This is a genomic window from Salinarimonas sp. NSM (genome assembly GCF_052380005.1).
In the GTDB taxonomy this organism is placed as follows: Bacteria; Pseudomonadota; Alphaproteobacteria; order Rhizobiales; family Beijerinckiaceae; genus Salinarimonas.
Window position 1 is genome coordinate 1 of the sequence record NZ_JBQTCJ010000033.1, and the last position, 52,750, is coordinate 52,750.

Sequence of the window (52,750 nt, forward strand, 5' to 3'; positions counted from 1 at the left end):
CCGCAGACCCCGGCCGCGGCTCCAGCCGGCAAGCCGGCGAGCCTTCCCGTGGGCACCGTCACCGCAGACGCGGGCGCCGTCACCGGAGACGCGGGCACCGCCGGCGAGAGCGACGTGAAGGCGGCGCCGGGCCAGGCGGGCGTCCTCCCGCCGGGGAGCGCCGCCGGGGGCCAGCCGGCATCCGGCTCGGCGCAGCCCGGCGCCGCGCCGCAGGCCGACCCGTCAGCGAGCGAGTCCCAACCCCAGGTCCAGGCCCAGGCGCAAACTCAGGCACAAGCCCAGGGACAGGCCCCGGCACAGCCGCAGCCGGGCAACACTCCGCTGCCGCAGCCGCAGATCCAGGTCCCGCCGCCGGCGCAGGCGCTCCCGCCGGCCGCGGCGACGCCGCCCGGCACGCCGCAGCCACCGGTGCTCGCCGACGTCCCGCTCGGCGCGGTGCCCATCGAGATCGGGCTGAGAAGCCTCGGCAACCTCAACCGCTTCACGATCCGCCTCGACCCGGTCGAGCTCGGCCGCATCGACGTCTCGCTCGAGATCGAGGAGGGCGAGGTGACCGCGCGCCTCCAGGTCGAGCGGCCCGAGACGCTCGCGCTGCTCCAGCGCGACGCGAAGGCGCTCGAGCGGGCGTTCGAGCAGGCGGGCCTCAAGACGAACGAGAGCTCGGTGCAGATGTCGCTGAGGCAGGACGAGAACAGAAGCGACGGCCAGGCCTTCGGCCGCGGCGAGACCGCGTTCGCCGATCGCGAGGGCCGCGACGGCCGCGGGCGGCGCGGCGACGGCGAGCGCGGCGGCGGCCCGCCGGAGCCGCGCGCGCTCGAGGCGCTCGCGCCGCGCCGGCTCCTCGCCGGCGGGCTCGTCGGCGTCGACGTGCGGATCTGAGGAGGACGGACGATGGCGAGCGGCGTGACGAGTGCGGCCTCCCAGGCCGCGACGCAGGGCGGGATGAACGAGGCCGGCCGCGACCGGCAGGCGATCGCTCAGAATTTCGACCAGTTCCTGACGCTGCTCACCACGCAGCTGCAGGCCCAGAGCCCGCTCGATCCGCTGGACACGAACCAGTTCACCCAGCAGCTCGTGCAGTTCGCCTCCGTGGAGCAGCAGATCAAGACCAACGAGATGCTGGGCTCGCTCCTCACCTCGACGCGCGCCGCCAACGTCTCGACGGCGTCGAGCTTCATCGGCAAGCGCATCGAGGCGAACGGGCGCGAGGCGCAGCTCGAGGACGGCAAGGCGACCTGGAGCCTCACGCTCCCGCGCGCCGCCTCGCGGGCGGTGATCGAGATCTCGGACGCGTCCGGGCAGGTCGTCGCCACGCGCCAGCAGGCGCTCCAGGCCGGCAAGCAGAGCTTCGTCTGGGACGGCCGCACCGACACGGGCGCCGTGGCGCAGCCCGGCAGCTATGCGATCCGCGTCCAGGGGCTCGACGCCGCGGGCCAGCCGGTGGAGGTCTCCACCACGTTCTCGGGCACGGTGACGGGGCTCGACCTCACGGGCGCGGACCCGATCCTGCTCGCCGGGAACGTGCGCGTCCCCCTCGCGCAGGTGACGGGAGTCTCGCAATCGTGATCGCGCCGGCAGCGCGAGTCCTCGGCATCGAAACCGAGGTTTTCATTTCAGCCTTTCTTAAGCGCCGGCTCGTAACGTCGCACCCGACATTGGTCAGTCGAGTGTGTGAGAGTACCATGACCGAACCGCTTCGCTCGAGGGCGAAATACGTCATCGGGCCCGACGGCAGCCCGCTGACGATCGCGGACCTGCCGCCGACGAACACCCGTCGCTGGGTGATCCGTCGCAAGGCCGAGGTCGTCGCCGCGGTCCGCGGCGGGCTGCTGAGCCTCGAGGAAGCCTGCCAGCGCTACACGCTGACGACGGAGGAGTTCCTCTCCTGGCAGCACTCGATCGACCAGCACGGCCTCGCCGGCCTGCGCACCACGCGCATCCAGCAGTACCGCAACTGACCCGCGCGCACGCGCGCGGCTTCCATGCGAAGGGCGTCGCTCCCGGGCGGGGGCGACGCCCTTCGCATGTGCGCGCACGCCCCGCACGGGCGCCTCACGAACGCCTCAAACTCTCGTGAAGGCGTCGACGCATCGTCGGCGAGCCTGTACGGGACGCGCAGGGGCCGAAGGACGAAGAGGAAAGGAAGGTCGATCATCATGATCGCGGACATCACCAGGCGCGGCTTCATCATCGGCGGCACGCTCGCGCTCGGCGGCTGCGTGCAGGCCGCGCGTGCGCCGGTCGAGCCGCTCGCCCCCGCCATCCCGCCGGACGTGCAGGCGATGTACGCCGCGCTGCCGAACGAGGAGCACCCGCTCCCGGCGATCGACCCGGGGGTGGTCGATCCGCGCTTCTGGCGCCAGGTCGTCCGCGACCCGACGGGCGAGCCCGCGGGCACGATCACGGTGGACACGAACGAGCGCTTCCTGCACCTCTCGCTGGGCGGAGGGCAGGCGATGCGCTACGGCATCGGCGTGGGCAAGGAGGGGCTCGCCTTCGCGGGAACCGCCACGGTCGCGCGCAAGGCCGCCTGGCCGCGCTGGACGCCGACCGCGAACATGATCCGCCGCGAGCCGGAGCGCTACGGCCCCGTCGCCGGCGGCCTGCCGGGCGGGGTCGAGAACCCGCTCGGAGCGCGGGCGCTCTATCTCTACCAGGGCGGTCGCGACACGCTCTACCGCATCCACGGCACCAACGAGCCCTGGTCCATCGGCACGGCGATCTCGTCGGGCTGCATCCGGCTGTTCAACCAGGACATCATCGACCTGCACCGCCGCGTGCCGGTCGGCACACGGGTCGTCGTGCTGGCTCATGCGCCCGGCGAGGTGCTGGGCTGAGGCCGCACGCGAGAAGGCCGCCCGCACGGGGTGCGGACGGCCCGTCGATGCGAGACATCCGGAGGTGACCTCCGGGACCGGCCTCACTCCGGGATGAGGACCGTGTCGATGATGTGGATGACGCCGTTCGAGGCCTCCACGTCGGCGGTGACGACGGTGGCGGTGTTGACCATCACCGCGTCGCCGGTGGCGTCGATCATCAGGGTCGAGCCCTGCACCGTCTCCGGGGAGACCTCCTGGCCGGCGATGTCCGAGGACATCACGCGCCCGGGCAGCACGTGGTAGGTCAGCACGGCGACGAGCTGGTCGCGGTTCTCCGGCAGGAGCAGGCTGTCCACCGTGCCCTCAGGCAGCGCCGCGAAGGCGGCGTCGGTCGGCGCGAAGACCGTGAACGGGCCCTCGCCCTTGAGTGTCTCGACGAGCCCGGCCGCCTCGACCGCGGCGACGAGCGTGTTGAAGTCGTCGGCGGCCACAGCCGTATCGACGATGTCCTGCGCCTTGGACACCGAGACCGTCATCAGAACTGCAGCGGCGGCGATCGTCATCGTCTTGAGGAAACGCATGGCTAGCCTCTCTTTTGCTGGCTATCGGGGGAGCGCGCGCCGGAGATAGTCTTGAAGCGCGTCGCACGGATCGAGATAGGACTGCAATTGTGCTTTCCAGTGGCGGGGTGATCACGGTCGCGTGATCGTCGTTCACGACTTTACTCCCGGTACCCGCGCCCTACTTCACGCCTTGCCGTTCCCCCTGCCATCGAGAGGAAGCCCCATGCACAGCACGCTGAGAGCCGCCGCCGTGGGCGCTGCCGCGCTCGTCCTCGCCGCCGGCGCCGCGCAGGCGCAGATCCGCACCGAGTCCGTCGTCTACGAGGTCGACGGCGTCGCCTACGAAGGCTTCGTCGCCGTCAACGCGGGCTTCGACGAGGACCGCCCGCTCGTCCTCGTCATCCACGACTGGGACGGGCTCGGGGAGTACGAGGAGCGGCGCGCGACCATGCTCGCCGAGCTCGGCTACGCCGCTTTCGCCGTCGACCTCTACGGCCAGGGCGTGCGCCCGACCACACCGGACGAGAGCCGCGCCGAATCCGGAAAGCTCTACGCCGACCGCGCCGCGATGCGGGCTCGCCTCGCCGCGGCCCTCGAGACCGCCCGCGCGCAGGAGGGCGTCGCCGACGACGCCGCGGCGGTGATCGGCTACTGCTTCGGCGGTGCGGCGGTCCTGGAGTTCGCCCGCGCCGGTGCCGACCTCGACGCCTTCGTGAGCTTCCACGGCGGCCTGCAGGCCCCCGAGGGCGCGACCTGGGACGCCATGCGGGGCGACCTCCTGCTGCTGCACGGCTCCGCCGACCCGGTCTCGGGCATGGAGGACGTCGCGGCGCTCGCCGCCACGCTGAACGAGGCCGAGATCGACTACCGCATGGAGATCTACGGCGGCGCCCGCCACTCCTTCACGGTGTGGGGCAGCGGCGACTACGAGCCGGAGGCGGACCTCCAGTCCTGGGACGCGATGCTGAGGTTCCTCGACGAGCGGCTGCGCTGAGCACGCCGCCAATAAAGAAAAGACATAGGTCATGCGAAAAGACGCCTTATAAAGACCGCAAAGCTTTGAGCCGAACCCTTAAGCTCAAAGCTAACGCTATTGCAAAATTTGGACTTGCGAATATGTCTACGGAAAATACGCGCTTCACAATTCAATCAGATGGGTTTGTCAGAAAGGTTTGTTCGTTCTAATACTGGCAACAAACCCATTCTAATCAGTCTGATTTCGCTTCGGATCTCATCAAGTTGTCGCGCCTGAGCATCCAACAGGGCATCAGTATGGCATTGTACAGTTTCCTTTATCAAACTCTCCAATTCCCCGCGCATAACGGGAGCAAGGTATGAAATCTCCCCCGGCTTTCGATCGTCCTTTTTAACAACTCTATCTCTCGTACCTGCATCGGACGCTTCCTCATCAGCAGCGGCCTCGCTAATCACGCGAGCAACCCAAGATCCAAGCCGCATTCCATTCTGACGGGCAGCTCGTCGCGCGGCCTCTATGGAGCGGGGGTCTACCCTCTTAAGCTTCCAATCCTTCGGCTCGACGACTCTATTGCCGCGGAGATCGAAAACCTCCGGCAGCTGCGGCTCTTCCTGATCCGGAAGCAAAGCCCTCGTATCGACGTCGCGCATGGGTCACCTCTCCCAAAAACGGCTGCACGCGGCGCGCCCTTTGATTGAAAAGCGCCCGCTGCTCGGACGGGGAGGAAAGTTACACTTCCGCAAGCCGCATGGCAAGTGCAGGGCCCAATTTTTCCCCCTCTTGACCCTGCGAAGATGAAACTCAATCGGCAGAAACCCAAAGGGGGGCATTCGTGAAGGTCTTGATGGTTATTTTTTTGGTCACACTGACTTGCATGATGCCAATTTTTTTGCTACCTTGGCTATAAGCGGTCGCATCCTGCGTTCCGCAGACTCACCGGGAGAGTCTCATGGCGAGGTCGTCTGTCGGAGCGTTGTGCGAGCGCGTGAACTGCAAGGCGACTGCCGAGCGTCTCATGTACGATCTGCATCATCTCTGCCCCGCGATTCGCAAATTCTGCGAGGATCTCGATCTGAAGATTATTCGGCCTCTAAATCGGCTATCGGGCGGGGTCGCCTTTGAGTATCTTTCGGGCGATGCAGCGTTCGAGATCGATGAAGATGAGAAGCGTATGCTTCTGAATCTCAACGCGATAGAGATGATTTTTGCGAATATTCTAGAGTTAGATTCTTTGGCGAACTACACGGAAACAGTTGCTTTGTCAGAACGCTTAGTGGAGTTGTATGTACTTCATGAGCTGATTCATGTAAGTCAGAACCTCTACCGTTTCTCGGACGTTCAAGCACTGAAACGTCTTGCAAGTCATGACCGGCTTGGTGAACTAGACTTGCTGGCAGATCACGATGCCGCAAGGTTCGTCGCAGCTGTGATGATGGCACGCTCTCAAGCTAGTGGGAGGAATGGGTTCCTCAACCACCTGCTCACGTCGCTTGTGGCTATGAACACCGTGGCTCCCACAACATTCGGTGCGCCACCAGACAAGCCTCACAAACAACGGCGCTTTCTGGGATCAGCTATATCTACGGCATTCCTCGACGAAGCAGGCTGTGACTTTGCCGCCTTCGAGCAGCAGTTCTTCCCACTAGACACACCGATCTACCCCTACTTCGGGCGACAGAGTGGCGAAGTCCTCCTCTTTGATGCACGAGGCGGAGGTCTGGTCGTAGAACCATTTCAGGTCAAGGCACGAGTTGTAGAGGAGCTGCATGATCTTGTCGCGGTGGCGCACTTCCCGAAGGTGCTCGCGAAGGCTCGCCTGATAGTTCGCCGCGTCATGCAAGGCGAGCTTACTTCGCTCAGGCGAAGTGCTTCGACAGCTTGAGCCCCTGCGCCTGGTAGTTCGAGCCCGCGCCGGCGCCGTAGAGCACCGCCGGGCGGGCCGCCATGCGCTCGTAGACGAGGCGGCCGACCGTCTGGCCGTCCTCCAGGATGAAGGGCACGTCGCGCGAGCGGACCTCGAGCACCGCGCGCGCGCCGGCCCCGTTGGCGCCGGCGTGGCCGAAACCCGGGTCGAAGAAGCCGGCGTAGTGGACGCGGAACTCGCCGACCAGCGGATCGAACGGCACCATCTCGGCGGCGTAGTCCGGCGGCACGTGCACCGCTTCCTTCGAAGCCAGGATGTAGAACTGCCCCGGGTCGAGGATCAGCTCCCGGCCGCCGTCGGCGTGGAGCGGCTCCCAGAAGTCCGCCGTTCGATGCGCACCCACCGCGTCGACATCGACGAGGGCCGTGTGGCGCCGGGCGCGGTAGCCGACGAGCCGCCCCTCGCCGAAGCCGGAGAGATCGACCGAGACCGCGATACCGTTCTGGAACGACGGCGTGGCGGAGGTCACCAGCGTCTGGCTCGCGTGGAGCGCGGCGAGCTCATCGTCCGAGAGCCGCACCTCGCCGCGGCGCAGGCGCAGTTGCGACAGCCGCGTGCCCTCGCGCACCAGCACGGGGAAGGTCCGCGGCGAGATCTCGGCGTAGAGCGGGCCGCGATAGCCGGCGTCGACGATGTCGAACTCCTGCGCCCGGTCCGCGATCACGCGGGTGAAGACGTCGATGCGCCCCGTCGAGCTCTTCGGGTTGGCGGAGGCGGAGAGGTCGGCGGGGAGCGCGAGGCGCTCCTGGATCTCGGCGATGTAGACGCAGCCCGTCTCCAGCACCGCCGGGCGCGAGAGGTCGATCTCGTGCAGCGCGATGCCGTCGAGGCGTGCGCGCACGCTGCGACGCGGCCCGGGCAGGAAGCTCGCGCGCACCCGCCAGGCGCGGGCGCCCAGCCGCAGGTCCAGGCTCGCCGGCTGGACCTGGTCCGCCAGGAAGGGCCGTTCGCTCGCGATCGCGCCCTCGCGGGCGAGCGCCCGGATCGTCTCCGCGGGCTGGATGCCGTCTGTCGTCAGCGTCGTCATCGTGATCCTTCCCCTCGCGCGACCAAAGCACCAGGGCCGCGGAGAACGCAAGGGAGCGAGCGGCGCGGGATCAGGCCCCGCGCCCCTCCTCCTCCGGAACCACGTCGACGCTGACCGTCAGGCTCTGCCCGCCGGAGGAGATCACGACACCGTCGACGGGGGATACGTCGGCGTAGTCGCGCCCCACGGCGAGCACGATGTGGTCGGGACCGACGACGGCAGCGTTGGTCGGGTCGAAGCCGATCCAGCCGAGATCCGGCCCGCACCAGGCCTCGACCCAGGCATGGGTCGCGTCCGCCCCGACGAGCCGCGGCCGGCCCTCGGGGGGGATGGTGCGCAGGTAGCCGGAGACGTAGCGCGCCGGCAGGCCGAGTCCCCGCAGCCCGGCGATCATCACGTGGGCGAAGTCCTGGCAGACGCCCTTGCGGGCGCGGAAGGCCTCGCGCGCGGGAGTCGCGACGTCGGTCTCGCCGGGGGCGTAGGCGAACTCGGCGTGGACGCGGCGCATGAGATCGCTCACGCCGGCGAAGACGCCCCTGCCCTCGGGCAGCGAGGCGCTCGCCCATGCGGCGATCTCCGGCGCGTGAGGCACGGCCTGGCTCGGGAACAGCGCGTGGACGGGCGCGTCCGGCGCGCGGCTCGTGCCGGTGGCCGCGGCGGCGCGGACCTCCTCGAAGGCGGGATCGCGGTCGGGCGCTGTCGGGGTCGCGCGCGTGATCCGCACCCGCGCGCGGGCCTCGATGCGCAGCTCCCGATGCGGCGTGTCGATCTCGGCGTGGTGCAGGCGCGCGCCGAAGAAGCAGGTCTCCTCGCGCAGCCGCGACGCGGGCGTCACGCGCACGTCGCCGAACAGCCGCTCCTGGCCGGGCTCCTCGCGCGGCGTGAGCCGCAGCACGCAGCGCGCGGAGGCGACGGTGGCCTCGTAGGTGTAGGTGGTGACGTGGCGGATGCGGTAGATCACGCGAGGCCGCTCAGCTTCTCGGGGCGCTCGGCCGCCGCCCCGTGAGGGAAGTAGCGCGCGCCGATCGCGTCCGCGAGATCGGCGAGGTCGGCCTCGAAGCCGGCGAGCGTCGGCGCGTCGATCGTGGCGGCGTCGGCGATGGCGAGGCCGCGCGCGAGCGCCGCGGCGAGGCGCTCGGGCGCCTCCGGCAGTCCGTCCTCGCGCAACGCGGGGAGCGCGCGCACGTGCTCGAGGATGCGCTCGGCCTGGAAGGCCAGCGAGCGCGGGCTGTTGGGGTCGATCAGCGCGAGGTCGCGCACCGGCGCGGGCGCCGGCCCGAACAGGTAGCGCGTGCGGTAGGTGATCTGGCAGTCGACGATGTCGAGGAGCGCGTCGAGGTCCGCGCTCGTGGCCCCCGCCCCCGCCAGCGCCCCCGTGACCCGGCAGGCGGCGAGCCCGCGCTCGATGCGCCGGCCCATGTCGAGGAGGCGCCAGCCGTCCGAGCGCGTCATGTTCTCGTGCACGAGCCCGGCGATGGCGGCGAAGCGCTCGAGCAGTGCCTGCGCCCGGTCGAGCGTATCGGCGGGCGAGGCCGCCTCGTCCTCGCCCGCCCGCGCGCCCGGCGACAGCTCGGAGACGAGCCGCCAGGCCTGCGGCGCGAGGCGGTCGCGCAGGTGCGAGGCCGCGCGCCGCGCGAAGGCGATGGAGGCGGCGACGGAGCCGGGAGCGGCCGCGTCGTCGAGGGCGCTGCGGGCGAGGTCGCGCGCGGGCGCCGCGGCGACGGGCTCGAGGTTCGCCTCCGCGCACTCCCCTTCCGCGCTCTCCTCGTCGTCTGCTTCGGCCTCCTCGGGCACCGCACCGAGCGCGCGGACGAGGCCCTCCAGCCGCACCACCGTCTCGTCGCCGGGGCCGCCGTCCGCGCCTTCGAGCCGCGCCCCCGCGAGCGCCGCGACGAGCCGTGTCGTCGCCTCCGCACGCTCGAGGTAGCGCCCGAGCCAGAACAGGTTGTCGGCGGCGCGGCTCGGCAGGTGGCCGGAGACGCGGCGGATGCGCTCCTGCGGCACGAGCGAGACCCGCGCCACCGGCGCGTCCGCGAGCACCCAGACGTCGGCGGAGAGCGTGCCCTCGCCCATGCTGACGGCGCGCGCGTCCGGCCGCTCGGCGATCCGCGCGAAGCCGCCGGGCATGACGTGCCAGCCGTTCGGCGTCGCCGCCGCGTAGACGCGCAACGAGAACGGCCGCGGCTCGAGCTTCCCGTCACGCCACACCGGCGTCGTCGACAGGCGCACGACCTCCTGGCCGACGACGTCCACGCCGCGGGCGCGGATCCGCGCCGCGAGCGCGGCGCGTCCCTGCGCATCGAGCTCGGCGCCGAGCGTCGAGGGGCCGGGCACGAAGGCGTCGGCGAAGGCGAGCGTGTCGAGCCGCGCGAGCGCTTCCTCCCTGGCCGCCGGCTCGCCGCACCACCAGGTGGCGATGTTGGGCAGGAGCGGGTCCTCGCCGAGCAGCCGCCGGCATTGCAGAGCCATGAAGCCCATCAGCGCCGGCTGCTCGACGGCGCCGGCGCCGGGCATGTTGGCCATGGCGACGCTCCCCCCGCGCAGCGCCGCGACGAGGCCCGGCACGCCGAGCCGCGAGCGGGCGTCGAGCGCGAGCGGATCGCAGTAGTCCCCGTCGACGCGCCGCCAGAGCACGTCGATTCGCTTCAGGCCCGACACGGTGCGCACGTAGACCGAGCCGTCGCGCGCCACGAGATCGTCGCCCTCGACCAGCGGCAGGCCGAGATAGCGCGCGAGCGTCGCCTGCTCGAAATAGGTCTCCGAGTACGGCCCGGGCGTGAGCAGCCCGACGCGGGGCTCCTCGCGCGCGCCCAGCGCCGCGAGCCCGTCGCGGAAGGCGGCGAAGAAGGGCGCGAGCCGCTGCACGCGCAGCCGCTCCATCAGCGCGGGATAGACCCGCGACAGGACGATGCGGTTCTCGAGCGCATAGCCGGCTCCGGATGGCGCCTGCGTGCGGTCGTTGAGCACCCACCAGCGCCCGTCCGGACCGCGGCCGATGTCGACGGCATAGAGCGACAGGTGCCGCCCGCCCGGAGGCGCGACGCCGACGAGGGGCCGCAGGTAGTTCGGGCTCCCCACGATCGCCGCGGCCGGCGGCGCGCCGTCCGGCGCCTCGCCGCCGGCGTGGATCTCGGCGAGCAGCGCCTCCATCAGCCGCGCGCGCTGGGCGACGCCCGCGGCGATCGCCTTCCATTCGGCGGCGTCGATCACGATCGGCAGGTGCGCCACCGGCCAGGCCCGGTCGGCCGCCTCGCCGTGGACCCGGTAGGAGATGCCGACCTCGCGGATGTGCCGCTCCGCCGAGCCGAAGCCGTGGGCGAGATCGCCCGGGCGCATCGGCCCGAGCGCCCGGGCGACGCGCGCCCAGGCCGGGCGCGGCGTGCCGTCCGGGCCGATCAGCTCGTCGGCGGCCCCGGGCAGCGGCGCGTAGCCTTCCGTCCAATGGCTGAGGCCATGGATCAGCTCCCGCGCCTGGGCCCGGGTGAGCGCCGTCATGCGGCAGGCCTCCGCAGGTCGAGCGTCATCGGGAACTCCGCGGCGAGCTCCTCCGCCGGCGGGTCGATACGCCCGGGGGTGTGGCCGTGGTTCTGGAAGCGCGCGAGGCGGCGCGCCTCCGCCTCGTAGGAATTGACCGGCATGGTCTCGTAGTTGCGCCCGCCCGGGTGGGCGACGTGATACACGCAACCGCCGAGCGAGCGACGGTTCCAGCCGTCGATGACGTCGAAGGTGAGCGGTGCGTGGACCGGGATCGTCGGGTGCAGCCCCGAGGCCGGCTGCCAGGCCTTGTAGCGCACGCCCGCCACCGCCTCGCCGCCGCGGCCGGTCGCGGTCATCGGCAGGCGCCTGCCGTTGCAGGCGATGACGTGGCGGCCGGGGACGATCCCCTGCGCGCGCACCTCGAGCCGCTCGACCGACGAATCGACGTAACGCACGGTGCCGCCGACGGCGCCTTCCTCGCCCATGACGTGCCAGGGCTCGAGCGCCTGGCGCAGCTCGAGCGCGACGCCACCGTGCTCGACCCGGCCGTAGAGCGGGAAGCGGAACTCCCATTGCGCCCGGAACCAGCTCTCCTCGAAGCGATAGCCGGCTTCCGACAGGTCGGCGAGGACGCCGCGGAAGTCCTCCCAGACCACGTGCGGGAGCATGAAGCGATCGTGCAGGCTCGTTCCCCAGCGCACGAGGCGGCCGCCCTGCGGCTCGCGCCAGAGCCAGGCGACCAGCGCACGCAGCAGGAGCTGCTGCGCGAGCGACATCCGCGCGTCCGGCGGCATCTCGAAGCCGCGGAACTCGACGAGGCCGAGCCGGCCCGTCGGCCCGTCCGGCGAGTAGAGCTTGTCGATGCAGATCTCGGCGCGGTGCGTGTTGCCGGTGACGTCGGTGAGGAGGTTGCGGAACAGCCGGTCGACGAGCCAGGGCGGGATGCTCCCGACGTCCGGGTCCGGCACCTGGGCGAGCGCGATCTCGAGCTCGTAGAGCGCGTCGTCGCGCGCCTCGTCCATGCGCGGCGCCTGGCTCGTGGGGCCGATGAACAGGCCCGAGAACAGGAACGACAGCGAGGGATGGCGCTGCCAGTAGAGGATCAGGCTCTTGAGCAGGTCCGGCCGGCGCAGGAAGGGCGAATCCGGCGGGCTCGCGCCCCCGAGCACCACGTGGTTGCCGCCGCCGGTGCCGGTGTGGCGGCCGTCGACCATGAACTTCTCGGCGGTGAGCCGCGCCTGCCGCGCCTCCTCGTAGACGCCCGACGTGATCGCCACCGCCTCTCGCCAAGAGGCGGCGGCCTGGATGTTGACCTCGATGACGCCGGGATCGGGCGTGACCTTGATGACGTCGATGCGCGGGTCGAAGGGCGGCGTGTAGCCCTCCACGCGCACGGGAAGCCCCGTCTCGCGGGCGGTCGCCTCGACGGCGGCGAGGAGCTCGAGGTAGTCCTCGACCTGCTCCACCGGCGGCATGAAGACGTGGACGATCCCGTCGCGCACCTCCACCGAGAGCGCGGTGCGCACCGCCTCGCCCACGGCGTTCTGCGCGGCGACGGCCTGCCGCCTCGCCGCCGGATCGCGATCGGGCCGCGGATAGCGCGGCAGCGCGCCCCGCGGCTCCAGCGGGTCGCGCGGGTGGATGTGCGGGTAGTGCTCCGGCGCGATGACGGGCAGGGAGTCGAGCGGCAGGCGCAGGCCCACCGGCGAATCGCCCGGGATCAGGAACAGCTTGCCGCGGCGGGTCCGCCACAGCTCCGAGCGCCAGCGCCGCGCACCGTCCGCCGCGTTCCAGCGCTGGATCGGCAGGACGAAGCCCACCGGCTCGCCGAGGCCGCGCTCGAACACGCGCATCATGCGCGCGCGCTCCTCGGGGTCCTTCAGGCCCGGATTGGCGGGGTCGACGCCCTCCGGCAGCTCGGCCTCCTTCATCAGCCAGTGCGCGGGGTCCTCCCAGGCGGGCTGCGCGTAGCCGGCGGAGAGATGCATCCGCTCGGCCAGACCCTCCACGAAGCCCTTCGCCGCGGCGGGGGGCGCCTTCGCGCCCGCCCCGCCCTCGCCCGCGATGAGCGCGGCGTCGCGCCAGATCGGCTCGCCGTCGCGGCGCCAGTAGAGCCCGAAGGCCCAGCGCGGCAATTGCTCGCCGGGGTACCACTTGCCCTGCCCGTAGTGCAGGAAGCCGCCCCGCCCGAAGCGGTCGCGCAGGCGCCGGATGAGCGTGTCCGCGCGGTCCTTCTTGGTGGGGCCGACGGCGGCGATGTTCCACTCCGCACCGTCGGGATCGTCGATCGAGACGAAGGTCGGCTCGCCGCCCATCGTGAGGCGCACGTCCTGGGCGACGAGGTCCTCGTCGACCCGGTCCCCCAGCGCCTCCAGCGCCGACCAGGCCGTCTCGTCGAACGGTCGCGTCACCCGAGGCGCCTCGAGGATGCGCGTGACGTGCATCTCGAAGCCGAACTCGACGTTCGCCGGGTCCGTCGCGCCGGTGATCGGGGCGGCCGAGCGGTAGTGCGGCGTGGCGCACAGCGGGATGTGCCCCTCCCCGCAGAACAGGCCGGACGTCGCGTCCATGCCGATCCAGCCCGCGCCGGGGACGTAGACCTCGGCCCAGGCGTGCAGATCGGTGAAGTCGTGCTCGGTGCCCTTCGGCCCCTCGATCGGGTCGATGTCGGCCTTCAGCTGGATCAGGTAGCCCGACACGAAGCGCGCCGCGAACCCGAGGCGACGCAGGATCTGCACGAGGAGCCAGGCCGAATCGCGGCAGGAGCCGGAGCCGAGCGCGAGCGTCTCCTCCGGCGCCTGTACGCCGGGCTCCATCCGCACGATGTAGCGCACCGCCTGCTGGACGAGCGCGTTGAGCTCGACGAGGAACGTCACGGTGCTGCGCTTCGTCCGGTCGATCCCGGCGAGGAACGCCTCGGCCTTCTCACCCAGCTCCTCGGGCTGGAGGTAGGGATCGAGCTCCTTGGCGAGATCCGGCGCATAGGCGAAGGGGAAGTCGTCGGCATAGGGCTCGACGAAGAAGTCGAACGGGTTGACCACCGCCATGTCCGCGGTGAGATCCACCTCGATCCTCAGCTCGGTCGCCGGCTCGGGGAAGACGAGCCGTGCGAGCCAGTTCCCGTGCGGGTCCTGCTGCCAGTTGATGAAATGATTGGCGGGCTGCACCTTCAGCGCATAGCTGGGGACGCGCGTGCGGGCGTGCGGCGCCGGCCGAAGGCGGATCACCTGCGGCCCGATGCCGATCGGCCGGTCGTACCGGTACTGCGTGACGTGGTGCAGGGCGACGAGGATGGACACGGGGCGCGGGCTCTCACGGTCGAATTGCCTGCCGACCGTCAAGCAAGAAGCATGCGCGCGCAAGGGCGCCGGCGCCACGCGCCCCGACATTCGGCACTCCGTCCACGGGGAACGAGGCCCGGCGCGACGCGACCCGCCGCAGCCGCCGCTCAGGAATAGTCGCGCCGCAGCTCGATCGTGGGCCGCACGCCTAGATCCTCCCAGTGCCGGTCGAGCCAGTCCCGAGCGGCGCCGCGGCCGCGCTCGAACAGCGTCTTCATCATCGCCCAGTCGGCGGTGCGGCGGGTCGAGGCGGGGAAGTCGTCGAAATGGCCGGTCGGCTCGATCCGGTGCATCAGCACGCGCTTGTAGTCGCCCTCGGCGAGCTTGCCCTCGTCGAGGAGGCGCGTCACGAAGTCCACGGCGCGCAGCTCGCGCAGGAGCGGCGCGTTGAAGCCGATCTCCGAGAGCCGGTCGCGGATCTCGGCGCGGGTGCGCGGCGTCTCGCGCCGCTCGATGGGGTTGATCTGCACGAGCAGCACGTCGTCGGTGGCGACGCCGTAGAAGAGCGGGAAGAGCGGCGGGTTGCCCATGTAGCCGCCGTCCCAGTAGGGCACCCCGTCGATCTCCACCGCCTTGAAGATCTCCGGCAGGCAGGCGGAGGCGAGGAGGTGGTCGACGGTCAGCTCCTCGCGCGCGAACACCCGGATCTTGCCGGTCCAGACGTTTGTCGCCGAGACGAAGAGCTTGGCATCGCCGCAGGCGCGCACCTCCTCGAAGCGAATCAGGTCGTTCAGCGCGTCCCGCAACGGGTTGACGTCGAGGATGTTCTGGTAGGGCGTGGTGAAGGGCGAGAACGCCTCCATCCAGAAGCGCCAGGGCGAGCGTTCGTCCGTCCACAGGCCGAGCGCCTGGCGCACGATTCGCGCCTTGTAGGCCGGAAGGTCGCCGTCGAGGCTGATGCTGCGCCAGAAGTCCGCGAGGCAGGCCCGCGCCCCCTCCGCGCCGCCCCGGCGCCAGCCCTCCGCGAGCACGACGGCGTTCATGGCGCCCGCGGACGCCCCCGACACCGCCTCGATGGCGAGCCGCCCGTCCTCCAGGATCGCGTCGAGCACGCCCCAGGTGAAAGCCCCGTGCGCGCCCCCGCCCTGGAGCGCGAGCGAGACCGCCTTCTCGGCGCGGGGACCGGCGAGGCCGGGGAGGCGGCCGGCGTCGGTCACTGCGCCGTCCACCCTCCGTCCATGGAGATGTTCGCCCCCGTGACCTGGCTCGCGGCGTCCGAGCACAGGAACAGCGCCATGGCCGCGACCTGCTCGACCGTGACGAAGGCCTTGGTCGGCTGGGCCTTCAGCAGCACGTCCTCGATCACCTGCTCGCGGGTGAGGCCGCGCGCCTTCATCGTGTCCGGGATCTGCTTCTCGACGAGCGGTGTCCAGACATAGCCGGGCGAGATGCAATTCACGGTGACCCCGTGTGCCGCCGCCTCGAGCGCCACCGTCTTGGTGAAGCCCACGAGCCCGTGCTTGGCCGCGACGTAGGCGGACTTGTAGGGCGAGGCCACGAGCGAGTGCGCCGAGGCCGTGCTCACGATGCGGCCGAAGCCGCGCTCCTTCATCCCGCCGATCACGAGGCGCGTCGCGTAGAAGGCCGAGGAGAGGTTGATCGCGATGATCCGGTCCCACTGATCGACGGGGAAGTCCTCCACCGGCGAGACGTGCTGGACCCCCGCGTTGTTGACGAGGATGTCGATCGGCCCGAGCTCGCGCTCCGCGCGGTCGACCGCGGCGGCGAGCTGGTCGGGCTTCGAGACGTCCGCGCCGGTCCAGGCCGCCTTGACGCCGTGCGCGTCGGCGATCCGCTTCGCGAGCGCCTCGCAGGCGTCGGTCTCGCCGAAACCGTCGATCATCACGTTGGCGCCGGCGCCGGCCAGCGCCTCGGCGATGGCGAGGCCGATCCCCGACGTGCCGCCGGTGACGAGGGCGGTGCGGTCCGTGAGCTCTTTCATGTGTGCGTCTCCCGCGGCTGTGCGGCGGACACTAGCGCATATGGCGGGGAACGGAAGATGCCGCGGTGCAGCGAAAAGGGCCCGCCGCCGTCACCCCCCCGTCACGCTCATGTGCCGCCCCACCGCGGGGCGGTTCACGCGGCGGTCGATGACGAAATCGTGGCCCTTGGGCTTGCGCGTGATGGCGTCGGCGATGGCCTGGGCGACGCGTTCGTCGCCCTCGGACTGGCGCAGCGGCGCGCGCAGGTCGGCGGCGTCCTCCTGGCCCAGGCACATGTAGAGCGTGCCGGTGCAGGTGAGGCGGACGCGATTGCAGCTCTCGCAGAAATTGTGAGTCATCGGCGTGATGAAACCGAGACGCCCGCCGGTCTCCTCCACCCGCACATAGCGCGCGGGGCCGCCGGTGCGGTCCGGCAGGTCGGTGAGGCTGTAACGGTCCATCAGCCGGGCGCGGACCTGCGAGAGCGGCAGGAACTGGTCGACGCGGTGGGTCTCGATCTCGCCGAGCGGCATCACCTCGATGAGCGTGAGGTCCATGCCGCGCCCGTGCGCCCATTCCAGCATCGGCTCGATCTCGTCCTCGTTGACGCCCTTGAGCGCCACCGCGTTGATCTTCACCGAAAGGCCCGCCGCCTGGGCGGCGTCGAGCCCCTCCATGACGCGGCCGAGGTCGCCCCAGCGGGTGATGGCGCGGAACTTGTCCGGGTCGAGCGTGTCCATCGAGACGTTGATCCGCCGCACGCCGCAGGCGGCGAGCTCGGCGGCGTGGCGGGCGAGCTGCGAGCCGTTGGTGGTGACGGTCAGCTCCTCCAGCGCGCCGGTCTCGAGATGGCGGCCGAGATTACGGAACAGCGTCATGATGTCGCGACGCACCAGCGGCTCGCCGCCGGTGATGCGCAGCTTGCGCACGCCGTGGCGCACGAACACCGAGCACAGCCGGTCGAGCTCCTCGAGCGTGAGCAGGTCGCGCTTGGGGAGGAACGTCATGTTCTCCGACATGCAATAGACGCAGCGGAAGTCGCAGCGGTCCGTCACCGAGACGCGCAGGTAGGAGATCGCCCGGCCGAACGGGTCGACGAGCGGCGCGCCCGCGCCGATGGCCGCCCGGCTCGCGGCTCGCGTGATGATCGGCTCGCTCAACTCGACACCTCCCGCAACCGTCGCCGAACCGGACTGCGCCGCGTCTTGCTCGCGCGCGCGGCTTCTGTATCGTCCGCCGGCCGTCCTCGCCATATGGGCGCGCGAGGATGGAAGAGAAGCCCGGCCGCGTCAACGCATGCGCCTCTACGAATGAAGGAATTGCCGATGAGCGCGATCGAGATGTCCGAAGCGGGCGGCGGCATCGCCGCGTGGCCCACGGAGCTGCGCGTCTCGCGCGACCGGCGCACGCTGACCGTGAGCTACGACGACGGGACCGCCTTCGCCCTGCCGGCGGAGTACCTGCGCGTGACGAGCCCGTCGGCGGAGGTGCAGGGCCATTCCCCCGCCGAGCGCAAGACCGTGCCGGGCAAGATGGAGGTGATGATCATCGGGGTGGAGCCGGTGGGCAACTACGCCGTCAAGCTCGTCTTCGACGACATGCACGACACCGGCATCTACGGCTGGGATTACCTGCGCCGCCTCGGCGAGCAGCACGCGGAGCGCTGGTCGGAATACCTGTCCGAGCTGGCGGCGAAGGGGATGACGCGCGAGCCGCCGCGCCGGCGTTGAGCCGGGCGGCGGTTCCGTCCTACGCGGGCCGGCGCGGTCCTCGGACCGCGTCAGTCCTTCATCACGATGCGAGCGCCCACGCGCACGCGGCTGTAGAGGTCCGTCACGTCCTCGTTCGTCATCCGCACGCAGCCCGAGGAGACCTCCTGGCCGATCGTTTGCGGCTCGTTCGAGCCGTGGATGCGCCAGAGCGTGTTGCCGATGTAGAGGGCGCGGGCGCCGAGCGGGTTGTCCGGGCCCCCGGCCATGTGGACCGGCAGGCCGGGCTGGCGACGGCGCATGGCGGCCGGCGGGCGCCAATCCGGCCACTCGGCCATGCGCGTCAGGCGGTAGGACCCGCGCCAGCCGAAGCCGGGGCGCCCGACGCCGACGCCGTACTGAATCGCCTTGCCGCCCTCCTGAACGAGGTAGAGGCGGCGCTCCGAATGGCTGATCACGATCGTGCCCGGCGCGTAGCGCCCGTCGTAGTCCACGACGCGGCGCGGAATCGACGAGCCCTGGAAGAAGTTGCCGCCCGTCCCGCCCGGACCGTTGAGGAGGGCGGGGTTGATCCATTCCGCCGACGCCCGCGTCGGCTGCAGGGCGAAGGCGCCGAGGGCGACGGCCAGCGCCAGGGTGAGTGAGAGAACGAACCGCATGAGAGCTCCTGGTCCTTGACGCTTGCCGGAACGCTGGCTCGCTGGGGGGCGACGCGCGAGACGCGGCGCCGGTTCCCGCGGCCGTGCCGACGACCGGCGCCCGTCGATGGACCTCGGTCACCATGCAGCCTACGAAACGCCACGCAGCGACCATAATCAGAATTTCGTGAATGCGCTGTTGCCGTCGTGCCGCGAAGGCCGGAAATCGGCCCCGCGACGGCTGCGATCGAGCGCTTGACGGCCAGCCCGCATCGGCCTATGAAGCGCGCCTCGGAACGGGCGCGTAGCTCAGCGGGAGAGCATTCGCTTCACACGCGAAGGGTCACAGGTTCAATCCCTGTCGCGCCCACCATCCGACACAACCAACCGACCCTACCACCCGACCCCACCACCCGACCCCGTGACACGATCGGCTCGTCGTCGATCGCGCCGTCGGCGGCTCGCGAAGGCGTGAGCGCGGGCACGGCTCCGCGGCGCCCGGCATGCGTTAGGCTGGATCACCGATCCAGTCCCGGAGCCCGCCTTGACCACCGCCCGCCTCTTCCGTCGCCACGCGCTTCTCCTCGCCGCAGCCCTCGCACTCCTCCCCGTATCCGTCTCCGCGCAGCCCGCGCAGGAGCAGGCGGGCGCGGCGCCCCCCGGCGCCGATCGCCCCGTCTCCGCCGACGGGCTGCGCCTGCCCGAGCCCGTCGCCACCCGCCACGAGATCGTGGTCGACGGCGCGCCGCTGGCCTTCGAGGCGACCGCGGGCGTGCTGACCCTGACGGGCTCGTCGGGCGAGGAGGAGGCGGACATCGCCTACGTCGCCTACGTCGATCCCGAGGCCGATCCGGCGCGCCGGCCGGTGACCTTCGTCGTCAACGGCGGGCCCGGCGCGGCCTCGGCCTACCTGCATCTCGGCGCGCTCGGCCCCTGGACGATCGGCTTCGGCGAGGACGTCATCGTCCCCTCCGCGACGCCGACCCTCGTCGACAATCCCGACACCTGGCTCGCCTTCACCGACCTCGTCTTCGTCGACCCCGTCGGCACGGGCTACTCGCGGCTCGTGGCGCCGAGCGACCGCACGCGCGATCGCTACCTCTCGGTCTCCGGCGACATCGCGGCGCTCGCCGACTTCGTCGTACGCTGGTCCGTCGAGAACGGCCGCGCCGCCTCGCCGAAGGCCGCCGTCGGCGAGAGCTACGGCGGCTTTCGCATGCCGCTCCTCGCCGATGCGCTCGCGAGCGACCGCGGCATGGCGCTCTCCGCCCTCGTCCTCGTCTCGCCGGTGCTCGACTTCGCCTGGATCAGTCCCGTCGAGACGAACCTGATGGGGCGGGTCGCGCTCCTGCCTTCGCTCGCCGCGGCCGCGCTCGACAAGGCCGGCGAGGCGTCCCGAGAGGCGCTCGCGGAGGTCGAGGCCTACGCCACCGGCGCCTACGTCTCGGACCTCCTCGCCGGCCTCTCCGACCCGGCCGCGGTCGACCGGATCGTGACCCGGCTCGCGGACCTCACGGGCCTGCCCGAGGACCTCGTGCGACGGCAGGCCGGACGCATCGATGCCCGGCTCCTCGCCCGCGAGCTGTGGCGCGCGGAGGGGCGCGTCGGCAGCCTCTACGACACCGGCGTCACGACGCCGGACCCAGCGCCCACCCGCGCCGCGCCGCGCTACCGCGACCCGGTCCTCGACGCGCTCACCGCGCCGCTCACGGCGGCGGCGCTGACGCTCTACCGGGAGAAGCTCGCGTGGGTGCCGGAGCGCCAGTACGTGCTCCTGAACGGCGGCGTCTCGGGTTCCTGGGACTACGGCTCCGCGCGCTCCGCCCCGGAGGCGCTCGACGAGCTCGCCTCCGCGATGGCGCTCGACGAGAGCCTCGCCGTCGTCGTCGTGCACGGGCTCACCGATCTCGTCACGCCCTACTTCGCCTCGACGCTCGTGCTGCGCCAGCTCCCCGCCAGCCTGCACGCGCGGGTCGTCGAGGAGACCTATCCCGGCGGGCACATGTTCTACACCCGCCCGGCGAGCCGGGCGGCGCTCGCCCGGACGGGGCGCGCGGCGATCGCGGGGGAAGCGCCGTGAGCGGGATCAGCGCAGGCGCCAGACCGTGGTGCGCTTGATCTCGGCGTCCTCGAGCTCCCGGGTGACCGGAACCTCGTAGGTGGCGAGCGGCGCGAGGCCCGAGGCCTCGGCGTCCCTGGGGAGATACGCGCGGCCGGGGTCGCCGACGAGCACGGTCGCGCCGCGGGCGGCGAGCGCGCGCAGCCAGGCCAGCACGCGCGCGGCGAGGTCGCGCTCGTAGCAGATGTCGCCTGCGAGCACGACCTCCCAGCCCTCGTCGATCCCGACGAGGTCGGTCTCGCGGGTGTGGAGCACGACGCTGTTCGCCGCGGCGTTGAGCGGCATCGCCGCACAGGCGAAGGGGTCGATGTCGGCGGCCTCGACCCGCGCCGCGCCGGCGCGGGCGGCGGCGATGCCGACGAGGCCCGAGCCCGCCGCGAAGTCGAGCACGCTGCGCCCCGCCACGACCTCCGGATGATCGAGCACGTATCGCGCGAGCGCCTGCCCGCCGGCCCAGGCGAAGGCCCAGAACGGCGGCGGCAGCCCGATTTCGCCGAGCTCCTCCTCGGTCTTCTCCCACAGCGCCGTCGCCTCGTCCGCGACGTGGAGGAGGAGCTGCGGCGCATGGGGCACCGGCAGGAGCCTCGTGTGGGCCCGGATGAAGGCGGCGGGATCGTCGATGCGCATGGCCCCTCCTCGATAGCGCCTCGACGCGCGCGAGGGGAGCGCCTATCTCGAAGCGAGCGACACGAACGACACGACAGCAGGAGCGCCGGCCGATGCCCGCGGATGCCACCTCGAGCGAGAACCCCTTCTTCCGGGCCTGGGAGACGCCGTTCGAGGCGCCGCCCTTCGAGGCGATCGTGCCAGAGCACATGGAGGCGGCCTTCGAGGCCGGGCTCGCCGCGCACGATGCGGAGATCGCCGCGATCCGCGACACGGACGCGCCCGCCACCTTCGAGAACACGATCCTCGGGCTGGAGCGCGCCGGGCGCGACCTCAGGCGTGTCGCGATGGTGTTCTACAACCTCGCCGGCGCGCACACGAACGAGGCGATCCAGGCGATCGAGCGGACCATGGCGCCGCGGCTGTCGCGGCACTCCTCGAAGATCATGCTCGATGCCGGCCTGTTCGCGCGCGTCGACGCCGTGTTCCAGGCGCGCGAGGGGCTCGGGCTCGACGCCGAGGCGCTGCGGCTCCTCGAGCGCACCCATCTCGGCTTCGTGCGTGCGGGCGCGATGCTCGCGCCGGAGGCGAAGGCGCGGCTCGCCGAGATCGACGCGCGGCTGGCCGAGCTCGGCACCGCCTTCGGCCAGAACGTGCTCGGCGACGAGAGCAGCTTCACCCTGGTGCTGGAGGGCGAGGCCGATCTCGCGGGCCTGCCCGACTGGCTCGTCGCCGCCGCGGCACGCGCGGCGGAGGATCGCAAGATGCCCGGCGTGCACGTGATCACGCTGGCGCGCTCGTCGGTCGAGCCCTTCCTCGCCTTCTCCGCACGGCGCGACCTGCGGCAGCGTGCCTTCGAGGCCTGGACCCATCGCGGCGTGTCCAAGGTCAATCGAGACAACCGCGGCATCGTCGCCGAGACGGTGCGGCTGCGCGCCGAGCGCGCCAGGCTCCTCGGCTACGAGACATTCGCGCACTACAAGCTCGACGACGCCATGGCGAAGACGCCCGACGCCGTGAGCGATCTGCTCGGGCGCGTCTGGGAGCCCGCCCGTGCCCGGGCACGCGAGGAGCGCGACGCGCTCGCGGCGCTCGCCGCCGAGCGGGGCGAGAGTCCCGAGGTCGCGCCCTGGGACTGGCGCTACCTCGCCGAGGGCGTGCGCCGCGCCCGCTACGATCTCGACGAGGGCGAGATCAAGCCGTATTTGCCGCTCGACCGCATGATCGAGGCGGCCTTCCATGTCGCGCAGCGCCTGTTCGGGCTCACATTCGAAGAGCGTGCGGACGTGCCGCGCTGGCACCCGGACGTGCGTGCCTTCGAGGTGCGCGACGCGGCGGGCACGCACGTGGGCCTGTTCTACGGCGACTACTTCGCGCGGCCCTCGAAGCGCTCCGGCGCCTGGGCCTCCGCGTTCCGCTCCCAGCAGAATCTCGACGGGCGGGTGCGGCCGATCATCGTCAACGTGATGAACTTCTCCGCAGGCGGGCCCGAGACGCCGGCGCTGCTCTCCTTCGACGACGCGCGCACGCTCTTCCACGAGTTCGGCCATGCGCTGCACGGGCTCCTCTCGGAGGTGACCTATCCCTCCCTCGCCGGAACCGCGGTCGCGCGCGACTTCGTAGAGCTGCCCTCGCAGCTCTACGAACACTGGCTCGAGACGCCGCAGGTGCTGGAGCGCTTCGCGCGCCACCATCGCACCGGCGAGCCGATGCCGCAGGCGCTGCGCGACAAGCTCGTGGGCGCGCGCACCTTCAACCAGGGCTTCGCCACGGTAGAGTACCTCGCCTGCGCCTTCGTCGACCTCGACTTCCATCTCTTGCCGGACGCCGGCAACGTCGACCCGGAGGCCTTCGAGCGCGAGGCGCTTTCGCGCATCGGCATGCCCGACGAGATCGTCATGCGCCACCGCACCCCGCACTTCGCCCACGTTTTCGCGGGTTCGGGCTACGCCGCGGGGTACTACAGCTACATGTGGTCGGAGGTGCTCGACGCCGACGCCTTCGAGGCCTTCCAGGAGACGGGGGACGTCTTCGACCCGGCCACCGCGGCGCGGCTGCGCGAGCACGTCTACGCCGCCGGCAACCGCCGCGACCCGGCCGAGGCCTATGCCGCCTTCCGCGGCCGCATGCCCGACGTGGGGCCGCTCCTGAAGAAGCGCGGCCTCGTCGAGGGCCTCCCCGCTCCGGCCGCCGGGGAGGCGTGACACGCGCCGCCGGGCGCCCTCCTCACGCGAACAGCGACAGCTGGTCCTCCGCCGCCCGGCGCCGGGCGGCGGCGGGCGGCTCGAACAGGTCCGTGCGCAGCCGCGTGCGCGTCGCGTTGAGGCCGAGCCGGCGCGCCGCCGTCTCGAACCGTCGCCCGATCATCCAGGCATACGCCCCCGTCCCGGTCTGCCGCACGCCCCAGGTGGCATCGTACTCCTTGCCGCCGCGGGTCTGGCGCACGAGCGAGAGGACGCGCTCGAGCCGATCGGGATAATGCTCGATCAGCCAGTCCCGGGCGAGGCCCTTGAGCTCGTCGGGCAGGCGCAGCAGCACGTAGCCCGCCTCGCGCGCGCCCGCCGCGTGCGCCGCCTCCAGGATGCGCTCGATCTCGTGGTCGTTGATCGCGGGCACGATCGGCGCCACGAGCACGGTCACGGGGATGCCCTCGTCGGTGAGCCGCTTGATCGCGTCGAGCCGGCGCGCCGGCGTCGCCGCCCGCGGCTCCATGCGCCGGGCGAGCACCGGGTCGAGCGTGGTCAGCGAGATCGCCACCTTGGCGAGGCCGCGCTCGGCCATCGGCCCGAGGATGTCGACGTCGCGCGTCACGAGATGCGACTTCGTGACGATCCCCACCGGATGCGACCGCTTCGCCAGGACCTCCAGGACCGAGCGCGTGATTCGGTAGCGCCGCTCCACCGGCTGGTACGGATCGGTGTTGGCGCCGAGCGCGATGGGCTTGGGCACATAGCTCCGCGCCGCGAGCTCGCGCTCGAGCAGCGCCGCCGCGTCCGGCTTGGCGAAGAGCTTCGTCTCGAAGTCGAGGCCGGGCGAGAGGCCGTGATGGGCGTGGCTCGGGCGGGCGTAGCAATAGAAGCAGCCGTGCTCGCAGCCGCGATAGGGGTTGATCGAGTAGTCGAAGCCGATGTCGGGCGACTGGTTCCGCGCGATGATGGTGCGCGCGCGCTCCTCCACCACCTCGGTCGCGAGCGCGAGCGCGCGCTCCTCCTCGTCGTGGAGGCGGTCCTCCTCGAAGGCCTCGCGGGTGATGCGCTCGTAGCGCCCGGTCTCGTTCGTCTGCGCGCCGCGCCCGCGCCTCAGCCGCTCGGCCACGGCGTCGGGCCGCCCGGTGTCGCGCAGCAGCGCGCGGCGCTGCAGATCGCGCGCCGAGGGTTCGCGGAGCGCCGGCTCCCGCGGGGACGCATCCCGCGCGCCGGGGGCGATGACGTGGCGCGGTGCGCGCGCCGTGCTGGCGACCGGGCTCATGACGACCTCCGAACGAACGTTCTCGCCGATTCCGATTTGTTCCGTCTATGTTCTGACCTTCCTTATACGAACGAAATGAGAACGACGCAAGCCCCTCCCGGTTCCGCACGCGCCGGTCGCGACGGCGCGCGGAGGTGCGCCCGAACGAAGGGTTACGCGGCCGCACGGCTGCGCTATGAGGACGGCATGATCAGCGCGCTCATTCTCTCCGACGGCGACCCGCAGGCCCTCGCGGCGACGATCGCGGCGCTGGTGCCCGGCGTCGCCGAGGGGGTGATCGCCGATGCGGTCGTGCTCGTGCGCGGCACGCCGTCACCGCCGGCGATCGACGCGCTGGCGGACGCCGCGGGCGCGACGCTCGTTTCGCCGGCGCCCGGCGAGGACCCCTGGCGAGCGGGCGCACGCGCCGCACGGCGGGACTGGCTGCTGCTGCTCCAGGCGGGCGACGTGCCGCTCGAGGGCTTCTCCCGCCCGCTCGAGCGATTCGCCGGCACGGCGCCGACGCACGCGCCGGGCGCGCTCGGCCGCATGCGTCGGGAGGAGGCGGGCGTCGTCGCGACAATTCTCGCGCGACTGCGCGGACGCTCGCGCCGCCCCAGCGCGGGCGACCTCGTCCACGTCTCCCATCTCGCGGAGGCCGCGCGACCGCGAATAGTACGGCTCGCCGCGACTCTCGTGCGGGAGGGGCGGGCCTGATCAGCCCCGCGCCTTGCCGCGCTTCAGGTGCTCGTCGAGGCGGGGCATGATCTCGACGAAGTTGCAGGGGCGGTGGCGGTAGTCGAGCTGCGGCCCGAGGATGCCGTCCCACGCGTCCTTGCAGGCGCCGGGCGAGCCCGGCAGCACGAACACGTAGGTCGCCCCCGCGACCCCCGCGGTGGCGCGGGACTGGAGCGTGGAGGTGCCGATCTTGTCGTAGCTGATGCGGTGAAACACCGCCGAGAAGCCCTCCATGCGCTTCTCGAACAGCGGCTCGATCGCCTCGGGCGTGACGTCGCGCCCGGTGAAGCCGGTGCCCCCCGTCGTGATCACCACGTCGACGTCCGCGCGCGCGATCCATCCCTGCACCGCCGCCCGGATCGCCGCGACCTCGTCCCGCACGATCATCCGATCCGCCAGATGGTGCCCCGCCGCCGCGATGCGCCCGACGAGCGTGTCGCCGGACTTGTCCTGCGCGAGATCGCGCGTGTCGGAGACGGTGAGGACGGCGATGCGGACGGAGATGAAGGGGAGGGTTTCGTCGATGGGCATGGGGGCGGGGCTCCGAAGGCGTCGTCCCTCAGATAGACCGCCGCGGCGCGAAACGGAACGGGTGATCAGGGCGCGCCGCGTGAGAGGTCGAGGACGACGACCGTGATCCGCGCGCGCAGGGCGGGCGAGAGTCGCGCCTCGAGCGCCGCGCGCAGGGCTTCGGCGTCGCGGATGGTGTCACCGTCGGGATGTGGCTTGGGGCGCTTGCGCCGGTGCACGTCGTGGCCGAACCAGTAGACGAGATAGATGCCGCCGGCGGCGCGCCAGTCGGTGACGTAGAGATTGTCGAGCTGCGCACCAGCGGCCGTCCAGAGATCGTCGTTCCACTGACCCTTGGTTTCGAGGGGAAGCGCCATGTCGCCGATGGTGAAGAGGATATCGGCCTCCTTGCTTCTGGCCATATGCGCCTGCGGCGCACGGCCGAGTTCCGGTGACAAAAGCCCCTCGAGGTCCTCGATCAGGCGATCGGTGCAAGTGTCCTCGTCGCGCGGGCGACCATCGTCCCTCCAGTACTTGTTGATCGGGTCGGTGTCGGCGGCACGCAGCCGCTCCTGCACGCGCACGAGCGCGTCGAGCACGACCCCGCGCAGATCCTCCGGCGTCGCAGGCGGGCCGTTCTCGATGACGTGCCGAATGTCGGACGCGGTAAGCGGCCGGAACGCCCGCTCCCGCCGCGCCTGCCGCTGCTCGTGTAGCGCACGACGCAGATGCGGCGTGTAGCCGTCCTCGGGGGCATGGGCGAGGTCCGCGAGAGCGGTGCTCGCCTCTTCGGAGTGATCGTTTGCGAGGCGATCGATCAGGCGGTGGAGAAAGTCGGACGCGTCCCACGGATTGGTGTCGCCGGACCAGCCGCCGGTGGGATGCGGCACGGGCGGCCACAGGGGGCGGAACTGCCGGATCGCCCACGTCACGAGCGCGGGCGGAGCCGGGAGGGAACCGCTTTGCCGACGGTTGCCGAAAAGGTCGCGCACCGGCCAGATGAGAAGGCGCTCCTCGGTCCCCACCTTGCCGAGGGCTGCCCAGGTCGTCTCGAAGTCGAGCACCAGCGCGAGCGCCTGCCACCGCCGCTGCCGTTCGCCGTCCGCCGACTTAAGACGGCTGGCAGCGATCGCCAGCAGACCCGCCCATGGCCCGGCTGCGAGCGCGGTGTCGACGAGCCGCTTTTCGACTTCATCCGGAAGGTCCGAGTATCGGCCCAGCCACTCGACGGCGAGCCGCGCCATCATGGCGTGGTCGTCCTCCGTTGCAGGCACCTGCCAGAGCCCCGGGACTGACGTCGCACGCGCGGCGAGGCTCGGCTCCATCAGCTGACGGGCGAAAGCCTCGTAGCTGGCGGGGTCGCGGCGCAGGCACAAATCGAGCGCCGCTGCCGCCGGCTTCGCGATGCCTTGGTCGCCCGTGATTACGCCGTAGAGCGATGCCCGCGCGATCCGCACGACCTCTTCGGGCAGATCGGCGATGCCGCGCCCGGTGCGCACCCGCTCGGCGACGCCCGCGAGGATCGGGTACTCCACGGAGTAATGCTTGTCCTCTGCGATCGCGTCGGCGACATCAGCGAAGCTCGGTAGGTCGTCCCGGAAGAGCGTCGCCTCGAAGCCCGCGATCGCGGCATCGCGCAGGTCCTCGCCGAGCCAATCGGCGAGGCGATTCGGCGGCGCGGCGTCGTTGTCAATGTCACCGAAGCGGCCGAGATAGCATTTCGCCGGCTGGAGAACGGTCGCCCGGCATCCGAGCCGCATGTCGGTCTCGCGCGCCCGGAAGTGTGCGCGCGCCGCACGGAAGTTCTCCGCACGCTCGGCTTCCGCCTGCCGACGCCGTTCGTTTTCCTCCACTTCCCACCTGGGCACCGGCGGCGGCGGGATCATCTCTGCCAGATGCGCCTCGCGCGCCGGATCACCGGAGGCGAAGCCGCGGGCGGCATCGACGGCATCGGCAGGAAGTCCATCCTTGCCGCGAAGGTCCGCCAGAAGATCGCGCCACACGGCGTCCTCGCGTGGGCCACGGCCGGAGCCGCCGGCCAGGCGGTGGAGGAGATGGACGGCGTCGTCGGTCGTCGGACGCAAGGCCGGATGCACCCGAAACAGATGCCAGAGCCGAAGGTCGTCCTCAGTGTCCTCCGATCGCAGAAGAGCGAGTTCCTGCATCTCGCGACGCATGGCGTCGTCGGAGCGGATGTGCTCGGCCACCATGCGCCCATGGTCGTTCGTAGACCGATAGCTCCGAGGCAGGATACGCAGCCATCGGAGCAGGCGCGGCGCTCCAATCGCGACTGCTCCGATCGCCTTCTCCATGAAAATGCTCGCCGCGGTCTCGAGGTCGTATCCGACCCCCAGCCCTGGCTTGCACCCGAGGCGGCGGGCGGCGAGCGCGTCGAGGACCGGCGCCGCGAACGGAGTTGAAAGGCGTAACGCGAAGAGGTGGACGACACCGCTGGAGCGCACGTCGTCATCTTCCTCTCCGGCGACTTGGTTCGCGCCGAGCCCGAGATGCCCGAGCATCGCGGATGCCATCGTCTCCGGCGCGTACGCGTCCGGCGCGTCGCCTATGGCCCCCAAAGCCAAATGCGTGTCGTCCGCCCCGCTGCTCGCGGCGAGGCGCTCGACGGCGGTGCGGACGCGCTCGGGCGGGGACAGCGCCTGCAAGGCGCTCCACCGCTCGACATAGGTGAACTCGCGCTCCGTCGCGAGCGCGATCGCCTCGATCTCCGGCGCGAGGGCGGTCGCGACGGGCGAGCCGCGGATCGTCAGAAGGACGAGGCTGCGCAGCGCGAAGCCCACGTCCACAGCCTGCAGGACGTCGCGCACGTCGTCGACGAGCGCCGGGTCGCCCAAGGCGCGTACCGCCGCGTCGCCGCCGAGCGCGTTACGGAAATGTGGGTTCCCTCGCTCCAGCCGTCGCAGGGCGCCGAGCAGCCGCCGCGCCTGCGGCGGGGAGAGCCCCTCCGCGTCGCCGTAGTCGAGCATGCCGAGCGGATCGCGGTCGATCACCGCCTCCGCGAAACCCGGCCAGTGCGCCAGCCACGCATGCAGCCCGCGCAGCGAGGCTGGCACGCCTCCCTCGACCACCATCAGCGCCAGGACGCGCGCCCGGGCGCGATCGTCCGGGGCCTGCAGTGCGAGCCAGCGCGCGCCGAGATACTCCGCCACCGTGCGGTGGATCGGCTCCACGTGGCCGGGCGCGCCGGCGGACTTGAACAGGCGGCTGCCGAGGATCGCGTCGACCGCACCCGCGCCAGGAAGGTCGCGCACGTCCGCCGCGACGAGGACCTTGTCCTCGCCGACGCCGGCCTTCGTGCGCGCGATGGTCTCGGCGCCGCCAAGGAGGAACGCCGCGAACAGGGCGCCGGCTGCATCAAGGGCCGCCTCGCTTCCCAACCGCGCAAGTGCTGTGTCCACTCGTGTGCCGTCATCGTTCTCGACCCGCAGTATCTCGACCGCCTGCGTCATGAGGTCGGCGCGGGTATCGGGCAGCGCCCCATCGCGCTGTGCGATGGACAGCACGAAGCCGAGTGTTAGGGGGTTCTCAAGAAAAGCGTCGAGCCCGCGCTCCTCGAGCGAAGCCGCAACGGCTGCCGCCCGCTCCGAACCGAGCGTCTCGGTCAGGAACGCGACCGCGTCATCCGTCGAGAACGGGAGCAGCACCAACTCCCGCAGCGGCGTATCGTACTCGCTGAAGGCACCCCGCGCCACCGAGGAGCGCCAGTCGTCGACGCGGCAGGACAGGATGAAGGGCGGTGAACCACCGTCCGCAAGCCGCGCGGCAATGAGCTCAATCGCGTCGCCGGGCTGGGCAGACGCGACCTGATCGACGCCGTCGATGACGAGCGGCACATTGGACCGCACCCGTGCCGGCGCATTCATTCGAGCGAACACGCCGGCGCGTCGCACTCCCGTACCCGCCTGCTCCGCGAGCTGCTTCAACAGCTCCGTCTTCCCCATTCCCGGCTCGCCGAGCACGATGACGGGTCCGCCGAGACCGAGCACCTCGGTATCGGCGATTTCCTTTCGCTCGCCATTCTCTGTATATGCGAGGCGGCGTGGGATGAAGGCGTGCATATGCGTCCGCTGATCTGCGCGTGTCGTTCCTACGCGCGAGCGGACGCATCATAGTACGGCTTACGCCGGGGCGAAACAGGAACAGCGGCGCCGTGCACAGCAAGCGCCGCCGCCCTCAACCCGACCGCTATCCCATCCGGGAGAGGGGAGCCCGTCCTTCCCCTAGCCCCTCCCCCAACCTCAAGCCGCAGCCCCACGCTTGTTCTGCCGGTGCTCGATCAGGTCGTCCACCACCGCCGGGTCCGCCAGCGTCGAGGTGTCGCCGAGCGCGCCGAACTCGTCCTCGGCGATCTTGCGCAGGATGCGGCGCATGATCTTGCCCGAGCGGGTCTTGGGCAGGCCCGGGGCGAACTGGATCTTGTCGGGCGAGGCGATCGGGCCGATCTCCTTGCGCACGTGGACGACGAGCTCCTTGCGCAGCTCCTCCGACGGCTCGATGCCCGCCATCAGCGTGACGTAGGCGTAGATGCCCTGGCCCTTGATGTCGTGCGGGTAGCCGACGACGGCGGCCTCGGACACCTTCGGGTGGGCGACGAGCGCGCTCTCGACCTCCGCGGTGCCCATGCGGTGGCCCGAGACGTTGATGACGTCGTCGACGCGGCCTGTGATCCAATAATAGCCGTCCTCGTCGCGGCGGCAGCCGTCGCCGGTGAAGTACTTGCCCGGATAGGTCGAGAAGTAGGTCTGGATGAAGCGCTCGTGGTCGCCGTAGACCGTGCGCATCTGGCCGGGCCAGCTGTCGGCGATGCACAGGTTACCCTCGCAGGCGCCGTCGAGCACCTTGCCCTCGGCGTCCACGATCTCCGGCTTCACGCCGAAGAACGGCAGCGTCGCCGAGCCCGGCTTCTGGGCGATGGCGCCCGGCAGCGGTGTGATCAGGATGCCGCCGGTCTCCGTCTGCCACCAGGTATCGACGATGGGGCAGCGCCCCTCGCCCACCACGCGATGGTACCACTCCCAGGCCTCCGGGTTGATCGGCTCGCCGACCGAGCCGAGCAGCCGCAGGCTCTTGCGCGAGGTCTTGCGCACCGGGTCCTCGCCGGCGCCCATCAGCGAGCGGATGGCGGTGGGCGCCGTGTAGAAGATGTTGACCGCGTGCTTGTCGACCACGTCCCAGAAGCGGGAGATCGACGGGTAGGTCGGCACGCCCTCGAACATCAGCGTCGTCGCGCCGTTGGCCAACGGGCCGTAGACGATGTAGCTGTGGCCCGTCACCCAGCCGACGTCGGCCGTGCACCAGTAGACCTCGCCCTCCTTGTAGTCGAAGACGTACTGGTGCGTCATCGAGGCGTAGACGAGATAGCCGCCGGTCGTGTGCAGCACGCCCTTCGGCTTGCCGGTGGAGCCCGAAGTGTAGAGGATGAACAGCGGATCCTCCGCGTTCATCTCCTCGCAGGGGCACTCGGCCGTGACCATCTCCGCGGCGGCGTCGTAGTAGACGTCCCGGCCCGGGTCCATCGCGACTGCGCCGCCGGTGCGCCGCACCACGACCACGTGGTCGACGGAGCCCGCCGGCAGGCGCTCGAGCGCGGCGTCGACATTGGCCTTGAGCGGCACCTTGCGGCCACCGCGCAGGCCCTCGTCCGCGGTGATCACGCAGCGCGACGCGCAATCCTCGATGCGCCCGGCGAGCGCGTCCGGCGAGAAGCCGCCGAACACGATCGAGTGGATGGCGCCGAGCCGCGCGCAGGCCAGCATCGCGTAGGCGGCCTCCGGGATCATGGGCAGGTAGAGCGTGACGCGGTCGCCCTTGCCGACGTTGCGGTTGCGCAGGACGTTGGCCCAGCGCGACACGTGCTCGTGCAGCTCGCGATAGGTGATGCGCTTCGACTCGCCCGGGTCGTCGCCCTCCCAGATGATGGCGACCTGGTCGGCGCGCGTCTCGAGGTGGCGGTCGACGCAATTGTAGGCGACGTTGGTGGTGCCGTCCTCGAACCACGCGATCGACACCTCGCCGGGGCCGAACGTGGTGTTCTTCACCTTGGTGAAGGGGCGGAACCAGTCGATGCGCTTGCCGTGCTCCGCCCAGAAGGCCTCCGGGTCGGCGAGGCTCGCCTCGTACATCTCGCGATACTTCGCGGCGTCGACATAGGCGCGCTCGGCCCAATCCCGCGAGACGTCGTAGATCTTCTCAGCCATGCGTGTCCTCCCCGCGATACGTGCCCGACGAACGCCGCGCGGGCGACCGTCACGCCTTTGTTGCGCGGCACGTTACTGGAGGGGGAGCCCGCGCCGCAAGGTAGGGGGATCTCGCACTTTCGTGGGGCCGGCGAACCGATCGCGCGGCCCGCCGGCCCCGAACGCGGACGAAATGCCGCGCTTCGATGGGGCGACCGAGGCGGCGTGAACGGCGTAAGCGTGGCGGGCACGGTCGGCGTGCGCACGAGCGCAGGAGTACGCATCATGGAGCATCGCACCCTCACCGAGGCGCGCAGGCACGCGAGCGCGCGGTTGATCGATCCCGGCTCGGACTTCAACGCGCAGCTCGCCACGATCGCGCTGACGCCGATCCTGGCGCTGTGGCCGTTCCTGTCGACGCTGCCGCTCTTCGGGCTCATCGCGGGGCCCGAGTCGATCGGCTGGGGCGTGATGCAGCTCTTCCTGCTCCTCACCGGCTTCTGGGGCGTGTTCGGCGGCTGGCTGGCGCTGCGCTTCGTCACGCCCGCGACCGTCCCGGCGCGGCCGCAGGGCCTGCCGACCGGGACCCGGCGCCTGATGCTCGGCGCCTACGCCACGGCGTGGACGATCGTGGCCATGGGCGTGGTGATCCTCGCCTGAGGGCGGCACGCGCCGGCCGCGCTTGCGCGACGGACCGCGCTCGCATAGAGCCTCGCTCATGAGGACGCTCTCGCGCTTCGCCAGACCCCTGCGGACGACGATCGCCGTCGTGGCGCTCTACGGGCTCGTGCTCGCGAGCCTGCTCTCGGGGCTCTCGGGCGCCCTCGCCTTCTCGGCGAGCGGGGCCGGCGCGGGGCAGACCGTCTGGTGTCCCGTCGACGGCTCGATGCCCGCGGACGCACCGGCGGACGCCTGCTGGCACGCCTGCCGCCTGGGCAGCGGGCCGACCGGCCCGGCGATCGCGCCGTCGTCGGCGTCCGCCCTGCCGGCGCGCGTCGCCGCGCCGGTCTCGCGTGCGGCCGCCCACGTCGAGGCCCCGCGCCCGCGTGCGGCCACGGCCCCTCTCGGCGCCCGCGCGCCGCCCGTCTCCTGATCGCCCAGAGACACGCACTTCTCATTCTCACGCGATCCGGATCGCAGCGATCCGACGGAGTCCACACCCATGCTCGCCACCCTCACCCGCGCCGCGCGCGCGGCCGCCCTCGCGCTCGGCCTCGCCGGCATCCCCCTCCTCCCCGCCTCGGCCGAGACCTTCGGCGCCGGCGACATCCGCATCGAGACGCCCTGGTCGCGCGCGACGCCGGGCGCCGCGCCGGTCGCCGGCGGCTACCTCACCATCGTCAACACCGGCTCCGAGCCGGATCGGCTGCTGGGTGGCTCCGTCGAGATCGCCGAGCGCTTCGAGGTTCATTCGATGGAGACCGTCGACGGCATCGCCCGCATGGCGCCCGTGGAGGGCGGGCTCGAGATCCCGGCTGGCGAGAGCGTCGCGCTCGCGCCCGGCGGCTACCACGTCATGTTCATGGGCCTGAAGCGACCGCTCGCGGAGGGCGAGGCCTTCGAGGCGACCCTCGTGTTCGAGCGTGCCGGCGAGGTGCCGGTCACCTTCTCGGTTGGAGGCATGGGCTCGCGCACGCCGCCGATGGGACACGGGGCGCACTGAGACCGGGGCGACCGGCGGGCCGCGCATCACCCCACGACGAAGCGGGTGCGCGGCCCGATCCGGGCGAGGAGGCGCCGCAGCGCGCGCGTCTCAAGCGCGATACAGCCCTCCGTCGGCTGGAAGCCGGGCCTCGCCACGTGCAGGAAGATCGCGCTGCCGCGTCCCTTCCGGATCGGCGCGCGGTTGGCCGAGAGGTCGACGACCAGGTCGTAGAGCGCGTCCTCGCGCTGCATCCGCTCGGCGCTCGCCGGGTAGGGCAGCAACACCGGGCGATTGTAGTTGCGGTCGCCGGGGGCGTCGCACCAGCCGTCGGCCGCGCGAATCGCCGCGAGCGGCAGCGGTGTCGCCGGCCGCCGCCCTCGGTCGGCGCGAAAGAAGGCGCCGAGCGGGCGCACCGTGCCCGCCGGCGTCGCGCCGTCGCCCTCGCGCTTGTCCCTGCGGATGCCCGCGCGGCCGAGCGCGCAGGGCAGGACGAGGCCGCCCGCGTGGAGCCGGCCGCGGTGGCGCGCGCCGACGGCGCGGTGCACGGCGATGCGCGAGATCGTGTGCGACGACATGGAGACCTCCTCCTCCGCTGCGGCCCGCCCGGCAATCGCCTGGGCATAACCCCGCATGAACCCTTGCCGCCGCTTGTTGCCGAGAGACGGCGGTTTAGTCTACAGCCGTGAGCGACACGGCTCCGTGGTCGAGGACTTCCCATGTCGAACGCCAACCGGATACTCGTCGTCGACGACGACCAGGATCTGCGCGACACGCTCGCCGAGCAGCTCGCCCTCTACGACGAGTTCGTCGTCGCCACCGCCGAGACGGCGGGGGAGGCGATGAAGGCCGTGCAGGCGGACCGCATCGATCTCGTCATCATGGACGTGGGCCTGCCGGACATGGACGGGCGCGAGGGCGTCAAGCTCATGCGCAAGCACGGCTTCCGCTCGCCGGTGATCATGCTCACCGGCCAGGGCTCGGACGCCGACACCGTGCTCGGCCTCGAGGCCGGGGCGAACGACTACGTGGTCAAGCCCTTCAAGTTCGCCGTGCTGCTCGCGCGCATCCGCGCGCAGCTGCGGCAATACGCGGCCTCCGAGGACGCGATCTTCCAGATCGGGCCCTACTCCTTCCGCCCCGGCGCCAAGCTGCTCGTCTCCGACAAGGGCTCCAAGCTCAAGCTCACCGAGAAGGAGACCGCGATCCTGCGCTTCCTGTTCCGGGCCGGGCAGAAGGTGGTCTCGCGCGACACGCTGCTGGCCGAGGTGTGGGGCTACAACTCCAACGTCACCACCCACACGCTGGAGACGCACATCTACCGCCTGCGCCAGAAGATCGAGCCGAACCCGTCCGCGGCGCGCTTCCTCGTCACCGAGGGCGGCGGCTACAAGCTCGTCCCCTGATCCCGCCCGAGGCGCGATGTCCCTCGACGACGATATCGCGCTCCTCGCGCGCGCTCCCCTGATCGGCCTGATCGATCGCGACGGCCTGCGCCTGCTCGCCTTCGCCGCCGACAAGCGGCGCCTGCGCCAGGGCGAGGCGCTGTTTCGCAAGGACGACCGGGCGGATTGCGGCTTCGTGGTCGCCGAGGGCGCGATCGGCCTCGACGTCGAGGGCGGCAAGCCCGTCACCGTGGCGCGGCCTGGGGACCTGATCGGCGCCGCCGCCCTCTTCGCCGAGACCCGCCGCCCGGCGACCGCCACCGCCCGCGAGCCCGCGAGCGTGATCCGCCTCACCCGCCCGCTGATGCGCCGCGTGCTGGAGGAATACCCGCGCGCGGCGGCCGGCATGCACGCGATCCTCGCCGCCGAGCTGGAGGGGCTCGCCCAGGACCTGATGCGGGTGCGGGCGAAGCTGGGGTGACGGGTAACGGCTACGGGCGCCCGACCTCACGCCGCCCTGAGCTTGTCCAGGAACGCCGTCATCTCGCGCCGGAGCATCTCGGCCTGGGCGGTGAGCGCGCCCGACGCGGTGCGCAGCTCGCCGGCCTTGTCGGTCGTCTGCGCCGCGGCGTCGGTGACCTCGGAGACGTTGCCGGCGATGCCGGCGGCGCCCTGCGCCGCCTGCGCCACGGAACGGGCGATCTCGGCGGTCGCGGCGCGCTGCTGCTCGACCGTCGCGGCGACCTGGGTCGAGATTCCGCTGATCTCGCGGATCGTGCGGCTGATGCCGTCGATGGCGCCGACGACCTCGCCGGCCGCGCCCTGCACCGCGCCGATCTGGCCGGTGATCTCCTCGGTTGCCTTGGCGGTCTGGGCGGCGAGAGTCTTCACCTCCGCGGCGACGACGGCGAAGCCCTTGCCCGCCTCTCCCGCCCGGGCCGCCTCGATCGTGGCGTTGAGCGCGAGGAGATTGGTCTGGGCGGCGATCGCGTCGATCAGCTCGACGACGTCGCCGATGCGCGCCGTCGCCTCGCCGAGCGCGCGGACCTTGTCACCCACCGCGGACGCCTCCGACACCGCGGAGCCGGCGATCTCGGACGCCTGCGAGACGCGCCCGCCGATCTCGGAGATCGACAGGCTCAGCTCCTCGCTGGCGGAGGCGACCGTCTGGACGTCGGCGCTGGCACGGGCGGAGGCCGCGCCGGCCTCGCGGCCGCGGTCGGTGGTGGTGGCGGCGAGGGCGACGAGGCCGCCCGCGGAGCCCTCGATCTGCGCGGCGGCGCTCGACAGCGCCTGGACCACGCCGGCGACGGAGGCGTCGAGCGCGTCGGCCATCGCCATCATCTCCTTGCGGCGGGCCTCCGCCGCCTCCTTGACGCGGACGTCGTCGGCGCTGCGGCGCTCCTCCTCCTCGGCGACGCGCGCCCGCATGGCGGCCTCGGCGGCCTCGGATTCGGCGCGGGCGATGCGCCGAATCAGCCGGAAGACCAGCGCGATCGTGCCGAGCCCGACGAGCGCGACCGCGGCGACGAGAACGGCGAGCGAGAAGGTGCGGGTCTCCGCCATGGTGGCGGCGGAGCGCGCCACGTCCCAGCGGACCGCGACGTCGAAGGCGGGCGCGCCGTCCGCGTCGAGGATCGGCAGCGTGGCCGAGGCCGGCATCGCGCCCTCGGGCAGGGCGTAGCCGTCCAGATCGGCGAGCGTGCGTCCGCCGCCGGCGGCGAGGAAGGCGAGCTCGAGGCCGAGCCGCGCGTCCGCCTCGCGCAGGGCGTGGAGCGGATCGGCGTGGACGGCGAGGTAGCCCACGACCCGCAGCCCGCCCACGGGAGCGACGATGCCGATCCGCGGCGCGCCGTCGGCGGACCACTCGACCCGCAGCGTCTCGAGCGCGGCCGCGCCCGAGCGACCGGCGAGCCGGGCGGGCAGGTCGGGCGGCGAGACCACGCCCGGCATCGCCGCGTGCTCGGCGATCAGGGTCCCGTCGGGACCGTACAGCGCGAGGCCGGTGACGGCGACGGCGCCGGAGGTGACCGCCTCGCGGCGCAGCATCTCGGGCAGGACGGAGGCGGCCGCCGCGGCGTCGCCGGCGGCCACGGCAGCGCGCAGCTCCGCGACCTGGGCGACCTGGCCGGCGAGCACCGTGACCTTCTGCGAATACTCGCCCCAGGCGACGTCGGAAACGTAGCCGTTGAGCATGGAGCCGAGCTGGCCCGCCGTCGCCTCGTGGACGGCCCCCTCGTAGCGCGAGGTGACGAGGGACATGACGCCGACGGCCGCGATGCAGTTCAGCACCGCCGACGCGACGAGGATGGCGAGAAGCTTCTTGTGCTCGGTCATGGTGGCTCGGATCCAGGACGAGATCGGGGGGACCGGCGGGCGGCGGCCCGCCGTCGAGGCGCGCATCGTCCCGTCGCGCTGGCCGCGCCGGGACGGTGCCGCGGCGGGTCAGTTCGAGACGAGGGGCAGCCCCCGCTCCTTCCACTCCTCCATGCCGAGCGCGTAGTAGTAGACGTCCGAGTAGCCGTAGCCGACCGCCTTGATCACGGCGTTGGCGGCGCGGCCGCAGGAAAGGCCGTTGCAGTAGAACAGCACCGGGGCATCCTTCGCCGCATGGGCGACGATGTCGGCCTCCGCGGCGATGTCGGTGTCGATCAGGCGCACGGCGCCCTCGATGTGGCCGGCGTCGAAGTCGCCCTGGCTGCGGTTGTCGAGGATGACGAGGTTCGGCGTCGTCGTGACGAGCTCGATGACGCCGTCGGCGTCGACGGTCTTCGCGCCCTCGATCTCCAGCGGGGCGAGATCGGCCTGGGCGGACGTGGCGAGGCCGACGGCGAGCAGGATGCCGGCTGCGAACGTTGCGAGCTTGCGCATGGTGATGACCTCCTATGGGCGCGACCGGGGAAGCGCGCTCGGAGATTTCACCACGGCAAGGCTGAATCAAATGTTTATGGATCTGAAGATTGCTTTCGACTTCCCCAACGTTACCGAACAGCTTGAATAAAGCGAAAATTAAGGACGGACTTTATGTGCTGAGAACTACCGCTTTCATGGTCGGCACGCATCGACACCATGAGCCCGCGCCCGCCTCCGCACCCCGGTCCCATGCGGCGTCGACACGGTCGCTCGCCATGCGTGTTCCCGTTGCTCGAGCTCGGCCTCGACTACGGCTGCCGCCTCTATTGTGGTGGCGGGCGCGAAACCAAGACGATCCTGATCCTGGAGGAGCAGCCGCATCGGCACGGAGCCTCGATCTCGGATCTCGCAGGATGCGATGTGCAGGCTCACGGAGCACGCTACGATGAAGCGATCCGCCGGGTCCGATCCTGGATCGCCTCGGAAGCCAGGCTGAAGGATGCGCCCGGGCCGCTGCACATCATCGCTCGATACGACGACGTCCGAGCCTGGCATTACGAAAGGCTCGCCGCGAGGGGTTTCGCGCCACGAGATATCGAGGAATACACGATGCAAGAGCTGCTGACGTCGATGCGGGAATGGATCGATCGGCGCGGCCCGCTGCCCACCTAGCGCAGCTGAGCGTCTCCGAGCACCATGAGCCCCCGCCCCGGCCGCTCGCCGGCCATCCCCGCTTCCGCGAACCCGACGTCGCCGAGCAGCCGTCGCGAGGCCGCGTTCTCCGGCGCCACCTCGGCCACGACCGCCGCCTCCGGCGCGAGCGCCCGCAGCCGCGCCACGAGGGCGCGGGCCGCCTCGCGGGCGTAGCCGGCGCCGCGCGCGTCCGAGGCGAGCCAGTAGCCGATCTCGATCGCCGGGCGCTCCCCCACCGGCGCATGCGCGTGGGCGCCGATCACGCCGATCAGCGCCCCGTCGTGGACGATGCCGAGGAAGCGTTCCTGCGCGCCGGCGTGGTTGCGGGCGATCAGGGCATGGGCGTCGTCGAGGCCGAACGGGTGGGGCAGGAAGGAGACGAAGGGCGCGACCGCGGGATCGTTGGTGATCGCCCGCAGCGCCGGCGCGTCTGCGGCCGCGAGCGGGCGCAGCGCGAGGCGGGGCGTCGTGCAGGCGAGCGCGGGCCAGAGGGTGGAGGCAAGCGCCGTCACAGCACGAGCGTCGCCGTCACCGGCGCGTGATCCGAGGGCCGGTCCCAGCCGCGGGCGTCCGTGAGGACGTCCACGCTGCGGCATGTCGCCATCAGGTCTTGCGAGAGCCAGACGTGGTCGAGCCGCCGGCCCTTGTTCGCCTTGGCCCAGTCCGGCGCGCGGTAGCTCCACCACGTGTAGATCTTCTCCGGCTCGGGCACGAGCACCCGCGCGGCGTCGGCCCAGCCGGCCTCCCCGCGTAGCGTCTCGAGCGCCTGGGTCTCCACCGGCGTGTGGCTGACGACGCCGAGCAGCTGCTTGTGGCTCCACACGTCGTGCTCGAGCGGCGCCACGTTGAGGTCGCCGACCAGGATCGCCGGCGCCGCCGTCGGGCGCTCCGCCGCGCCCCAGGCGCGCATCTCGGCCAGGAACTGGAGCTTGTGGGCGAACTTCTCGTTCAGCGCCGGATCGGGCACGTCGCCGCCGGCGGGGACGTAGAAATTGTGGATCGTGATCCCCGCGGCCGCGCCGGCGCCTGGGGCGAGGCGCACCGCCATGTGGCGGGCGTCCGCCTTGCCGCAGAAGCTCATCACCCGCCGCGTCTCGAGCGGCAGGCGCGAGAGCACCGCGACGCCGTGATAGCCCTTCTGCCCCACGAACTCGATGTGCTCGTACCCGGCCTTGCGAAGGTCGGAGGACGGGAACTTGTCGTCCGGGCACTTGGTCTCCTGCAGGCACAGGACGTCGGGCGCGTGCTCGTCGAGGAAGCGCAGCACGAGCGGCAGGCGCAGGCGCACCGAGTTGATGTTCCAGGTCGTGACCTTCAGCCGCATGCCCGCCTCCTCGCGTCTGCGTCCGGGTTACGATGCCCGGGCGCACGAGGGAAGCGGGGCGTGGCCGCACCGCGGCCGTCGTCAACAGGCGAGAAGCGGCTCGATGCCCGCCGCGACCTCGAGCAGCGTGCGGTCGCGCCCGCCGCGGGCGAGCAGCATCAGCCCCGCGGGGCGCGGCATCCCCGGCATCGGCAGGCTGACGCCGCACAGGTCGAACAGGTTGCCGAAGGTGGTGTTGCGCAGCATCAGCAGGTTCGCCTGCCGGAAGGCGTCGTCGTCGGCCGCGAGGGCCGCGATCTCCGGCGCCGTCGTCGCCGTCGTCGGGAGGGCGAGCACGTCGAGGGGGGCGAGCCGCCGGTCCATGGCGGCGATCAAGTCCCGGCGGGTCTCGAGATAGGCCTGGTAGGCCGCCGCGCTCACGCCGGCGCCGAGCCGGATGCGGGCGAGGACGTTGCGGTCGTAGCCCGAGGCGTGTGTCTCGTGGCTCCGCGCGTGCACGGCGGCCGCCTCGATCGCGACGAGCGGCGCGCCGGCCCGCGTCGCGGCCTCGGCCATGGCGTCGAGCAGGTCGTCGATGCCGTGCTCGACGATGCGCGCCCCCGCCGCCGAGAGCCGCGCGAGCGCCGCCTCGAAGCCGCGGGCGACGACGTCCTCGACCTGCCCGAACAGGAGCCCGCGCGGCACGCCGATGCGCAGCCCCGCCACCGGCATCGGCGCGAGCGCCTGCGGCTCCGCGCCGGCCATCACCGCGTCGGCGGCGGCGCACGCCGCCACCGTCCGCGCGAGGGGGCCGACCGAATCGAGCGTGCGCGAGAGCGGGTAGGCGCCCGCCGTGGGCACGCGCCCGCTCGTCGGCTTGAAGCCGACGACGCCGTTGAGGGAGGCGGGGATGCGCACCGAGCCGCCGGTATCGGTGCCGATGGCGATGTCGCAGGTGCCCTCGCCGACGCCGACGCCGGCGCCCGAGGACGAGCCGCCGGGCACGCGCGCGGGATCGGCGGCGTTGCCCGGCGTGCCGAAATGCGGGTTCATGCCGATGCCCGAGAAGGCGAACTCGGACATGTTGGTCTTGCCCAGGATCACCACGCCGGCCCGGCGCAGCCGCGCGACGACCGGCGCATCCGCCCGCGCAGGCTCGGCGTCGCGCAGGATGACGGAGCCCGCGCTCGTCGGCTCGCCGGCGACGTCGAACAGGTCCTTGATCGAGACGATCGCGCCGTCGAGCGGCCCGAGCGAGTTCCCGACGCGGCGGCGCGCGTCGGCGGCGTCCGCGGCCGCGCGGGCCGCGTCCGGGTAGAGGCGGGTGTACACGCGCTCGTCGCCGGCACGGGCGTCGAGGCGCGATAGGATGGTCTCCAGGCGGTCGCGGACGGTCATCGGCGTGGATCGCGGGCGGGAACGTTGCGGAAGACCGCATAGCGACACGCGCCGGGGGAATCGTCAACGGGCGCGACCGCGAAGATGCCGCTCAGCGCTTCGTCTCGGCGGTCCGACTCCCCAACGTCTCCAGCACCACCCGCGCCGCCGCCTCGCTGGGCGTCTCGCCGCCGAGGTCCATGGCGGCGTCGATCCGGGACATGGCGTCGAGCTGGGCGCGGCGCGCGGGGGTCTCGGCGCACAGCGGCGCGAGGGCGGCGGCAAGCGTCTCCCCGCGGCACTCGTCCTGGATCAGCTCGGGGAAGGCCTTCTCGCCGAGAACGAGGTTGGCGAGCACGATCGTGTCGATCGTGAGCAGCCACTTGAGCTGCTCCTCGAGCTTCGAGACCTTGTAGGCGACGACCATCGGCACGCCGGAGAGCGCGAGCTCGAGCGTCACGGTACCCGAGGCGGCGAGGGCCACGTGCGCCCGACGGAAGGCGGCGCGCTTGGCCTCCTCGCCGCGCACGATCGCCGGCGCGCGCGGCCAGTCGCGCACGCCCGCCTCGATCAGCGGCAGGACATGATCGACCGCGGGCAGCGTCAGCGACACGTCGCGCCCGAGCGTCGCCTCGATCCGGGCGACGGCGTCGCCGAAGGGCCCCAGAAGGCGCGAGACCTCGGAGCGGCGGCTGCCGGGGAGCACGAGCAGCTCGAGCGGTCCCTCCCCGACCGGCCGGCGCTCGCCGGGGGCGGGGCGCAGGGCGTGCGTGTGCTCGATCAGCGGATGGCCGACATAGGTGCAGGGCGGACCGCCCAGGCGCGCGTGCGCGGCGGGCTCGAAGGGCTTGAGCGCCATGACGTGGTCGACATAGGCCCGCATCGCCTTCGCCCGCCCCGGCCGCCAGGCCCAGACGGTCGGCGAGACGTAGTTGATCACGGTGAGCCCCGGCAGCCGCTTGCGGGCGCGCCGCGCCACACGGTGGGTGAAGTCCGGGCTGTCGATCAGGACGAGGACGTCGGGCTCGGCGGCGACGACGGCCTGGGCGGTCTCGTCGATGCGGCGCAGCAGCGAGGGCAGCCGGGCGATCACCGGCAGGATGCCCATCACCGACATCTCCGCCATGGGAAACAGGCTGTCGAGCCCCTCCACGGCCATGCGCGCGCCGCCGACACCCACGAAACGCGCGCCGGGGACGCGGGCGCGCAGGGAGCGCATCAGGCCGGCTCCGAGCGCGTCGCCCGATTCCTCCCCGGCGACGAGGTAGAACAGCGGCGCGTCCGTCATGCCGGCACCTCCCCCGGTCGGGCCGGGTCGACGCCGACGAGGAAGAGACCGGCTCGGTCCGCCGCCGCGATCATGGCGTCGCGCTCGATCGTCAGCGTCGCGCCGGCGCCGAGCGCGATGCCGGCGAGCCCCGCGCGAGCGGCGTTGCGGACCGTGCGCGGGCCGCTCGCGGCGAGGTCGACACGGTGATCCTGCCCCGTCTTCGCCGATTTCACCAGCACGCCGGCCGCGGGCTTCGCGCGCCGCGAGGCCGGGATGAGCGCAGGGAGGAGGCCCGCGAGCCGTCCGCCGACGCTGCCGCCGACCCGCGCGAGCATCCGGTCGGTCCCCTCGGCACCCTCGACGGCGACGACCCGCGCCGAGACCGCGACGCAGGCCTGGCCGACGTCGAAGGGCGAGAGCACCGCGAGGCAGGCGAAGCCGGTCTCGATGGCGCGCCACGCCTCCGCCTCGGGCGAGACGGCGCCGAGAACGCCGGCGGGCGCGAGCAGGTCGGGCGCGATCTCGTGGGCGCCGACGACGCGGTGGCCCTCTTCCTCGAGCAGCGCCACGACCCCGCGCAGCAGGTGGTCGTCGCCGCGCGCGAACAGCTCGGCGAGCTCGCGCCGGTTCCGCCAGGCGGCGACGCCGCCGGCGAGCGCCGCGGGCGACGGGCGCACCACGCCGCCGGCCAACGTCACCGCGGCGGGGCGCCAGGCGGCGAGCTGGGCGAGGATGCCGGAGACGTCGAGGAGGCTCATCGTGCGGTCCGCCCCGCGCGCGACGGCGGCGTCGGCGAAGCCCTTCAGCGCGATGACGCGGCGTTCGCGGGAAGCCGCATCGAGAGCCCGGATCAGGAGCGCCGGCAGCGCCCCCGCACCGGCGACGACGACGACCGGCCCCGCCCCGTCCATGATCAGGCGCCCGCGCCCGGGGTCATGATCGAGCGCCGGCCGGCGCTGCGCACGAACTCGAGGATCTCGCGCACCTGCGCGATCTCGCCGTACTGCGCCTCGACCGCGTCCGCCCGCTCGGCGAGCGTCCCCGCGCCCTCGAACAGCGCGCGATAGGCGTGGCGCAGCGCGTGGATCGCCTCGCGCGGGACGCCGCGGCGCTTCAGGCCGACGAGGTTCAGCCCGGCGAGGTCGGCGCGGTTGCCGATCGCCATGCCGTAGGGGATGACGTCGTGCTCCACCGCCGCGAGGCCGCCGACGAAGGCGTATGCGCCGATGCGCACGAACTGGTGGATGCCAGCGCCGCCGCCGACGATGGCGAAGTCGCCGATCGTGACGTGACCGCCGAGCATGGCCGTGTTGGTGAGGACGACGTCGTGACCGATGCGGTTGTCGTGGGCGACATGGGCGTAGGCCAGGATGAAGCAGCGATCCCCCACCCGCGTCTCCCCGCCGCCCTGCGGCGTGCCGCGGTGCATCGTCACCGCCTCGCGGATCGTGCAATCGGCGCCCACGACGAGCCGCGTGGGGCTGCCGTCGTACTTGTAGTCCTGCGGCGGGCCACCGAGGCAGGCGAAGGGGTGGACGCGCGTGCGCGCGCCGATCGTGGTGTGCCCCTCGACCACGACGTGGCTCTCGAGCACCACCCCGTCGCCGAGCGTCGCGTCGGCGCCGACGCGGCAGAACGGGCCGATCGAGACGCCCGCGCCGAGCGTCGCGCCGTCCTCGACGGTCGCGGTCGGGTGGATCGTCGCGCTCAAGAGAGCACCAGCATCGCCGACAGCTCGGCCTCGGCGACGAGCGTGCCGTCGACATAGGCCTCGCCGCGATACCACCACATGGCCCGACGCTGGTTGAGCTTGGTCATCCGGTACTCGAGCACGTCGCCCGGCTGGACGGGCTTGCGGAACTTGACCTTGTCCATGGTCATGAAGAACACCTGCTCGGGCTTCTTCTTCGCCCCGCGCTGGGCGAGCACGCAGATGGCGCCCGCCGTCTGCGCCATGCCCTCGCAGATCATCACGCCCGGAAAGATCGGTCGCGTCGGGAAGTGGCCCGTGAACTGCGGCTCGTTGAACGTCACGTTCTTGATGCCGACGCAGGAGCGGTCCCCGTCGATGTCGCGGATGCGGTCGACGAGCAGGAACGGGTAGCGGTGCGGCAGGAGCTCCAGGATCTCGACGATGTCGACGGCCTCCAGGCTCGTCGGGCCACCCTCGCCGGTCGTCTCGCTCATGCTCACGCCTCCCTTCTTCCTCGTCGCGCCCGTCAGGCGCCGTCGTCTTTGGCGATATCGCGGCGCGATGCAAGCATCTTCACCGCGTTGATCTCGCGGAACCACTCGCGCACGGGCTTGGCCGGCGTGCCGCCCCAGCGGGCCCCGGCGGGCACGTCGCCGTTGACGTTCGACGTCGCCGCGATCTGGGCGCCGTCGCCGATCGTGACGTGGCCGATCACGCCGACCTGCCCGCCCAGCACGACGAAATCCCCGAGCGTGGCCGAGCCGGAGATGCCGACCTGGGACACGATCACGCAGTGCCGGCCGATGACGACGTTGTGGCCGATCTGGACGAGGTTGTCGATCTTGGTGCCCTCGCCGATGACGGTATCGCGGCCCGAGCCGCGATCGATCGTGGTGTTGGCGCCGATCTCGACGTCGTCCTGCACGATCACACGCCCGATCTGCGGTACCTTCGCGTGCCCCCGCGGGCCCATGGCGAAGCCGAAGCCGTCCTGGCCGATGCGCACGCCCGGATGGAGGATGACGCGGTTGCCCACCAGCGCGTTGGCGAGCGTCACCCCCGCCGAGACGGCGCAGTCGCGCCCGATCCGGCAATGCGGCCCCACGACGGCGCCCGCGCAGACGATCGTGCCCTTGCCGATCTCCGCATGCGGGCCGATCACCGCGCCGGGATCGACCGTGGCACCGTGCTCGATCCGCGCGGTCGGATGCACGAGGGCGCCGTGGGAGACGCCCTGCGCGCCGAAGCACGAGCCGGGGCGTACGGCGCTGGGGTGGAGCCGCGCCAGCGCGCCGGCGAAAGCCCGGTAGGGCTCCGCACAGACGAGGGCGTGGGAGCCAGCGGGCACCCGCTCGGCGAAGCGACGGGATACGAGCACCAGACCCGCCGCCGTCGCCGCGAGCGCCTCGGCATAGGCCGGGTTGTCCATATAGGCGAGGCTGCGCGGCCCGGCGCGCTCGAGCGGCACCGCCTCCTCGATCGTGGCCTGCGGGTCGGCGTCGGCGGGCAGCGGCGCCCCGGCGAGATCGGCGACTTCGGCGAACGTGATCGCACCGGCTGTCGGGAAGAAGACGGGCTCCGGCAAGGTGGTCTCCTCTGAGGCTTGCGTCGGCGGCGCCTCGCTCGTGCCGGCCGCTGCCATTCCCGCTGCGTCCCCCGCACGGTCCCCGGGCCGGCGGCCGAGGGACCGGGGCCGGGATCGTGGCCGGCGCGCGGCTCGGGCCTGAAACGAACGGGCGCGCGGAGGGCTCCATCCCCCGCGCGCCCGAAGTCGGGTCTTCCCCGCCGGCCCGCTGCCGCGGCCGGCGAGCCGCCTCAGAAGCTCGTCCCGCCCGAGAAGCGGAAGGATTGCGTCTGGTCCGCGTCTGCCTTGGACAGGACGTAGGCGTAGTCGAACCGCAGCGGCCCGAGCGGCGAGGCCCAGAGCAGGCTCGCGCCGATCGAGGAACGGATCTCGTCGTTCTCCTGCACGCGGATCGTCTGCCCGCCGGAGAAGACCGTGCGGCCCTCGTAGCCGTAGAGCGTGCCGGCGTCGGCGAAGACCGCGCCGCGGAAGCCGAAGTCGCGCGGCAGGAGCGGCAGCGGGAACTGCACCTCCAGCGAGCCGCCGAAGTAGGTCGTGCCGCCGATCGCGTTCGCGACGTCGCCCGTCGAGACGTCGCGCGGGCCGATGCCGGAGGACTCGAAGCCGCGCACCAGCGACGAGCCGAGGAAGAAGTGGTCGAGGATGCGCAGGTCGTCGGAGCCGAATGCCGAGATGTGGCCGGCCTGGACGCGGGCGATGCCGACCACGTCCTCGAAGAGCTCTTGGTAGTAGCGCGCATCCGCGGTGACACGGAAGAACTCCGAGTCGCCGCCGATCCCGGCGACCTCCGGCCGGATCTCCGCGAAGATGCCCTCGCGCGGGTTCCGCGGGTTGTCGAGCGAGTTGTAGGTGAAGGTCAGCCCGACGAGCGAGGTGATCGTCTCGCCGGCGGCCTCCTTGATCGCCAGCGACGCCTCGCCGTTCGTCGCGATGCCGTCACGGAACGCCACCGGGACGTCGATGTCCTGCTGGTAGAGCGAGTAGCGGGCCGTGACCGAGAACTGCTCGGTGATCGGCACGCCGAAGCGCAGGGTGCCGCCGGTCGTGCGCGTGTCGTAGCGGCCGGTGTCGGACGCCTCCGAGAAGCGCGAGAACAGGTCGACGCCCGCGGCCACCCGGTAGCCGAGGAAGTACGGCTCCGTGAACGAGAAGTCGAAGCCCTGCGTGCGCTCGCCCCAGGAGCCGGCGATCCGCACCGCCTGGCCGCGACCGAGGAAGTTCGCCTCCGACAGCGAGACCTCTCCGATGAACCCGTCCGTCGTGGAGTAGCCGCCGGCGACCGAGAACGAGCCGGTCGGCTTGTCCTCGACGTCGATGTTGAGCACCACGCGGTCGGGCGACTGGCTCGGCTCGTTGGAGATGCGCACGCGCTCGAAGAAGCCGAGCGCGTTCAGGCGCCGCTCGGCACGATCGATCAGCACCTTGTTGTAGGGGTCGCCTTCGCCGAGGTCGAGCTCGCGGCGGATGACGTAGTCTCGGGTGCGCGTGTTGCCGCGGATGTTGATCCGCTCGATGTAGACGCGCGGACCCTCCTCGACGATGTAGGTGATGTTGACGACGCCCGCCGCCGGGTCGCGCTCGCCCGCCGGGCGGACCTGCGCGAAGGCGTAGCCGCGCCGCGCCACCTCGGTGGTGAGATCGACGAGCGTGCGCTCGACCGCCGTGGCGTCGTAGACCTGCCCCTCGCGGGTGAGGACGCGCCGGTTCAGCTCCTCGGTCGAGACGTCGGGGATGCGCGAGTCGATCGCGACGTTGCCCACGCGATACTGCTGGCCCTCCTCGACGGCGATGTCGATGACGTAGCCCTCGCGCTGCGCATCGAACTGCACGTCCGTGCCCACGACGCGGAAGTCGGCGTAGCCCTTACGGAGGTAGTAGCGGCGGATCAGCTCGAGGTCGGCGGCGAGACGGTCCGGGTCGTAGACGTCCGTCGTCTTGAGGAACGACAGGATGTTCGACTCCGTCGAGGTCATGACGTCGCGCAGGCGGCCGTCGGAGAAGACCTCGTTGCCGGTGAAGCTGATCTCACGGATGCCGGTCTTGGTGCCCTCGTCGACCGTGAAGACGACGTCGATGCGCCCGTCCGGCAGGTCGACGATGCGCGACGTCACGGTCGCGAGGCCCCGGCCGGTGCGACGATAGATCTCCTGCAGGCGGGAGACGTCCGCGGCGACGGTGGCGGGGTTGTAGGGCTGGCGGGCGCGCGTCTGCAGCTCGGGCAGGAGCGCCTCGCTCTGCAGGCGCCGGTTCCCCTCGAAGGCGACCCGGTTGATGATCTGGTTCTCGACGACGGTGACGACGAGCTGGCCGCCCTGGCGGCTCACGCGCACGTCGGAGAAGAAGCCGGTGGCGACCAGGTTGCGCCGCGCCTCCTCGGCGCTCACGCCGGTGACGTAGGCGCGAATGGTCTCGTCGGCGACGCGGCTGTTGCCGCGCACGACGACCTGCTGCGCCAGCGCCTCGCTCACGGTGAAGGTCGCCATCAGCGCCGCGACCGCGACGGACGTCCGCTTCGCCGCTCTACGCCGGCGTTCCACTGTCATCGACATGTATGAGCCCGTCTCGTTCTTGATTGCCACGGGTTGCCACCCGGACCGGCAGGCTCTGGAACGCCTCCCGACCGTTCTGGTCAAATCCCGCTTCTAACCGAGTCGCGCGGTCAAGCAACCGCCGTGTCGTCCACCCGAGCGGAATTTTGCCCCGGCGTGGCCTTCGTGTCACGTCCCTTCGGCGGTCAACGGGTTGATAAGGTGAACGATATCGTTCCACGTGGCGAAGAGCATCAGGAAGATGACCAGCGCGAAGCCGATGCGGAAACCGATCTCCTGGGCGTTCTCGCTCAGCGGCCGCCCCCGGGCGGCCTCGACCGCGTAGAACATCAGGTGGCCGCCGTCGAGCATCGGCACGGGGAAGAGGTTGATGAGCCCGATCGAGACGGAGAGCACCGCCATCAGCGTGATCAGCGAGACGATCCCGCCTGCCTCCGCCACGTCGCCGGAGACCTTGGCGATGCGGATCGGGCCCGAGAGCTGGTCGGCGCTCTCGCGGCCGGTGATCAGCTGGCCGAGATAGTCGAACGTGCGCTCCACCACGAACCAGCTCTCGTAGGCCCCGAGCCCGAGCGCCTCGATCGGCCCGTAGTCGATGTGGCGAATTGCGTCCGGCGAGCTCGCCGCCTGGATGCCGAGCATGCCGATGCGCTGGGCGCCGAACGCCGTCTCGGCGACGCGTCGCTCGGGCGTGGCCTCGAGCGTCACGCGCGCGCCGTCGCGCTCCACCACGATCGCGAGACGGTCCTCGGCGGAGGAGGAGACGATGCGCTGCATCTCGTTGAAGCTGATGATGGAGCGCCCGTCGATCTCCACGATCAGGTCGCCGGGCTGGAAGCCCGCGCGCTCGGCGGCGCTGTTCTCGAGCACGACGTCGACCTGCGGCGCGAGCACGGTGCGGCCGTTCGCCCAGAACACCGCGCCGAAGACGAGGATGGCGAGGATGAAGTTCGCGATCGGCCCCGCGGCGACGATCGCGGCGCGCTGTGCCACGGGCTTGTGGTGGAAGCTCTTCGCCTTGTCGGCCTCGCTCATCTGCGAGAGCCCGGCATTGTCGGGCGTCGAGGCGGCGCCGGCGTCGCCGAAGAACTTGACGTAGCCGCCCAGCGGGATCGCGCAGACCTTCCAGCGCGTGCCCTGCCGATCGTTCCAGCCCAAGAGCTCGGGCCCGAAGCCGATCGAGAAGGCCTGCACGCCGACGCCGCACCAGCGACCGACGAGGAAGTGCCCCATCTCGTGCACGAACACGACGATGGCGAGCACGAAGACGAAGGGGACGAGATAGCCGAAGAGGATGTCGACGGCGCCGCCGCCGATCGCGCCCAGGAATTCCATCTCGTTCTCCCTCCGGCCGCGCCACCGCGGCATCGTCCCGTCATGCGCGGCGGTGACCCCGCCGCACGTCTACCCGTACCGTCAAGAGATCGGGCGCGCCGACCGATCCTGCAAGATTTCCTGCGTCCGCGCGCGGGTTTCCGCATCCAGCGTTAACGCCTCCGCCACGCTGGCGGGGGCCGGCAGGCACGTCGCGCTCATCGCGTCGAGCGCGGCCTCGACCGTCTCGGCGATGCCGAAGAAGCCGATGCGCCCGGCGCAGAAGGCGGCGACGGCGATTTCGTTGGCCGCGTTCAGCACCGTGGGCGCGCCGCCGCCCGCCGCCATCGCGGCCTGCGCCAGGGCGAGGCAGCGGAACCGCTCGGTGTCGGCGCGCTCGAAGGTGAAGCCGCCGAGCGCCGCGAAGTCGAGCCGCGGCACGTCGAGGTCGAGCCGGGCGCCGTCGACCGAGAGCGCATTGACGATGGGGATGCGCATGTCCGGTGCGGCGAGTCCCGCGGTGATCGAGCCGTCGCGCCAGTGCACGAGGCCGTGCACGATGGATTGCGGATGGACCAGCACCTCGAGCCGCTCGGCGGGCATCGCGAACAGGTGGTGGGCCTCGATGAGCTCGAGGCCCTTGTTCATCAGGCTGGCGGAATCGATGGTGATCTTGGCGCCCATCGACCAGGTCGGATGCTTGAGCGCCTCCTTCGGCGTCGCACGGGCGAGGCGCTCGCGCTCCCAGGTGCGAAAGGGGCCGCCCGACGCCGTCAGGGTCAGCGCCGTCACGTCCTGCGGTCGACCCGCGCCGAGCGCCTGCTCGAGCGCGTTGTGCTCGGAATCGACGGCACGGAGCGTCGCGCCGAGGCGGTGCGCCTGCGCCATGAAGGCGACGCCCGCCGAGACGAGGCATTCCTTGTTGGCGAGCGCGATCGTCACGCCCGGCCGCATCGCGGCGACGGTCGGCGCGAGGCCGGCCGCGCCGGAGATGGCGGCGAGCACGACGTCCGCCTCGCGGGTCGCGGCCTCCATCACCGCCGCCTCGCCGGCGCCGCAGGCGATGCCGGTGCCCGCGAGCGCCTCCTTCAGCGCCGGGCCGGCCGCCTCGTCAGCCACCGCCGCGAAGCGCGCGCCGAGCGCGACCGCGAGATCGGCGAGCGCTCCCGCGTCCCGGCCGCCGACCACCGCCTCGACCGCGAAGCGATCGGCGTGCGCGCGCACCACGTCCGCCGTGGAGCGGCCGACGGAACCCGTCGCACCCAGGATGGTGATGCGGCGCGGCGCGCCACCGGGCGCCTCTCCGGGCGCCTCGTCGTCGTTCGGCATTGGCCCTCCCCGCGTTGCGGACACCTTATGAGGCAAAGCGCGGCGCGTGTCATCAACCCGTCGCGGATCCGACCGCGAGCGTCGCGATCCCCAGGCTCAGAAGAACGAAGGCGCACACCGCGACGAAGGCGTCGATCCGGTCGAGCACGCCACCATGGCCGGGGATCAGCCTGCTCGAATCCTTCACGTTGAAGTGGCGCTTGAGCTTCGATTCGGCGAGGTCGCCCACCTGGCCGATCACGGACGCGACCGCGGAGAGGGCGACGATCGCCGGCCAGCCGAGCGGCCGCTCCCAGCCGAGCGCCTCGCCGGCCACCACGACGAGCGCGCCCGCGAGCGTGCCGACGGCGAGCCCGCCGAAGAAGCCAGACCAGGTCTTCCCCGGGCTGATCCGCGGCGCGAGCTTCGGCCCGCCGAGCGCGCGCCCCACGAAGTAGGCGGCGACGTCGGTGCCCCAGACCACGGCGAATATCCAAAGGAGCCCGGTGAGGCCGAGCGCGGGGTGCTCGCGTACGATCACGGGGGCGGTGGCGAGGGTTCCCGTCACCACGAGACCGACGAGCCCCCACCGCCGATCCCGCCCAGTCCGTCCGGCGCCCGCGACCGCGGCGGCGGCGAGCATGGCGACGACGAGAACGATCGTCCAGGGCGGCTCGACAACCGCGAGAATGGAGAGCGCCAGGACGCCGAAGAGCAAGGCGACACGCATGGGCACAGGCCGCTCGAGCTTGCCCACCTGCCGCCACTCGATGACCGCGGCACCGGCGGCGAGCAGCCAGAAGGCGGCGAGGATCGGCCCGCCGATCCACGCGCTCCCCAGCGCCATCGCCACGAGGACCAGCGCGGACAGGAGCCTGATGCCGGTCTCCGAGCGCAGGAAGCCCCCCTCCTCGCCGCGCGGGCCGGAAGCGGGCACGTCAGAGCGTCCCGGACCCGAGGCCGCCGAAGCGGCGCTCGCGGCAGGCGTACTCGGCGAGCGCCTTTGCGAAGGCCTCGCGCCCGAAGTCGGGCCACAGGTCGGGCAGGAAGACGAGCTCGGAATAGGCGCTCTGCCAGGGCAGGAAGTTCGAGATCCGCTGCTCGCCGGAGGTGCGCAGCACGAGATCCGGGTCGGGGATGTCGCGCGTGTCGAGCGCCGCGGAGAGCCGCTCGACGGTGATGTCCTGCGGCGAGAGCCGCCCGGCGGCGACCTCCGCGGCGAGCGCGCGCGCGGCGCGGGCGATCTCCTGGCGGCCGCCGTAGTTGAAGGCGACGACGAGGGTGAGCCCCGCATTGGCGCGCGTCCGCGCCTCGGCCTCCTCCAGCACGCCGACGATGTCGGCGGGCAGACCCTCACGCTCGCCGATGACGCGCACGCGCACGCCGTTGCGGTGGAGCGTCGCGAGATCCTTGCGCACGAAGTGCTTGAGCAGGCCCATCAGGTCCGAGACCTCCTGGGCCGGGCGCGACCAGTTCTCGGCGGAGAACGAGTAGAGCGTCAGGTAGCGCACGCCCGCCTCGCCCGCGAGCTCGACGGCGCGACGCACCGCCTCGACGCCGCGGCGATGGCCCTCGACGCGCGGCAGTCCGCGCCTCGCCGCCCAGCGGCCGTTGCCGTCCATGATGATGGCGACGTGGCGCGGCACCGCCGCCCCCCCCGCGCGCGGGTCGGCCCCCGCAGGGGGCGCGGGCGCGGCGAGCGCCGCCAGGGCGGGGTAAGCGGGCCTTCGCAGGCTCAAGTGCGGCGGCCCCCCAGTCGCCCCCGGGG

General features: G+C 71.9%; 47 protein-coding genes and 1 tRNA gene. 17 read left to right on the forward strand and 31 right to left on the reverse strand.

What is annotated here, in order from left to right; all coding sequences use genetic code 11:
* From ACTZWW_RS13015 to ACTZWW_RS13030, 4 genes are all read left to right on the forward strand, one after another.
* Positions 1-879: flagellar hook-length control protein FliK (locus ACTZWW_RS13015; RefSeq protein WP_444781388.1), on the forward strand; the 879-nt coding region annotated here is incomplete at its 5' end.
* A gap of 12 nt (positions 880-891) precedes the next feature.
* Positions 892-1,566, forward strand: a complete 675-nt coding sequence (locus ACTZWW_RS13020) for a flagellar hook assembly protein FlgD (protein ID WP_444781389.1) — start codon at positions 892-894, stop codon at positions 1,564-1,566.
* A 116-nt stretch (positions 1,567-1,682) separates the two neighbouring features.
* On the forward strand, positions 1,683-1,958 hold the full coding sequence (sciP, locus tag ACTZWW_RS13025; RefSeq protein ID WP_029030908.1) for a CtrA inhibitor SciP: 276 nt from the start codon (positions 1,683-1,685) through the stop codon (positions 1,956-1,958).
* A gap of 198 nt (positions 1,959-2,156) precedes the next feature.
* Positions 2,157-2,837 carry a L,D-transpeptidase gene (locus ACTZWW_RS13030; protein WP_444781390.1) on the forward strand — a complete coding sequence of 227 codons (681 nt, stop codon included), beginning with the start codon at positions 2,157-2,159 and terminating at the stop codon, positions 2,835-2,837.
* Between the two features lie 83 nt (positions 2,838-2,920).
* On the opposite strand, the gene ACTZWW_RS13035 is transcribed toward ACTZWW_RS13030, so the two are convergent.
* On the reverse strand, positions 2,921-3,400 hold the full coding sequence (locus tag ACTZWW_RS13035; RefSeq protein WP_444781391.1) for a fasciclin domain-containing protein: 480 nt from the start codon (positions 3,398-3,400) through the stop codon (positions 2,921-2,923).
* A gap of 205 nt (positions 3,401-3,605) precedes the next feature.
* Between ACTZWW_RS13035 and ACTZWW_RS13040 the strand changes: the two genes are divergently transcribed.
* A complete protein-coding gene (locus ACTZWW_RS13040; protein WP_444781392.1) occupies positions 3,606-4,376 on the forward strand; it encodes a dienelactone hydrolase family protein in 771 nt (256 codons plus the stop codon).
* A 155-nt stretch (positions 4,377-4,531) separates the two neighbouring features.
* On the opposite strand, the gene ACTZWW_RS13045 is transcribed toward ACTZWW_RS13040, so the two are convergent.
* A complete protein-coding gene (locus ACTZWW_RS13045) occupies positions 4,532-5,008 on the reverse strand; it encodes a hypothetical protein (protein ID WP_444781393.1) in 477 nt (158 codons plus the stop codon).
* A 365-nt stretch (positions 5,009-5,373) separates the two neighbouring features.
* Here ACTZWW_RS13045 and ACTZWW_RS13050 point away from each other — a divergent pair, with 365 nt between their 5' ends.
* Positions 5,374-6,240, forward strand: coding sequence for a hypothetical protein (locus ACTZWW_RS13050; RefSeq protein WP_444781394.1), 867 nt, complete (start codon positions 5,374-5,376; stop codon positions 6,238-6,240).
* On the opposite strand, the gene ACTZWW_RS13055 is transcribed toward ACTZWW_RS13050, so the two are convergent.
* From ACTZWW_RS13055 to moaA, 7 genes are all read right to left on the reverse strand, one after another.
* Positions 6,215-7,309: a 2'-deoxycytidine 5'-triphosphate deaminase gene (locus ACTZWW_RS13055; protein WP_444781395.1), complete on the reverse strand. Its 1,095-nt coding sequence runs from the start codon at positions 7,307-7,309 to the stop codon at positions 6,215-6,217. The genes ACTZWW_RS13050 and ACTZWW_RS13055 overlap by 26 nt on opposite strands.
* 70 nt (positions 7,310-7,379) lie before the next feature.
* Positions 7,380-8,270 (reverse strand): transglutaminase family protein, encoded by an 891-nt coding sequence (locus ACTZWW_RS13060; RefSeq protein WP_444781396.1) that lies wholly within the window; start codon positions 8,268-8,270, stop codon positions 7,380-7,382.
* Positions 8,267-10,804, reverse strand: a complete 2,538-nt coding sequence (locus ACTZWW_RS13065) for a circularly permuted type 2 ATP-grasp protein (RefSeq protein WP_444781397.1) — start codon at positions 10,802-10,804, stop codon at positions 8,267-8,269. The genes ACTZWW_RS13060 and ACTZWW_RS13065 overlap by 4 nt, the downstream gene beginning before the upstream one ends.
* Positions 10,801-14,085: a transglutaminase family protein gene (locus ACTZWW_RS13070; protein ID WP_444781398.1), complete on the reverse strand. Its 3,285-nt coding sequence runs from the start codon at positions 14,083-14,085 to the stop codon at positions 10,801-10,803. The genes ACTZWW_RS13065 and ACTZWW_RS13070 overlap by 4 nt, the downstream gene beginning before the upstream one ends.
* A 149-nt stretch (positions 14,086-14,234) precedes the next feature.
* Positions 14,235-15,284 carry a patatin-like phospholipase family protein gene (locus tag ACTZWW_RS13075; RefSeq protein ID WP_444781399.1) on the reverse strand — a complete coding sequence of 350 codons (1,050 nt, stop codon included), beginning with the start codon at positions 15,282-15,284 and terminating at the stop codon, positions 14,235-14,237.
* Positions 15,281-16,069: a 3-hydroxybutyrate dehydrogenase gene (locus ACTZWW_RS13080; protein WP_444781400.1), complete on the reverse strand. Its 789-nt coding sequence runs from the start codon at positions 16,067-16,069 to the stop codon at positions 15,281-15,283. The genes ACTZWW_RS13075 and ACTZWW_RS13080 overlap by 4 nt, the downstream gene beginning before the upstream one ends.
* 90 nt (positions 16,070-16,159) lie before the next feature.
* Positions 16,160-17,197: a GTP 3',8-cyclase MoaA gene (gene moaA / locus ACTZWW_RS13085; RefSeq protein ID WP_444781432.1), complete on the reverse strand. Its 1,038-nt coding sequence runs from the start codon at positions 17,195-17,197 to the stop codon at positions 16,160-16,162.
* A gap of 177 nt (positions 17,198-17,374) precedes the next feature.
* On the opposite strand from moaA, the gene ACTZWW_RS13090 reads away from it, so the two are divergent.
* Positions 17,375-17,779 (forward strand): gamma-butyrobetaine hydroxylase-like domain-containing protein, encoded by a 405-nt coding sequence (locus ACTZWW_RS13090; protein WP_444781401.1) that lies wholly within the window; start codon positions 17,375-17,377, stop codon positions 17,777-17,779.
* 50 nt (positions 17,780-17,829) lie between these two features.
* Here the strand turns inward: ACTZWW_RS13090 and ACTZWW_RS13095 are convergent, their stop codons facing one another.
* Entirely contained in the window at positions 17,830-18,417 is a 588-nt protein-coding gene (locus ACTZWW_RS13095) for a L,D-transpeptidase (protein WP_444781402.1), read from the reverse strand.
* Positions 18,418-18,694: 277 nt separating this feature from the next.
* Between ACTZWW_RS13095 and ACTZWW_RS13100 the strand changes: the two genes are divergently transcribed.
* Together ACTZWW_RS13100 and ACTZWW_RS13105 are read left to right on the forward strand one after the other, a co-directional pair.
* A tRNA-Val gene (locus tag ACTZWW_RS13100) sits at positions 18,695-18,769 on the forward strand.
* Positions 18,770-18,940: 171 nt separating this feature from the next.
* The gene (locus ACTZWW_RS13105; protein ID WP_444781403.1) at positions 18,941-20,476 is read left to right on the forward strand and encodes a S10 family peptidase; all 1,536 of its coding nucleotides are present in this window, start codon (positions 18,941-18,943) and stop codon (positions 20,474-20,476) included.
* Positions 20,477-20,482: 6 nt separating this feature from the next.
* On the opposite strand, the gene ACTZWW_RS13110 is transcribed toward ACTZWW_RS13105, so the two are convergent.
* Complete coding sequence (locus ACTZWW_RS13110; RefSeq protein ID WP_444781404.1) at positions 20,483-21,142, reverse strand: class I SAM-dependent methyltransferase; 660 nt, start codon at positions 21,140-21,142, stop codon at positions 20,483-20,485.
* Between the two features lie 92 nt (positions 21,143-21,234).
* Between ACTZWW_RS13110 and ACTZWW_RS13115 the strand changes: the two genes are divergently transcribed.
* Complete coding sequence (locus ACTZWW_RS13115) at positions 21,235-23,325, forward strand: M3 family metallopeptidase (RefSeq protein ID WP_444781405.1); 2,091 nt, start codon at positions 21,235-21,237, stop codon at positions 23,323-23,325.
* A 22-nt stretch (positions 23,326-23,347) separates the two neighbouring features.
* On the opposite strand, the gene ACTZWW_RS13120 is transcribed toward ACTZWW_RS13115, so the two are convergent.
* Entirely contained in the window at positions 23,348-24,589 is a 1,242-nt protein-coding gene (locus tag ACTZWW_RS13120) for a PA0069 family radical SAM protein (protein ID WP_444781406.1), read from the reverse strand.
* A 186-nt stretch (positions 24,590-24,775) separates the two neighbouring features.
* Between ACTZWW_RS13120 and ACTZWW_RS13125 the strand changes: the two genes are divergently transcribed.
* On the forward strand, positions 24,776-25,285 hold the full coding sequence (locus tag ACTZWW_RS13125; RefSeq protein ID WP_444781407.1) for a hypothetical protein: 510 nt from the start codon (positions 24,776-24,778) through the stop codon (positions 25,283-25,285).
* Here ACTZWW_RS13125 and moaB read toward each other — a convergent pair whose 3' ends face one another.
* The 3 genes from moaB to acs all read right to left on the reverse strand — a co-directional run bounded on the left by moaB (position 25,286) and on the right by acs (position 32,031).
* Positions 25,286-25,837, reverse strand: coding sequence for a molybdenum cofactor biosynthesis protein B (gene moaB / locus ACTZWW_RS13130; protein ID WP_444781408.1), 552 nt, complete (start codon positions 25,835-25,837; stop codon positions 25,286-25,288). It abuts the gene before it with no gap.
* A gap of 65 nt (positions 25,838-25,902) precedes the next feature.
* Positions 25,903-29,892, reverse strand: coding sequence for a hypothetical protein (locus ACTZWW_RS13135; protein WP_444781409.1), 3,990 nt, complete (start codon positions 29,890-29,892; stop codon positions 25,903-25,905).
* 180 nt (positions 29,893-30,072) lie between these two features.
* Positions 30,073-32,031 carry an acetate--CoA ligase gene (acs, locus tag ACTZWW_RS13140; RefSeq protein WP_444781410.1) on the reverse strand — a complete coding sequence of 653 codons (1,959 nt, stop codon included), beginning with the start codon at positions 32,029-32,031 and terminating at the stop codon, positions 30,073-30,075.
* 264 nt (positions 32,032-32,295) lie between these two features.
* On the opposite strand from acs, the gene ACTZWW_RS13145 reads away from it, so the two are divergent.
* The 3 genes from ACTZWW_RS13145 to ACTZWW_RS13155 all read left to right on the forward strand — a co-directional run bounded on the left by ACTZWW_RS13145 (position 32,296) and on the right by ACTZWW_RS13155 (position 33,673).
* Positions 32,296-32,670 carry a hypothetical protein gene (locus ACTZWW_RS13145; RefSeq protein WP_444781411.1) on the forward strand — a complete coding sequence of 125 codons (375 nt, stop codon included), beginning with the start codon at positions 32,296-32,298 and terminating at the stop codon, positions 32,668-32,670.
* A 58-nt stretch (positions 32,671-32,728) separates the two neighbouring features.
* Positions 32,729-33,103 (forward strand): hypothetical protein, encoded by a 375-nt coding sequence (locus ACTZWW_RS13150; protein WP_444781412.1) that lies wholly within the window; start codon positions 32,729-32,731, stop codon positions 33,101-33,103.
* A gap of 69 nt (positions 33,104-33,172) precedes the next feature.
* On the forward strand, positions 33,173-33,673 hold the full coding sequence (locus ACTZWW_RS13155; protein WP_444781413.1) for a copper chaperone PCu(A)C: 501 nt from the start codon (positions 33,173-33,175) through the stop codon (positions 33,671-33,673).
* 26 nt (positions 33,674-33,699) lie between these two features.
* Here the strand turns inward: ACTZWW_RS13155 and ACTZWW_RS13160 are convergent, their stop codons facing one another.
* Positions 33,700-34,230, reverse strand: a complete 531-nt coding sequence (locus ACTZWW_RS13160; protein WP_444781414.1) for a L,D-transpeptidase family protein — start codon at positions 34,228-34,230, stop codon at positions 33,700-33,702.
* 141 nt (positions 34,231-34,371) lie between these two features.
* Between ACTZWW_RS13160 and ACTZWW_RS13165 the strand changes: the two genes are divergently transcribed.
* Positions 34,372-35,058 (forward strand): response regulator transcription factor, encoded by a 687-nt coding sequence (locus tag ACTZWW_RS13165; RefSeq protein ID WP_444781415.1) that lies wholly within the window; start codon positions 34,372-34,374, stop codon positions 35,056-35,058.
* Positions 35,059-35,074: 16 nt separating this feature from the next.
* Positions 35,075-35,518, forward strand: coding sequence for a cyclic nucleotide-binding domain-containing protein (locus tag ACTZWW_RS13170; RefSeq protein WP_444781416.1), 444 nt, complete (start codon positions 35,075-35,077; stop codon positions 35,516-35,518).
* A 26-nt stretch (positions 35,519-35,544) separates the two neighbouring features.
* Here ACTZWW_RS13170 and ACTZWW_RS13175 read toward each other — a convergent pair whose 3' ends face one another.
* Positions 35,545-37,374 (reverse strand): methyl-accepting chemotaxis protein, encoded by a 1,830-nt coding sequence (locus tag ACTZWW_RS13175; protein WP_444781417.1) that lies wholly within the window; start codon positions 37,372-37,374, stop codon positions 35,545-35,547.
* A 108-nt stretch (positions 37,375-37,482) separates the two neighbouring features.
* Positions 37,483-37,908, reverse strand: coding sequence for a rhodanese-like domain-containing protein (locus ACTZWW_RS13180; RefSeq protein WP_444781418.1), 426 nt, complete (start codon positions 37,906-37,908; stop codon positions 37,483-37,485).
* A gap of 270 nt (positions 37,909-38,178) precedes the next feature.
* Here ACTZWW_RS13180 and ACTZWW_RS13185 point away from each other — a divergent pair, with 270 nt between their 5' ends.
* The gene (locus ACTZWW_RS13185; protein WP_444781419.1) at positions 38,179-38,562 is read left to right on the forward strand and encodes a hypothetical protein; all 384 of its coding nucleotides are present in this window, start codon (positions 38,179-38,181) and stop codon (positions 38,560-38,562) included.
* Here ACTZWW_RS13185 and ACTZWW_RS13190 read toward each other — a convergent pair.
* The 13 genes from ACTZWW_RS13190 to ACTZWW_RS13250 form a co-directional block, all read right to left on the reverse strand.
* Complete coding sequence (locus ACTZWW_RS13190; RefSeq protein ID WP_444781420.1) at positions 38,559-39,095, reverse strand: GNAT family N-acetyltransferase; 537 nt, start codon at positions 39,093-39,095, stop codon at positions 38,559-38,561. The two genes, ACTZWW_RS13185 and ACTZWW_RS13190, sit on opposite strands and share 4 nt — an antisense overlap.
* A complete protein-coding gene (locus tag ACTZWW_RS13195; protein WP_444781421.1) occupies positions 39,092-39,907 on the reverse strand; it encodes an exodeoxyribonuclease III in 816 nt (271 codons plus the stop codon). The genes ACTZWW_RS13190 and ACTZWW_RS13195 overlap by 4 nt, the downstream gene beginning before the upstream one ends.
* Before the next feature lie 81 nt (positions 39,908-39,988).
* The gene (locus ACTZWW_RS13200; protein ID WP_444781422.1) at positions 39,989-41,284 is read right to left on the reverse strand and encodes an amidase; all 1,296 of its coding nucleotides are present in this window, start codon (positions 41,282-41,284) and stop codon (positions 39,989-39,991) included.
* Between the two features lie 91 nt (positions 41,285-41,375).
* Positions 41,376-42,551 carry a lipid-A-disaccharide synthase gene (gene lpxB / locus ACTZWW_RS13205; RefSeq protein WP_444781423.1) on the reverse strand — a complete coding sequence of 392 codons (1,176 nt, stop codon included), beginning with the start codon at positions 42,549-42,551 and terminating at the stop codon, positions 41,376-41,378.
* Entirely contained in the window at positions 42,548-43,444 is an 897-nt protein-coding gene (locus tag ACTZWW_RS13210; protein WP_444781424.1) for an LpxI family protein, read from the reverse strand. Before ACTZWW_RS13210 ends, lpxB begins: the two co-directional genes overlap by 4 nt.
* A 2-nt stretch (positions 43,445-43,446) precedes the next feature.
* Positions 43,447-44,244: an acyl-ACP--UDP-N-acetylglucosamine O-acyltransferase gene (gene lpxA, locus ACTZWW_RS13215; RefSeq protein ID WP_444781425.1), complete on the reverse strand. Its 798-nt coding sequence runs from the start codon at positions 44,242-44,244 to the stop codon at positions 43,447-43,449.
* On the reverse strand, positions 44,241-44,720 hold the full coding sequence (fabZ, locus tag ACTZWW_RS13220) for a 3-hydroxyacyl-ACP dehydratase FabZ (RefSeq protein WP_444781426.1): 480 nt from the start codon (positions 44,718-44,720) through the stop codon (positions 44,241-44,243). The genes lpxA and fabZ overlap by 4 nt, the downstream gene beginning before the upstream one ends.
* Before the next feature lie 32 nt (positions 44,721-44,752).
* Positions 44,753-45,811 carry a UDP-3-O-(3-hydroxymyristoyl)glucosamine N-acyltransferase gene (gene lpxD / locus ACTZWW_RS13225; RefSeq protein WP_444781427.1) on the reverse strand — a complete coding sequence of 353 codons (1,059 nt, stop codon included), beginning with the start codon at positions 45,809-45,811 and terminating at the stop codon, positions 44,753-44,755.
* A gap of 230 nt (positions 45,812-46,041) precedes the next feature.
* Entirely contained in the window at positions 46,042-48,360 is a 2,319-nt protein-coding gene (bamA, locus tag ACTZWW_RS13230; RefSeq protein WP_444781428.1) for an outer membrane protein assembly factor BamA, read from the reverse strand.
* 168 nt (positions 48,361-48,528) lie between these two features.
* The gene (rseP, locus tag ACTZWW_RS13235; protein WP_444781429.1) at positions 48,529-49,695 is read right to left on the reverse strand and encodes an RIP metalloprotease RseP; all 1,167 of its coding nucleotides are present in this window, start codon (positions 49,693-49,695) and stop codon (positions 48,529-48,531) included.
* A gap of 81 nt (positions 49,696-49,776) precedes the next feature.
* Entirely contained in the window at positions 49,777-51,003 is a 1,227-nt protein-coding gene (gene dxr / locus ACTZWW_RS13240) for a 1-deoxy-D-xylulose-5-phosphate reductoisomerase (RefSeq protein WP_444781430.1), read from the reverse strand.
* A 52-nt stretch (positions 51,004-51,055) separates the two neighbouring features.
* A complete protein-coding gene (locus ACTZWW_RS13245) occupies positions 51,056-51,919 on the reverse strand; it encodes a phosphatidate cytidylyltransferase (protein ID WP_444781431.1) in 864 nt (287 codons plus the stop codon).
* A 1-nt stretch (position 51,920) separates the two neighbouring features.
* Positions 51,921-52,604 carry an isoprenyl transferase gene (locus tag ACTZWW_RS13250; RefSeq protein ID WP_444781433.1) on the reverse strand — a complete coding sequence of 228 codons (684 nt, stop codon included), beginning with the start codon at positions 52,602-52,604 and terminating at the stop codon, positions 51,921-51,923.
* Between the last annotated feature and the right edge of the window lie 146 nt (positions 52,605-52,750).

Excerpts from the sequence above, each read along its gene's own strand:
- ACTZWW_RS13020 (WP_444781389.1), top strand. The coding sequence starts at position 892 with ATGGCGAGCGGCGTGACGAGTGCGGCCTCCCAGGCCGCGACGCAGGGC.
- sciP (WP_029030908.1), top strand. The coding sequence starts at position 1,683 with ATGACCGAACCGCTTCGCTCGAGGGCGAAATACGTCATCGGGCCCGAC.
- ACTZWW_RS13030 (WP_444781390.1), top strand. The coding sequence starts at position 2,157 with ATGATCGCGGACATCACCAGGCGCGGCTTCATCATCGGCGGCACGCTC.
- ACTZWW_RS13035 (WP_444781391.1), bottom strand. The coding sequence starts at position 3,400 with ATGCGTTTCCTCAAGACGATGACGATCGCCGCCGCTGCAGTTCTGATG.
- ACTZWW_RS13040 (WP_444781392.1), top strand. The coding sequence starts at position 3,606 with ATGCACAGCACGCTGAGAGCCGCCGCCGTGGGCGCTGCCGCGCTCGTC.
- ACTZWW_RS13045 (WP_444781393.1), bottom strand. The coding sequence starts at position 5,008 with ATGCGCGACGTCGATACGAGGGCTTTGCTTCCGGATCAGGAAGAGCCG.
- ACTZWW_RS13050 (WP_444781394.1), top strand. The coding sequence starts at position 5,374 with ATGTACGATCTGCATCATCTCTGCCCCGCGATTCGCAAATTCTGCGAG.
- ACTZWW_RS13055 (WP_444781395.1), bottom strand. The coding sequence starts at position 7,309 with ATGACGACGCTGACGACAGACGGCATCCAGCCCGCGGAGACGATCCGG.
- ACTZWW_RS13065 (WP_444781397.1), bottom strand. The coding sequence starts at position 10,804 with ATGACGGCGCTCACCCGGGCCCAGGCGCGGGAGCTGATCCATGGCCTC.
- ACTZWW_RS13080 (WP_444781400.1), bottom strand. The coding sequence starts at position 16,069 with ATGAAAGAGCTCACGGACCGCACCGCCCTCGTCACCGGCGGCACGTCG.
- ACTZWW_RS13090 (WP_444781401.1), top strand. The coding sequence starts at position 17,375 with ATGAGCGCGATCGAGATGTCCGAAGCGGGCGGCGGCATCGCCGCGTGG.
- ACTZWW_RS13095 (WP_444781402.1), bottom strand. The coding sequence starts at position 18,417 with ATGCGGTTCGTTCTCTCACTCACCCTGGCGCTGGCCGTCGCCCTCGGC.
- ACTZWW_RS13110 (WP_444781404.1), bottom strand. The coding sequence starts at position 21,142 with ATGCGCATCGACGATCCCGCCGCCTTCATCCGGGCCCACACGAGGCTC.
- ACTZWW_RS13115 (WP_444781405.1), top strand. The coding sequence starts at position 21,235 with ATGCCCGCGGATGCCACCTCGAGCGAGAACCCCTTCTTCCGGGCCTGG.
- ACTZWW_RS13120 (WP_444781406.1), bottom strand. The coding sequence starts at position 24,589 with ATGAGCCCGGTCGCCAGCACGGCGCGCGCACCGCGCCACGTCATCGCC.
- ACTZWW_RS13125 (WP_444781407.1), top strand. The coding sequence starts at position 24,776 with ATGATCAGCGCGCTCATTCTCTCCGACGGCGACCCGCAGGCCCTCGCG.
- moaB (WP_444781408.1), bottom strand. The coding sequence starts at position 25,837 with ATGCCCATCGACGAAACCCTCCCCTTCATCTCCGTCCGCATCGCCGTC.
- ACTZWW_RS13135 (WP_444781409.1), bottom strand. The coding sequence starts at position 29,892 with ATGCACGCCTTCATCCCACGCCGCCTCGCATATACAGAGAATGGCGAG.
- acs (WP_444781410.1), bottom strand. The coding sequence starts at position 32,031 with ATGGCTGAGAAGATCTACGACGTCTCGCGGGATTGGGCCGAGCGCGCC.
- ACTZWW_RS13145 (WP_444781411.1), top strand. The coding sequence starts at position 32,296 with ATGGAGCATCGCACCCTCACCGAGGCGCGCAGGCACGCGAGCGCGCGG.
- ACTZWW_RS13150 (WP_444781412.1), top strand. The coding sequence starts at position 32,729 with ATGAGGACGCTCTCGCGCTTCGCCAGACCCCTGCGGACGACGATCGCC.
- ACTZWW_RS13155 (WP_444781413.1), top strand. The coding sequence starts at position 33,173 with ATGCTCGCCACCCTCACCCGCGCCGCGCGCGCGGCCGCCCTCGCGCTC.
- ACTZWW_RS13160 (WP_444781414.1), bottom strand. The coding sequence starts at position 34,230 with ATGTCGTCGCACACGATCTCGCGCATCGCCGTGCACCGCGCCGTCGGC.
- ACTZWW_RS13165 (WP_444781415.1), top strand. The coding sequence starts at position 34,372 with ATGTCGAACGCCAACCGGATACTCGTCGTCGACGACGACCAGGATCTG.
- ACTZWW_RS13170 (WP_444781416.1), top strand. The coding sequence starts at position 35,075 with ATGTCCCTCGACGACGATATCGCGCTCCTCGCGCGCGCTCCCCTGATC.
- ACTZWW_RS13175 (WP_444781417.1), bottom strand. The coding sequence starts at position 37,374 with ATGACCGAGCACAAGAAGCTTCTCGCCATCCTCGTCGCGTCGGCGGTG.
- ACTZWW_RS13180 (WP_444781418.1), bottom strand. The coding sequence starts at position 37,908 with ATGCGCAAGCTCGCAACGTTCGCAGCCGGCATCCTGCTCGCCGTCGGC.
- ACTZWW_RS13195 (WP_444781421.1), bottom strand. The coding sequence starts at position 39,907 with ATGCGGCTGAAGGTCACGACCTGGAACATCAACTCGGTGCGCCTGCGC.
- ACTZWW_RS13200 (WP_444781422.1), bottom strand. The coding sequence starts at position 41,284 with ATGACCGTCCGCGACCGCCTGGAGACCATCCTATCGCGCCTCGACGCC.
- lpxB (WP_444781423.1), bottom strand. The coding sequence starts at position 42,551 with ATGACGGACGCGCCGCTGTTCTACCTCGTCGCCGGGGAGGAATCGGGC.
- ACTZWW_RS13210 (WP_444781424.1), bottom strand. The coding sequence starts at position 43,444 with ATGGACGGGGCGGGGCCGGTCGTCGTCGTCGCCGGTGCGGGGGCGCTG.
- fabZ (WP_444781426.1), bottom strand. The coding sequence starts at position 44,720 with ATGAGCGAGACGACCGGCGAGGGTGGCCCGACGAGCCTGGAGGCCGTC.
- bamA (WP_444781428.1), bottom strand. The coding sequence starts at position 48,360 with ATGTCGATGACAGTGGAACGCCGGCGTAGAGCGGCGAAGCGGACGTCC.
- rseP (WP_444781429.1), bottom strand. The coding sequence starts at position 49,695 with ATGGAATTCCTGGGCGCGATCGGCGGCGGCGCCGTCGACATCCTCTTC.
- dxr (WP_444781430.1), bottom strand. The coding sequence starts at position 51,003 with ATGCCGAACGACGACGAGGCGCCCGGAGAGGCGCCCGGTGGCGCGCCG.
- ACTZWW_RS13250 (WP_444781433.1), bottom strand. The coding sequence starts at position 52,604 with ATGGACGGCAACGGCCGCTGGGCGGCGAGGCGCGGACTGCCGCGCGTC.